The 54,792-nt window shown below is 68.0% G+C and carries 39 protein-coding genes; 24 read left to right on the top strand and 15 right to left on the bottom strand.

The annotated features are described in order from the left end of the window. The 6 genes from AC1Q7O_RS25900 to mauJ form a co-directional block, all read left to right on the top strand. The coding region (locus AC1Q7O_RS25900; RefSeq protein WP_492662046.1) for a phosphoribosyltransferase-like protein at window positions 1-1,341 on the top strand (1,341 nt) is incomplete at its 5' end. A 237-nt stretch (window positions 1,342-1,578) separates the two neighbouring features. Next, a complete protein-coding gene (locus tag AC1Q7O_RS25905) occupies window positions 1,579-1,944 on the top strand; it encodes a transposase (RefSeq protein ID WP_492662047.1) in 366 nt (121 codons plus the stop codon). Next, a complete protein-coding gene (tnpB, locus tag AC1Q7O_RS25910) occupies window positions 1,941-2,276 on the top strand; it encodes an IS66 family insertion sequence element accessory protein TnpB (protein WP_492662048.1) in 336 nt (111 codons plus the stop codon). Before AC1Q7O_RS25905 ends, tnpB (AC1Q7O_RS25910) begins: the two co-directional genes overlap by 4 nt. Before the next feature lie 55 nt (window positions 2,277-2,331). Beyond that, window positions 2,332-3,909, top strand: a complete 1,578-nt coding sequence (gene tnpC / locus AC1Q7O_RS25915; RefSeq protein WP_492662049.1) for an IS66 family transposase — start codon at window positions 2,332-2,334, stop codon at window positions 3,907-3,909. Between the two features lie 116 nt (window positions 3,910-4,025). Next, window positions 4,026-4,892 (top strand): hypothetical protein, encoded by an 867-nt coding sequence (locus AC1Q7O_RS25920; RefSeq protein WP_492662050.1) that lies wholly within the window; start codon window positions 4,026-4,028, stop codon window positions 4,890-4,892. A gap of 63 nt (window positions 4,893-4,955) precedes the next feature. Then, window positions 4,956-5,819, top strand: coding sequence for a methylamine utilization protein MauJ (mauJ, locus tag AC1Q7O_RS25925; RefSeq protein WP_492662768.1), 864 nt, complete (start codon window positions 4,956-4,958; stop codon window positions 5,817-5,819). A gap of 105 nt (window positions 5,820-5,924) precedes the next feature. Here the strand turns inward: mauJ and AC1Q7O_RS25930 are convergent, their stop codons facing one another. From AC1Q7O_RS25930 to AC1Q7O_RS25940, 3 genes are all read right to left on the bottom strand, one after another. Beyond that, window positions 5,925-7,448 (bottom strand): hypothetical protein, encoded by a 1,524-nt coding sequence (locus AC1Q7O_RS25930; RefSeq protein WP_492662052.1) that lies wholly within the window; start codon window positions 7,446-7,448, stop codon window positions 5,925-5,927. 282 nt (window positions 7,449-7,730) lie between these two features. After that, on the bottom strand, window positions 7,731-8,528 hold the full coding sequence (locus AC1Q7O_RS25935) for a PD-(D/E)XK nuclease domain-containing protein (RefSeq protein WP_492662053.1): 798 nt from the start codon (window positions 8,526-8,528) through the stop codon (window positions 7,731-7,733). Between the two features lie 109 nt (window positions 8,529-8,637). Further along, window positions 8,638-11,631 carry a TrlF family AAA-like ATPase gene (locus tag AC1Q7O_RS25940; RefSeq protein ID WP_492662054.1) on the bottom strand — a complete coding sequence of 998 codons (2,994 nt, stop codon included), beginning with the start codon at window positions 11,629-11,631 and terminating at the stop codon, window positions 8,638-8,640. A 244-nt stretch (window positions 11,632-11,875) separates the two neighbouring features. Between AC1Q7O_RS25940 and AC1Q7O_RS25945 the strand changes: the two genes are divergently transcribed. From AC1Q7O_RS25945 to AC1Q7O_RS25990, 10 genes are all read left to right on the top strand, one after another. Continuing rightward, complete coding sequence (locus AC1Q7O_RS25945) at window positions 11,876-12,091, top strand: hypothetical protein (RefSeq protein WP_492662055.1); 216 nt, start codon at window positions 11,876-11,878, stop codon at window positions 12,089-12,091. Between the two features lie 142 nt (window positions 12,092-12,233). Then, a complete protein-coding gene (locus AC1Q7O_RS25950; RefSeq protein ID WP_492662056.1) occupies window positions 12,234-13,220 on the top strand; it encodes a protein NO VEIN domain-containing protein in 987 nt (328 codons plus the stop codon). Between the two features lie 10 nt (window positions 13,221-13,230). After that, a complete protein-coding gene (locus AC1Q7O_RS25955; protein ID WP_492662057.1) occupies window positions 13,231-13,749 on the top strand; it encodes a hypothetical protein in 519 nt (172 codons plus the stop codon). Between the two features lie 215 nt (window positions 13,750-13,964). Further along, window positions 13,965-14,312: an IS66-like element accessory protein TnpA gene (tnpA, locus tag AC1Q7O_RS25960; RefSeq protein ID WP_088481955.1), complete on the top strand. Its 348-nt coding sequence runs from the start codon at window positions 13,965-13,967 to the stop codon at window positions 14,310-14,312. 14 nt (window positions 14,313-14,326) lie between these two features. Further along, complete coding sequence (tnpB, locus tag AC1Q7O_RS25965; RefSeq protein ID WP_492662769.1) at window positions 14,327-14,641, top strand: IS66 family insertion sequence element accessory protein TnpB; 315 nt, start codon at window positions 14,327-14,329, stop codon at window positions 14,639-14,641. Window positions 14,642-14,705: 64 nt separating this feature from the next. After that, the gene (tnpC, locus tag AC1Q7O_RS25970; RefSeq protein ID WP_492662059.1) at window positions 14,706-16,229 is read left to right on the top strand and encodes an IS66 family transposase; all 1,524 of its coding nucleotides are present in this window, start codon (window positions 14,706-14,708) and stop codon (window positions 16,227-16,229) included. 125 nt (window positions 16,230-16,354) lie between these two features. Next, window positions 16,355-16,735, top strand: a complete 381-nt coding sequence (locus AC1Q7O_RS25975) for an energy transducer TonB (RefSeq protein WP_492662060.1) — start codon at window positions 16,355-16,357, stop codon at window positions 16,733-16,735. A 126-nt stretch (window positions 16,736-16,861) separates the two neighbouring features. Continuing rightward, window positions 16,862-17,638 carry a hypothetical protein gene (locus tag AC1Q7O_RS25980; protein WP_492662061.1) on the top strand — a complete coding sequence of 259 codons (777 nt, stop codon included), beginning with the start codon at window positions 16,862-16,864 and terminating at the stop codon, window positions 17,636-17,638. 162 nt (window positions 17,639-17,800) lie between these two features. After that, complete coding sequence (locus tag AC1Q7O_RS25985; RefSeq protein WP_492662062.1) at window positions 17,801-18,052, top strand: hypothetical protein; 252 nt, start codon at window positions 17,801-17,803, stop codon at window positions 18,050-18,052. Between the two features lie 156 nt (window positions 18,053-18,208). Continuing rightward, window positions 18,209-18,583 (top strand): hypothetical protein, encoded by a 375-nt coding sequence (locus AC1Q7O_RS25990; RefSeq protein WP_492662063.1) that lies wholly within the window; start codon window positions 18,209-18,211, stop codon window positions 18,581-18,583. A 238-nt stretch (window positions 18,584-18,821) separates the two neighbouring features. On the opposite strand, the gene AC1Q7O_RS25995 is transcribed toward AC1Q7O_RS25990, so the two are convergent. Next, entirely contained in the window at window positions 18,822-19,832 is a 1,011-nt protein-coding gene (locus AC1Q7O_RS25995) for a YiiX/YebB-like N1pC/P60 family cysteine hydrolase (RefSeq protein ID WP_492662064.1), read from the bottom strand. Between the two features lie 399 nt (window positions 19,833-20,231). On the opposite strand from AC1Q7O_RS25995, the gene AC1Q7O_RS26000 reads away from it, so the two are divergent. Continuing rightward, window positions 20,232-20,462: a hypothetical protein gene (locus tag AC1Q7O_RS26000; RefSeq protein ID WP_492662065.1), complete on the top strand. Its 231-nt coding sequence runs from the start codon at window positions 20,232-20,234 to the stop codon at window positions 20,460-20,462. Between the two features lie 224 nt (window positions 20,463-20,686). Here the strand turns inward: AC1Q7O_RS26000 and AC1Q7O_RS26005 are convergent, their stop codons facing one another. Further along, window positions 20,687-21,082: a hypothetical protein gene (locus tag AC1Q7O_RS26005; protein WP_492662066.1), complete on the bottom strand. Its 396-nt coding sequence runs from the start codon at window positions 21,080-21,082 to the stop codon at window positions 20,687-20,689. 67 nt (window positions 21,083-21,149) lie between these two features. On the opposite strand from AC1Q7O_RS26005, the gene AC1Q7O_RS26010 reads away from it, so the two are divergent. The 3 genes from AC1Q7O_RS26010 to AC1Q7O_RS26020 all read left to right on the top strand — a co-directional run bounded on the left by AC1Q7O_RS26010 (window position 21,150) and on the right by AC1Q7O_RS26020 (window position 22,143). Further along, the gene (locus AC1Q7O_RS26010; RefSeq protein WP_492662067.1) at window positions 21,150-21,491 is read left to right on the top strand and encodes a helix-turn-helix domain-containing protein; all 342 of its coding nucleotides are present in this window, start codon (window positions 21,150-21,152) and stop codon (window positions 21,489-21,491) included. A gap of 117 nt (window positions 21,492-21,608) precedes the next feature. Then, complete coding sequence (locus AC1Q7O_RS26015) at window positions 21,609-21,962, top strand: H-NS histone family protein (protein ID WP_492662068.1); 354 nt, start codon at window positions 21,609-21,611, stop codon at window positions 21,960-21,962. 55 nt (window positions 21,963-22,017) lie between these two features. Beyond that, window positions 22,018-22,143, top strand: coding sequence for a hypothetical protein (locus AC1Q7O_RS26020; protein WP_492662069.1), 126 nt, complete (start codon window positions 22,018-22,020; stop codon window positions 22,141-22,143). 360 nt (window positions 22,144-22,503) lie between these two features. On the opposite strand, the gene AC1Q7O_RS26025 is transcribed toward AC1Q7O_RS26020, so the two are convergent. From AC1Q7O_RS26025 to AC1Q7O_RS26060, 8 genes are all read right to left on the bottom strand, one after another. Then, on the bottom strand, window positions 22,504-39,093 hold the full coding sequence (locus AC1Q7O_RS26025) for a PA14 domain-containing protein (RefSeq protein WP_492662070.1): 16,590 nt from the start codon (window positions 39,091-39,093) through the stop codon (window positions 22,504-22,506). 3 nt (window positions 39,094-39,096) lie between these two features. Beyond that, window positions 39,097-40,710 (bottom strand): EAL domain-containing protein, encoded by a 1,614-nt coding sequence (locus AC1Q7O_RS26030; RefSeq protein ID WP_492662071.1) that lies wholly within the window; start codon window positions 40,708-40,710, stop codon window positions 39,097-39,099. Beyond that, window positions 40,707-41,540, bottom strand: coding sequence for an HDOD domain-containing protein (locus AC1Q7O_RS26035; RefSeq protein ID WP_492662072.1), 834 nt, complete (start codon window positions 41,538-41,540; stop codon window positions 40,707-40,709). Before AC1Q7O_RS26035 ends, AC1Q7O_RS26030 begins: the two co-directional genes overlap by 4 nt. 70 nt (window positions 41,541-41,610) lie before the next feature. Then, window positions 41,611-42,954 (bottom strand): hypothetical protein, encoded by a 1,344-nt coding sequence (locus AC1Q7O_RS26040; RefSeq protein ID WP_492662073.1) that lies wholly within the window; start codon window positions 42,952-42,954, stop codon window positions 41,611-41,613. A 16-nt stretch (window positions 42,955-42,970) separates the two neighbouring features. Further along, entirely contained in the window at window positions 42,971-44,305 is a 1,335-nt protein-coding gene (locus AC1Q7O_RS26045; RefSeq protein ID WP_492662074.1) for an HlyD family type I secretion periplasmic adaptor subunit, read from the bottom strand. Further along, the gene (locus AC1Q7O_RS26050) at window positions 44,302-44,961 is read right to left on the bottom strand and encodes a hypothetical protein (protein ID WP_492662075.1); all 660 of its coding nucleotides are present in this window, start codon (window positions 44,959-44,961) and stop codon (window positions 44,302-44,304) included. The genes AC1Q7O_RS26045 and AC1Q7O_RS26050 overlap by 4 nt, the downstream gene beginning before the upstream one ends. Before the next feature lie 6 nt (window positions 44,962-44,967). Then, window positions 44,968-46,365, bottom strand: a complete 1,398-nt coding sequence (locus AC1Q7O_RS26055) for a TolC family protein (protein ID WP_492662076.1) — start codon at window positions 46,363-46,365, stop codon at window positions 44,968-44,970. A 12-nt stretch (window positions 46,366-46,377) separates the two neighbouring features. Continuing rightward, window positions 46,378-48,099 (bottom strand): peptidase domain-containing ABC transporter, encoded by a 1,722-nt coding sequence (locus tag AC1Q7O_RS26060; RefSeq protein ID WP_492662077.1) that lies wholly within the window; start codon window positions 48,097-48,099, stop codon window positions 46,378-46,380. Window positions 48,100-48,357: 258 nt separating this feature from the next. Here AC1Q7O_RS26060 and AC1Q7O_RS26065 point away from each other — a divergent pair, with 258 nt between their 5' ends. After that, a complete protein-coding gene (locus tag AC1Q7O_RS26065) occupies window positions 48,358-49,779 on the top strand; it encodes a dihydrolipoyl dehydrogenase (protein ID WP_492662078.1) in 1,422 nt (473 codons plus the stop codon). A 10-nt stretch (window positions 49,780-49,789) separates the two neighbouring features. Here AC1Q7O_RS26065 and AC1Q7O_RS26070 read toward each other — a convergent pair whose 3' ends face one another. After that, a complete protein-coding gene (locus tag AC1Q7O_RS26070) occupies window positions 49,790-50,794 on the bottom strand; it encodes a zinc-dependent alcohol dehydrogenase family protein (RefSeq protein WP_492662079.1) in 1,005 nt (334 codons plus the stop codon). A gap of 81 nt (window positions 50,795-50,875) precedes the next feature. Here AC1Q7O_RS26070 and AC1Q7O_RS26075 point away from each other — a divergent pair, with 81 nt between their 5' ends. The 3 genes from AC1Q7O_RS26075 (at window position 50,876) to AC1Q7O_RS26085 (ending at window position 54,431) form a co-directional block, all read left to right on the top strand. Continuing rightward, the gene (locus AC1Q7O_RS26075) at window positions 50,876-51,778 is read left to right on the top strand and encodes a LysR family transcriptional regulator (RefSeq protein WP_492662080.1); all 903 of its coding nucleotides are present in this window, start codon (window positions 50,876-50,878) and stop codon (window positions 51,776-51,778) included. A gap of 10 nt (window positions 51,779-51,788) precedes the next feature. Beyond that, window positions 51,789-52,559 carry an exodeoxyribonuclease III gene (xth, locus tag AC1Q7O_RS26080; protein WP_492662081.1) on the top strand — a complete coding sequence of 257 codons (771 nt, stop codon included), beginning with the start codon at window positions 51,789-51,791 and terminating at the stop codon, window positions 52,557-52,559. A 270-nt stretch (window positions 52,560-52,829) separates the two neighbouring features. Then, window positions 52,830-54,431, top strand: coding sequence for a methyl-accepting chemotaxis protein (locus tag AC1Q7O_RS26085; RefSeq protein ID WP_492662082.1), 1,602 nt, complete (start codon window positions 52,830-52,832; stop codon window positions 54,429-54,431). Window positions 54,432-54,442: 11 nt separating this feature from the next. Here the strand turns inward: AC1Q7O_RS26085 and AC1Q7O_RS26090 are convergent, their stop codons facing one another. After that, window positions 54,443-54,649, bottom strand: a complete 207-nt coding sequence (locus AC1Q7O_RS26090) for a DUF4287 domain-containing protein (protein WP_492662083.1) — start codon at window positions 54,647-54,649, stop codon at window positions 54,443-54,445. Window positions 54,650-54,792: the final 143 nt, after the last annotated feature.

A 54,792-nucleotide genomic window follows, 5' to 3' on the forward strand; every position in this document is an offset into this window, starting at 1 on the left:
CCTGCAGGCGGCTGCGGCGATGTCAGAGGAGCCGGAAAGTTCTACTTCCGAGCGGTACTGAAACGGGGACAGGGTCAAACCCAGCGGATTCCTCAAATCGACTGGTACGGGTTCTGGGGGCAGGTCACCTTGGCGATCATGAACGAGGGGCACTCGTCACGCATTCCGCGCGGTGCCACGAATGGCCAGCCACTTGTGGTTGCCACCAAGGAGGTCGGCGAGTTCCTGAACATGGGCAGTCACGTGTTCGGCATCCAGTATCAGGAGCATCCGGCGGCCAAGCTGCGTCGGCACTATGGGAAGAGGCACGAGTGCGCTCTGGAAAACCTCCTGCAGACCTGCGGTCTGACGGTCGTTCCTGCAGCTGCCTTCATGTTGCGAGGCTACGCCCACACCGACCCGCCAATTGACGCCTTTGCTATCAACGAATGGCTCGCCCAGTTTCGCAGGCTGAAGGTCGGCAAGTACGGCGTGGCTGTCTTGCGGCAGATTCGTCTTATGGATCAGGCTACCTTGGGCACCCTCTTGGCGGAGGCCGGCATCCCTGACGACGCGGCGATCTGCGTGAACCGAGACCGTGAGACGAGCGGAAAAAGCGAGGCTGTCGTTGCCAACCTCGTCCTCAAGCGAGCTGCGGGCGGAAAAGTGTTTGACTCGCCGAAGGACGCCGTCGACGCAGGCCACAAGAAGGTTGCGATCTTTGAGGATGGACTGTGGACGGCGACTGAGTTGATCGGCGTGTTGCAAAGCATGCTCGGCATCCGGACGAAGAATCTAAAGACGCCCGTTCTGAGCGATTTGAGCAAGCTTCCTGAACTCGAGTTCACGCTGGTTTTTGGTGTGGCGACAGACTACGGGCTCGCATGCCTCGACCTGTTTTTGCGAGAGCAGGGGATTACAAACATCAAGGCGATCGCCGGTCAGACCATATCTGTGACGGGCGGACAAGACGTCTGTGCCGTCTTCACCGCATCCGGGGAAACGACCGCCAACCTGCGCAGCGTTGGGCCGCCAGGCGGTCTCATCAAGCCCACAGCCTTCTCAGATACAGCCCTCACAGCCCCTCAGGAGGCTGAGATGCGGCAATTCTGCGAGGCTGTTGGGCGACAACTCTTCGTCAACTACAACGAGATCATGAAGTCCCGGCGGGCTGACTACCGGACATGGCCCTCGGACAAGCTGGACAGGTGTAGCCTGGGGATGTGGGGTTTTGGCCTGACGTTTGCCTTTGCCCACTCAGTGCCAAAAGCGTCTCTACCGCTTCTTTGGGCCAAAGGGGCTGTCACTTGGAGCACCGCAACAGTCCCAGACTGGAAGCCGCTGTTTCCCAACGTGATCTGAAGCGCTCCTCGTCAGCGCGTTGGCGGCGAGGAGCTCGATCAGCCCAACGAATTTACGTCTTGTCCCGTATGACATCCACGAGAGCGCCCGATGACAATTAGGCGCATGGCGCAGCACCCACTCACCGAAGCTCGCAGGACGCGCCCAGACGTAAGCGGCCAGCGAAGTCATGTTGATCCGCTGAGCCGAGCCTAGGATGCTCGTATCCATCAACGACTTAATGGATACGTACGCACTATGGACCAAGCAGCACCAGGCCGCCGTCGGCGAGCTCACAGCGCCGAGTTCAAGGCGCAGGCAGTGCAAGCCGCGCGGCAGCCGGGAGTCTCGATGGCCGCTGTAGCGATGGCTTACGGCATCAACGCGAACCTGCTGCGGCGCTGGGTCCATGAGTTGGCACAGCCGCCCGCCGCCGCAGTGGCTGTCAGCGACCAGTCTGTTGGCTTCATCGCGCTCCCGATGCCGGCGCCATCTGCGCCGCCTGTGCCGACCGGTGAACCCATCCTCATTGAGGTCCGCCGCGGCTCGACCACTATCGCAGTGACCTGGCCGGCCGGTGCTGCCGACGCATGCTCGGCTTGGATGCGCGAGCTGCTGCGTTGATCCGCGTCGACGCCGTGTGGCTCGCGACGACGCCACTGGACATGCGCGCCGGCACGGAGACCGCCCTGGCCCGCGTTGTTCAGGTCTTCGGCGGCGCCAAGCCGCACCATGCTTACCTCTTTGCCAACCGACGCGCCACGCGCATGAAGGTGCTCGTGCATGACGGCATCGGTGTATGGCTGGCAGCGCGGCGCCTGCACCAGGGCCGCTTCGTGTGGCCTCGCGACGTGACGTTGGAGCACTTGCCGCTCACGCAGCCGCAGGTGCAGGCCCTGGTGCTGGGCCTGCCGTGGCAGCGCATGGAGGACGACGGCGCAATCCGGTTGCTGTGACGCAATCGGTGCTCGCGCCGATGCGCGCGGCCTGCGCGCGCACCACACTGCCGTCATGGCAGTCGCCGCGCCTCTCAGTGCCGAAGACATCGCCTCGCTGGAAGCCGCGGGGCTCGGGCACATCGGCGCCAAGGTGCGAGCGCTCTTGGACCGCCAGGCGCACGACCGTCACGAGATCGAGTGGCGCGACGCCAAGATCGAGAAGCTGACTTTCGAGATGGCGCAACTGCGGCGCGTGAAGTTCGGCAAGAAGAGCGAGCAGCTCGACGCCGAGCAGAAGGCGCTCTTCGACGAGGCCGTCGACGCTGACCTCGCCGCCCTGGAAGCCCAGTTGGCCGAGCTGATGGCAGCCAAGCGCAAGGACGCCGAGCCTGCGCCCGAGCGGCCCAAGCGCGCCGCGCTCCCCGCCCATCTGCCGCGCGTGGAGCGGCACCACGAACCCAGCGACACGACCTGCGCCTGCGGCTGCCAGATGAAGCGCATCGGCGAGGACGTCAGCGAGAAGCTGGACTACACGCCCGGCAGCTTCACCGTGGAGCGCCATGTGCGCGGCAAGTGGGCCTGCGCGAAGTGCCGCACGTTGACCCAGGCGCCAGTGCCGGCGGAGATCATCGACAAGGGCCTGCCCACCTCGGGCTTGCTCGCCCATGTACTGGTCGCCAAGCACTCGGACCACCTGCCGCTCTACCGCCAGGAGGCCATCTTCGAGCGGGCCGGCCTGGCCATCCCGCGCTCGACGCTGGCGGCCTGGGTGGGCGTGTGCGGTGTGCGCCTGCAGCCGTTGGTGGATGCCATGAAGGCCGATCTGCTGCGTCTGCCGGTACTGCACGCCGACGAGACGCCGGTGGCCATGCTGGCGCCTGGCACCGGCAAGACGCATCGCGCCTACCTCTGGGCCTACGCTAGCGGCGCGTTCGAGACGATGCGCGCCGTGGTCTACGACTTCACCGAGAGCCGCTCGGGTCAGCATCCGCGCACATTCCTCGGACACGGGACCGGAAGCGCCTGGAAGGGCAGCCTCGTGTGCGACGACTACGCCGGCTACAAGGCGCTGTTCATCGACAGCGGCATCAAGGAGGCGGGCTGCATGGCCCACGCGCGCCGCAAGTTCGTGGAGCTGCACCTGACCAACAAGAGCACCTTGGCGGCCACCGCCATCGAGTTCATCGGGCAGCTCTACGGCATCGAGCGGGAAGCGAAGGACCTGCCAGCCGAGGATCGCTTGCGAGAACGACGAACGCGCGCGGCGCCGGTCGCGCAGGCGCTGCACAAGTGGTTGCTGGAGTGCCGGCCGAGGGTGCCCAATGGCTCGGCGACCGCGAAGGCCATGGACTACAGCCTGCATCGCTGGGCGGCGCTCACCCGCTACCTCGGCGACCCCGCCTTGCCCATCGACAACAATTTCGACGAACAGCAGATCAGGCCTTGGGCCACGGGGCGCAAGAATTGGCTCTTCGCCGGGACATTGCTCGCAGGACAGCGCGCTGCGGCCATCATGAGTCTGATCCAGACGGCCAAGCTCAACGGGCACGACCCCTACGCGTACCTGCACGACGTGCTGACGCGCCTTCCGACTCAACGGGCACGCGACCTACCGGACCTGCTGCCGCATCGTTGGGCGAGCCTCACCTAAAGAGGTTACTTGGTGGTCTGAGGGAGGCTAAGCGTTATGGAGAGTCTCCATGCCATCGGCAAAATGTTGGCATGCGTTGCCTCCGGGCCACCTATTGAGAACATTCAGGAGGACTCATGAAACTCACCATCGCCTTACTGGCGAACTGCCTGCTCGTCGCGTTCAACGCCGCGCAGGCCGTCGGTCTAGATTGCACCCCTTCACAACTCGTCGCGCTCGAGAAGATTGAAGCTCGCGTCATCATCGTTGGGGAGCTTCACGGAACCGAGCAGACACCCGCATTCGTCGGCCAACTGGCGTGCGGACTGCTTAAGCTGGGACGCCCAGTCGTGCTGGCGCTGGAGCGCGACGGCAGCGAGCAGTTGGCGCTGAACCGGTACCTAGCCTCGGAGGGCCTGGCAACCGACGTTCAGGCATTACTCGCGGCGGGAGCTTGGCGACAGTCGGTCCAGGACGGCCGGAACAGTCAAGCCATGCTTGCGTTGATCGAACAGATGCGCCGCTGGCGTCGCGCCGGGCAGCGTGTGGGTGTATTGGCGATGCAGATGGACTGGTCGCCAGTCCTGCCCGAGAGCGAGTTCGGCAAGCAGCCTTGGTCGCAGGCCGACGCTGACTATTTCACGGCCATGAACGACCGTGCCATGGCCGACAAAGTTTGGGGCACCGCGCTCACCTACCCGGCCTACACAGTAGTGGCGCTAGCGGGCAACACGCACACCGCGCTGGGGTCGGCATCACGAGCGAAGCAGGTCTCGTCTCCCTCATTCAGTGATTTGCTGGCAGAGCGGATGACTGTCCACATCGTGGGTGTCGGCAGCCAGGGCGGGACTGCGTGGAACCTAACGGCTGAGGGAATGGGGGCGAAGTCTGTAATGCGCGGCCCCCTATTTAGAAGTGATTCGCGCATCGACACCCAAGTCGACCTTGGAAAACTCACTGCATCCGCTCCCGCAAAGGGCTCTTGGCCAGGCACCGAGTTGTGATTGCTGCAAGTCGCAAGCGTCCGACGTCAACCTGACATGCCGGCACGCTTACGCCCAGACGCCATGTTGTGGGCCAACATGGCAGTGCGACCAGGATTCTCTTGGCCCAACGTCCAAGTGGAGATTCCCTTCGAAGGCCGGACCATGGTGCTCCAGCCGGGAACCGAACAGCACTCACGCGCCGTGTCTGTCTATGACGAGAGTGGCACGAACATTGAAGAGGGCGGCTCGAGGGTGAGTCGCTTTCTAAGCTACCTTGCGTGGTCACAAGATGCCGCGTTGGTCGATCTGTTCCTTACCGGAACCAACAACCCGGCGCACCCGGGCTACTGCGGCGCCAGTGGGCAGGCTCCTGCACTCTGGGCCGCGGTAGATCCCTGGCACACCTTGTACGTTCCTGTATCCGTAGGCCCCCGTGGTGATCTGGCACTTGCATTGTTCCGCGAAGGCATGGGGCTGGAGATCGACCTGTCGCCGTTCGCACTGCTGAGCTTCGCGAAGGTACTCAACATCTCGTTGGCCCAGGGAAAAGATCAGATCTCGTGGATCAACGGCAATGTCAATGTCAACGTCATTCCCAGTTGGTCCCGGGGCAATGCACGGCTTGAAAAACTACTCGCAAGCGGCGTCCAGGACATTGGCGAGTACTTGTACGGCCAGGGACGCTGCGCCGTAGCCCATGCAAACAGCATGACGGTGAACCCCGACGATTACGCAAGCAGGAGCCGAATCAGGTCCGACATTCCGCTGATGCGGGATGTGGCCGCCCTGTTCATCGAACGGGAGTTCGGGATCGAGCGAGAGCACACGTTCTCGGCTCGAGTCAGGGACCAATGGCCACCGCCGTCGAATGTGCTCATGCCAAGAAAGCAGCCAAGCGGCGCGGTTCGGTATGTGCCGGCAGAAGAGGCCATGTCGATGATCTGAGAGCAGCCACGTCGCGCGGTGATCAGGCACGGACATGTGATGCCACGAGAACGGCTTCTACCGAGCAGCCGCCCAAGTCACATAGCCGACCAACACCTCAGAAAATCACGCCGGCGAATGCCTCCTGCCCGCCAGTTCAAGCAGCCGCCCAAAAGCTGCGCGGTCCCGCGATCGCCGGCGCTCTTCACGGAAAACCAAGTTGTCCTCGGTGGTATCGGGCAGATACGCCCGAACACGCTCCGCCGCCACTGGACTCAGTCCGCCAATCACAGCGACAGGGTGCGCTCCGTCATAGTCAGCACAGAGAACGTAGTTGCCCGTGGCTGGATGACGCTGGAGCAGCCCCTTGTAGGTGGGCACCGCTGCCTCACTGATGCTGTTCCCATCAGCCCCTATGCGGTAAACCCAAAGAGTCGTACTCTTGTCTCTCGGATCGCCGGTGCGAGTAAAGCGCCACTCGCCGTCCTGAACGATCAGCACCTGTCCGGCCTTCTCGTCCAGCATCCGGGACTTCGCGCCTAAAGACAGACCAATGCCAAAAAGCGGGGCGATGTTGTCGTCCGAGCTCGACGCTGAGCTCGGGATGCGATCCAGCAATTCAGGCGGGCAGGAAGGCCCAAGAATGATGGGGTAGACCGCAAGGCGTGGGGTACTCAGCGCCTGGATGGCATCACCACCAGATTTCTCGCTGATCGTGTAGCAGGGAACGTAGTCAAGGGTCGAGAAGCAGTAGTGCGAATCAAAGGTAAGCGGCGTGGCGAGCTTGCCCCACTGCTGCGAGGCCGCGCCTAGGAGGTCCGCTAGCGCGTCGAACACGTCCGCGTAGAACATGCAGGGACTGTCGTCTTTGCACAAATACCAAGGCTGCAGTAAACCTGAGCTGTGATCGCCATAAGGTCCGGCCAAATGGTTCCAACTGCTAGCGCCTAGTGCGATCGCGGCCACCTCCTGGAGGGTGGCAGCAGTGACATCGTCCCGTCCGCAGGCACCGCAAAGCAGGCGGGCGGACGCCAGCCACTCCTTGGGGAGCGGGTGGTGAGCCATCTGCTCACGATATGTCTGCATTTCACTCACGTCGCGCAGCGGTTGGCCCTCCAGCTCAGCCAGTTGTGGCCACCGACGAACACGCTTCAACAGCTCTTCTTGGGCGCAGGCGGACTTGCGCAAACCAGACGCAGTGCTAAGCGCCCGTCGTCGGAGGCTGTCGTTCACCCGCGTCATGCTTATCGGTGCGATAGTTGCGAGCAGTGCATCACCGACAAAGAGTTGCAGCGTGCGCCGCGCGCGGTCATAGGAAACCCGGCTCGGTAGGCAGCGCACATCCTCACAGTTCTGGATCAAAGCGGCGACAGCATGCCGCCACGACGGCGCGCAGACCATGCCTTCGCGATCGTCGTCGAGCCGACGCCCGGCCGGCGCATACCGAGTCACAAACCAGTCAGGGCCACCTCGCCGGCCCGACAGGATTTGTGAAGCTACCGCAAGGTCTGCCTCTGAGTAGAGGGCTTCGAGCTTCTCATGCCACGTCGGCCCAAGTGCGGCTGGAACATCGCCGAGCAAGGGAGCAAGCCTTTCACACATCAGGCCCCATTGGCTGGTGCGAAGGAATTCTGAAAAGGGGGAGTCCATGCAATACCTCGAAGGCCTGGGCATTGCGGTGCGCACCTTGCCGCGCCCAGGTCACGAGGTACCAAGGGGGAGGGAGAAGCGAAGGGCCCGGGTTCACCATCCGCGGGTGCGGGTGCACGGCAGGCTAGGGCAGCCTGGCGGAATGCTATCGCAGGCCCCACATGGTGAGCAAGTACGAGGTCGGTGCGCGCACCAACGCTTTCCTGGAACGCAAGCCGAAGCGGCAGAAGCTTTTCAGGGCCGGAGCAGTCCGGCTCCGACTCGGATGCCCAGCCCTAAATTTCATCGGTGCACGACATACACCTTCACCGAGATGCCGCGGCCATTCTGAAGGTGCTCGCCGTCAAGGTCTTTCAGGCCATCAGGATTCGTTAGCAGATGCTCAGGGTCATACACGACGCACCAGAGCTTCTGGCAACTAGGGTGTGCCGCGTAGTGGGCAACGTCAAGGGCCAACTCGTCGCCGACCGCACGGGCATGTGAACGGTCGCGAACGCACTTGGTTTCGATAACCAGGCTATGCGCAGGAAGAAGGAAGTCCATGCGCGTGCTCTTGCCCGCGTAGCTCGGCGTGTACTCCTCGGGCCGGATGTCCTCGACCCACGGGCGGAGCAGGGCGTGCAGCAGATCCTGCACGTCGTATTCGTTGGCGAACCGCAGCGTCTCCGCGCCCTTGCGCCGGTAGGTGAGGGGATGCATCGCCCGTCGCAGTCCTTGAACGACGACGTGGACAACCTCATCGACGGTACGCGGCTTGGCTGGAACGAGGCGCGCTGCGACCAGGCTGCTGTCCGCATCCCGGAGTCCGCTCAGTGGCAGCACGCGTCCGTGCCGGAAATAGCGCAAGCCGTCGTCACTGAGTGCGGCGTCGATCCTTGCGCGGCTTTGCGTCCAGGCATCAAGTGCCTCGGGATCACTGGGCTTCGTGTCCATGAACTCTTCGATCACGTTGCCCAACACCTGCAGGCTGTCCGTGTTGGCATCCTGGCCAGCCCGGAAGAGCCATTCCTTCCACTTGGAATGGTGTGCAAGCTGCGGTGGCTCACCCGGCGCGCCCGACGACAGGAAGAGCGCGTCCAAGGTGGCATGCCCGCCTGTAGTCTGGATCACGTCGCCAACCGCTTTGCAGAGGGCCTTGGAGAGCCGAGTATTTGTCATCGACACGCGTTCTGCTTGATGGGTTGCGGGCTCAGGACGGAAGCTCGACACGCAGCCGCTTGGCGCGCTCCTTGAAGGCATGCTCGCCGCCTTCAAGGATCGAGCACACCGCACCACGAATCTCGGGATCTTCGAGGCCGCCGCTTTGGTACGTGATCTCGGGCAATTGGTCCGGCCGGTGGGGGCCGCACCGGGCAACGATCACCTGGTCCACGTCGGTGTTCACGACCAAGTTGGCGTTGTGGGTGACGATGATGATCTGGCGGCGCTTCTTCGCTTCGCAGAACGCCGGCACCAGCTCCTCGAAGACGGATTGAGGGTCGAGGTTCTCCTCAGGCTGGTCGATGATGAGGGGGCGGTCGTCGTCGGCGTCCAGCGCAAGGTAGAGCAACAGCAGAACGATCCCGCGTGTGCCCGGCGAGAGCCGTTCAATGTCCACGCCGTCGTAGCGCAGTCCGTACCCAACGCTGACGTGATCGGTGCTGTAGAGCCAGTCAGCGGTGTCCTTCGCCCATTCCAGCAGGGGCCGGTCCTGAAGGCGTTGCTCGCGCATCTTGATCGCGTACTTGTCCAGGAATGCGTGCATGGCGGCCGCGGCGTCCTCGGCCGTTCCCTGACGCCAAGCATTGCCCAGAATAGCCTCGGCGGCGTCGGCCAGTTGCTCCTCGCCCCGGAAGGGTCCTTTTCTGAGATCCAGCAAGCGTTCTCCACGTTTTGCCCAGGCCGCGATGTCGACCTGGCGGCGGATGGAGAAGGACAGTTTCTTCACCGCCCGGGCGCCTGCCTCGATCCGCTTCTCAAGCGGGCTGTACAGGCTGCGCAGCTCGGACTCTTCGTCGATGATGGCGGCGAACACGCCGCGGTACTGCTCGGTGCGTTCGGCCCGAAGCGTCTTCAAGGTCTCATCGGCGCGCTGGGCGCGGCCGATATCGGTGGTCTGCTTGGCAAGAAGAGTCTCGGCCCGCGAGATCTTTTCCGTCAGCACCTTGTACCGGCGGGCGTTCTGTTCGTCGATGCCCGCCAGTTTTTGAAGGCGAGCACGCTCGCCGTTGAGCAGGTTGAGCGGCTGCGCTGACAGCTGAGCAGCGTCGGCAATCAGCGGCACATTGGGATCCGGCTCAGGAGTGCCAGCGACCACCGGCTTTGCGACACCCTGGAGCGTTTTTTGTAGCGCCTGGGCCTGCTGCAGTTGGCACTTCAGAAGCTCGTCGACGTTTCCAACGAAGTCCAACTTGAACTCCGACCAGTCCGCCTGAGACAGACCGGCATCTGACCGGCTCTCTTGCGTGTCGAACAACCACTCGGGACCATCGACCTCCCTGAACTTGCGCACGTCAGCCTGCAAACCTGTCAGGGCGCTCACGCGCAGTTGGACGGCCGACAGCGCGCGCTGCTTTTCTTCGACCGCGACAGTGACTTCGTCCAGCCTCTTGGCACGTGCCTCCTGTCCCTTGGGCACCAGGGCCGCGCGATCCGCCCGGTCCTTCTTCAAAGCCTTCTCGTTTTCATCCTTCTCCTTGACCAGCTTGTCGAGCCCATCCTTGCGCGCCATCTCGGCGTTGATGCCTGCTGAAGCGCGTTCGAGGGCATGAATGTGTCGGTTGCGCGCAGCTTGGGCCTCGCCCATGCGCATGGTCAACAGGTCGTCGAAGGTGTTGGCACTCAGGCGTTCTTCGACGGCATGGCTCTCGAACACGACGCGCTGGATTTCTGCGACGAGGGCGTCGTCGAGACCCTCGGATGAACAGAGCTGCTCGACGAACTGCTGAGACAGGTACTGCACATGGGGCGCATCCCACAAGCTCTCGTTGTCGACGTCATCGACGCCGTTTTCCGTGGTCGTCCCCGTGCCCCAGGTGAGTTCGATGAAGGTCTTCTTCAGGAACCGCTCGGCGCGGCGAAGAAAGGAGTTGTCGCTGAGCCGTTGCGCGGCCCCGAATGCGCCGGTGGCGATGAAGTCGGCCAGTGCCGTCTTCCCCGATCCCCGCGCGCCGATGATCGCCACCATGCCGTCGTTGGTCTGCAGGGTGTCCGGCCTCATCCATGGCGCGTCTGACACATGGATTGAGCGGATGATGTTTCCTGGCAGGGCGCCTTGCGGTGGCGCCTCCCCAATGTGCACCCGACCTTCAGGCTCAATGACGGCCTGCCTCAGGGTTTCGAACGTGAGATTGCCCTTCAACCAGCAGTACCTGTTCTCGTCAGGCGCGCCGACACGGTCGGTTCCGTGAGCATCGGAGCCATGGAGGCATGGCTTGCGACCGTTCCACCGTGCCTCAAGCTCTTGGCGGTCGGCGCTGCCCTTGCCCAAGAAGAAGTCCACTTGCTTTTGGCTGGATGCAAAGACGATCTGCGCGAATCGCTCGATGTTCTGCCGGGTAGCCGCCCACTGGCCACCGTCGCCTTGAAGACCGGCCGTGCCGTCCGTGCTGCTGCCAGACACCGCGACAAAGCAGTTCGCACGGGCCCAGGCGCTGGTCTTCATGGCGTCTTGGAGGGCTTCCAGGCTGACCTTGAACTGATTGGTGCCGGCCTCATGAGCTTTGCGATCGTCGACGAGCTTGTCGTCGAACAAGCGGCCCAGACGGATCAGGTCCTGGCGCGTGCAGCGAAAGAGTTCGTCCTGATGCCTGAACGTCAGGTTGTTCAGGAAGCCGCAGATGCGCTCGACGTGCTCAGGATCTTCGGGTGAGAAGAGCAGGTGCAGGTTGACCCCCACGCTCTTCTTGGTCTCGATGGATAGGCGGAATTCGACGTTCGGAAAAATGAGGCCGACGCCCTGCATACGGCCGGCCTTGTGGTGCTTCACGGTATCGACGTAGCAGTCGATGCTGCAGTAGTCGGTGATCCCCAGTACACGGATGGGAGGCTCACTGGCTTCGATCCGCGTAAGGAAGCCTTCCCAGGGGTCGGAGCCGCCGTATCCGTCGTTCAAGATCGTGCCAGGCGCATGGATGTGCGGATCCCACCTGTGCCACATCGACCCGCGTGGGCTGACGATCTTCACTCCCTCTTCGTGCGTCATAGACGGACCTCACCGTGTGTTGATGCAGCCGCCCTTCAGGGGTCTGTGGCTGCCCGCACGATTTTGCATCTTAGGGATGTCGGGAACGTCGAGTGGAACTGCCGGTGCGCGTCAGCCCGGCGTCGGTCATCCGATGCATGTTGGGCAGCGATTTTTTCAACTACCAGCCGAATTTCAGATTTCCCTCCGTATAGATAGACCGGGCAACCGCCCATTTCATCAACTTAGCTAACGGAGATCCCCGATGAAGACCTACGAATTTTCTGCCTCGAACGATGAACTTGAACGAGCGCTGCGATGGGTGCGTTTCTGGAGCGACAGGCGTCACGAGTTCCAGTCCCGACTGACCGCGGTTGACTTGGGGGCGCTCGCCGATGCCGATCGCTTCAACTTCTGTGAGCGACGCCTCGGTCGTGCCCAGCAGCGGTTCAACGGCTGCCTGAAGCTCAAGCGCACGTGACGCTGTAGGCCATCAGCCACGCAGGCTGGTGGCCTTTCGGATCGCGGAAGCGCTTGGTCACCTAACCCCGCAATCGCGGGAGACGCTGCGGTCCCGTCGCTATGGCGCCGCTAAGCTGTCCGATCGCCAACGGACAGCTCTTATGCGACACGAAGTCCCACCTGAAGTCCTCGAAGTTATCGACCGCCACTTGCTCGACCATGGCAAGCGGAACATCTACGACGTGTTGGAAAAGCTGGGGGTGCGCGACGTTCAAGCCAAGGTATTCGACTACGTTTGGGAGGTTCCGACGGGTGCGCCGATCTTCACGATTTGGGCTGAGGATGTCGGCGTGCATCCGTTGAACGGCAGGATGTTCTCGGTCGAGGGCTTGGAAGAGCGAACCACGTTGATGGGTGGCGCCGAACTGGACGCTGCGCAGCGGCAACGGGCCGACGACCGTCGCAGGCTGATGGGCAAGGTTCGCGATGGCCAGCCGTTCATCTCCGTGCTGCAGACCAACAAGCGCTCGATCGAAGAGCTGATGCAGAACGTCATCTCGAAGCCGGACCAACGCGTCAAAGACTCAAATTGGCACGTCGCGCGCTGGGACGAAGCCCGCGAGCGGGCGATCCTCGTCAGGGGTGAGCGCGGGTGGGAGCCCAGCTTGGCCGAGATCGAACAGTTCATCGTCCATCGAAGGATCGTCAAACCCGATGATCCTGCGGACCCCGGGGCACCGCCTGACGGCGAAGACGACGCAGAGGGGATGCGGCTGAGCTTCCCCGACCAGGCGCATCGGGATTTGGTTGAGGCGAAGTCCATGGAGAAGATGGAAGCTGTGTTCCGGGAACTCGGGCTGAACCCGCAAGACGTCAGCAAAAAGAACCTGGGCTACGACCTCGACGTGCTCGACGCCACTGGTGCCAGCGTCCACCATGTGGAGGTCAAGGGCACTGCATCGGGCGTGCCGGGCTTCTTTCTGACCCGCAACGAGTGGTCAAAGGGGGCGACGGACGATCTGTGGGAACTCGCCGTTGTTACCGATGCGCTGGGTGACTGCCAGGTGGAGCGATACAGCTGGTTGGAGGTGGAACGGTACTTCGGCCGCGAACCGCTGGTCTGGCGCTGCGATCTGAAGCGTAGATGACGCTGGCAACATGACGTTCTCCGATCTGCTGCGCTTGCCGTTTGATAGACACACCGATCGCGTCTCGGTCGAGGCAATTCTCAGCGCCTTGCCCAAAACGCCAGAGGCTGTCGCGTCCCAGTTCTACGCTGATCATGGACGCAAGGCAGATCATCAGCAGGCGTACGGCGATCTCGTGCTCGACACGATCGCCTGGTCGTTGGTAATCGTGGAGGCGGCATCACTGAGTGATGCATCCACGCTGCCCCAGTTTCAAAGCTGGTACTCCAATGTCGGGGAGCGCTCAGCTCGGTTCGAGGTTGCTGGCTGGACATGCATCGACTCCCGCGAGGACGTGCAGCAGCATTGGGCTGCGCATGGCACGTGGTTGGTACCTCCGGTTGCGCTGACAGGATCGATAGTCAACAAGTCCTCGGCGTTTCATGTTGCCGAGGGGCACACACGCATCGGTCTGCTACGAGGCTTGGTCAAGCACGGCGTGCTGGCACCTTCATCCAGGCATCGGCTGTGGGTGGGCTCCGCCGCGTGACCAGAAATACCGCGCCCTTCGCCCCGTCCGCCACCTCGGGGTAGCCGCGCCGACCGCAAACGATCGCGGGACTTGGCTGGTCGGGCGCTTGGGGTCATCATCACGCACAACTGGCCGTGCTCTCGAAGTTGGCGGTGCGTATCCGTCCGGCAAAGTCATCTTGAACCGGCAGTCGCCTGCGACAAGGATGCTGTCCACGTAACGTAGGTGGACGCATGACAAGCGACAAGAAGACACGGCGGCGATACAGCGAGTTGAAGAAGGCGCAGGTGCTGGCCGAATGCAGCGAGCCCGGCGCGTCGGTGGCCAAGGTGGCGATGGCTCACGGCATCAATGCCAACGTCGTTCACCGCTGGAGGCAACTGTCTCTTGGCCAGGCTCCTACCGGACTCGCCAGGACAAGCGAGTTCATCGCGCTCCCGCTTCCTGCGCCGACGGAGCCCGCCGCGGTGGCGCCTGATGTCCGAGTCGAACTCCGGCGCGGGCCAGTCTCGATCACGGTTGCCTGGCCGGTCAGCGCGGCGGCAGAGCTTGCCGCCTGGACCCGCGAGTTGTTGCGGTGATCCGCGTCGACGCCGTGTGGTTGGCGGTCGAGCCGCTTGACATGCGCGCCGGCACCGAGGCCGCCCTGCGACGCGTGGTGGCCGTGTTCGGTGCCGCACGGCCTCACCACGCCTATCTCTTCGCCAACCGCCGCGCCAACCGGATGAAGGTGCTCGTGCATGACGGCATCGGCGTGTGGCTGGCGGCTCGTCGCTTGAACGCCGGCCGCTTCGTGTGGCCACGCGACGTGACCGGCACGTTGAGCCTGAACCGCGCCCAGTTCGACGCCCTGGTGCTGGGCCTGCCCTGGCAGCACGTCGGCGAAGCTGGCGTCATCACGCTGCTGTAGCTCCACGTCCATTGCGGCATCTGCCGATGGGCAGCTCGGTCTGCGCCGGGCAGCATCACATCTCGTGATTGCCGATGACCTCGACACGCTCGATGCCCAGCAACTGCGCGAAGCCCTAAGGGTCGCTCGCGCCGAAGCCGCGTTCAAGCAGGCCGTCATCGACAAGCTCACGCACGAGAACGCCATCCTCAAGCGGTTGAAGTTCGCAGCGCAGAGCGAGCGCTTCAGCGCCGAGCAGAAGAGCTTGCTGGACGAGACGCTGGACAGCGACCTAGCGGCAGTGGCCGCCGCGATTGAAGGGCTGCAGCCCAGCCGGGCTGCCGGCGAGCGGCAGCAGCCGCGTCGCGAGAAGCTGCCGCCGCACCTGCCTCGCCGCGACGTGCGCCACGAGCCCGAGAACACCACCTGCGGTTGCGGCCAGGCCATGCATCGCATCGGCGAAGACGTCGCCGAGAAGCTGGACTACCAGCCGGGCGTCTTCACCGTCGAGCGCCACATCCGCGGCAAGTGGGTCTGCAAGTGCTGCGAGCGGATCGTGCAGGCGCCCGTCGCCCCGCACATCATCGACAAGGGTCTGCCGACGACGGGCCTGCTGGCCCAGGTGCTCGTGGCCAAATACCTCGACCACCTGCCGCTATACCGACAGGAAACCATCTTCGAGCGCGCCGGTCACGCCATCTCGCGCTCCACGCTGGCGCAGTGGGTTGGTGAATGCGGCGTGCAGCTGCAGCCGCTCGTTGACGCGCTGACCACCGAGCTGCTGCGCCAGCCGGTGCTGCACGCCGACGAGACGCCGGTGGCGATGCTCAAGCCCGCAGGGCAGCGCGATGGCAAGACCCACCGCGCCTACCTGTGGAGCTACTGCAGCACGCAGTTCAGCCCGCTGCAGGCCGTGGTCTTCGACTTCGCCGACAGCCGTGGTGGCCAGCACGCTCGCGACTTCCTGGGCCTGCCGGGGACGCCGGCCAGACCTGGCTGGCAAGGCAAGCTCGTTTGTGACGACTTCGCCGGCTACAAGGCCTGCTTCGAGCTGGGTGTGACCGAGGTCGGCTGCATGGCGCACGCTCGACGCAAGTTCCACGAGCTCTGGGCCAACCACGGCAGCCAGGTCGGCGAGCAGGCGCTGAAGTTCTTCGGCCAGCTCTACGAGATCGAGCGAACCACCGCCAGTGCCGACAGCGCGGCTCGGCTTGAAGCCCGGCAGGCCGCAAGGCCGCTGGCCGACGCCCTGCACCAGTGGCTGCGACAGCAACGCCAGCGCGTGCCCGACGGCTCAGCCACCGCGCGGGCCATCGACTACAGCCTCAAGCGTTGGGCGGCACTGACGCGCTACCTCGACGACGGCGACTTGCCGATTGATAACAACTGGGTGGAGAACCGCATCCGTCCCATCGCGCTGGGACGGCAGAACTGGCTGTTCGCCGGCAGCTTGCGCGCGGGCAAGCGGGCCGCGGCCGTGATGAGTCTCATCCATTCGGCCAAGCTCAACGGGCTTGATCCCTATGCCTACCTCCGGGACGCGCTGGAGCGGCTTCCGACCCTGCCGGCAAGTCGGGTCGCCGAGTTGTTACCCCGCTATGGCGCCTGAGATAGGCAGGGGCGGGCTGGTGCGCACGAGATGGCGAGTGAATTGCCACCATTGCCTCTAGCACCGCTGGCGGGCAGACTCCAGCGCTTCGTTGCCCAACCTGGGTCGCAAATCACAGGAATGCGATGCGCAATCTACCTCTTCTTCCTCTTGTACTGCTGCTCTGCGTCGGCTGCTCCACGGCGCCGGTGAATGCTCCTGTGGCCGCCTCCCCTAAGGCTCCCGTGATTGCTGAGCCTACAGATCGGGTGCTCGACACGGCCGAATGCTCGGAACTCGGCAACATCGACCTGGATTCCTTTGCGAAGGGGAAGTTTGAAGGCAATCCTTATGGTTGGACGCACGCCCGGATTGACGTCGAACACGGCGCTGTCGTGAAAGTCGAAATCGTAAATTCAAGCCCGAAGAAGCTTTTCGACGAACAAGCCATCGCCATGATGAAGAGCTGGAGGTTTCCGTCGGGCGCATCCGCCAGCGGGTGCTTTGTGAGCCACCGATGGGACTGAAGCGCAGTACAAGACGTCCGCTTTACTGACCTGCCAGGTGTCGTTGTGACTGTCGACAGCAGCCACTCAAGATGACTTGGCCGGACGGATACGGCGGTGCCGGCAGATCAAAGGGAGAACCTGACGATGCCGTCTTCGATGGTCCGGCCAAGCGCCGCGCTTTTCCTTGTGCTGGCCGTTGCTCCGGCGATCTCCTGGGCTCAGGCGAAGTGTGCTGCGCCAACGCAGCCCTACGGTGAGCGTTGCGTGAGCGCCCGGATGGCGGACTACATCTCGTGTATCGAGGCGAGCGGGGGGAATCGCGAAGAGTTGCTCCTCGAAGTGAACCAGGCGGGCGGCAAGTCGGCTGGTGGGGCGTTGTCAGCGTCCGCCGCAGGGCCGGTGATCCGTGGCGGTGGATCGATCACGTTGAATACAGCGTCTGAGAACGCTCTGGCCAAGCGCCTGCAGCAGCGGTGGTTCGGCAACTCGATGGCCGCATGCGCATCGATCCTCGACGGGCCGAAGCCAGCGCCCGCCAAGCCGGCGAGTACCGATGCCAAGACAGCGGCGCGGCTGGAGGCGGAGATTTCCCAGCGGTTGCGCACTGCTCGATTGAAGGCCGATGGCGGCCTGCTGATGCACTACACCAAGGTCGGCTTCGTCCAAGAGATCGTCGTGGGCAAGCCCATGGTCAACGAGGCACTCTACGACGACTTCAAGTCGCGACCGATGCGATCGTTGTTGGTGGAACTGAGGCCGATTGCACCAGCCGCTCACAAGGTCGCCGTTGAGAAGGCCTTGGCGTGGGTCGACGAGATGATCCGGAGCTCCCAGACCGAGCAGAAGGTGGATCCGGAGTTTCTGAGCGAGGTTTCAGCGTCGATCGGGCGCTTGCTGCAGGAGCGTGCCTGGTCAAAGTGAGCGAGAGTGGTTCAGCGACTCTTGACCGTCCGGTGAGCGATAGAAATGAAGGCCGAGGACCAACCGGTGGCTGCCAGGTCTCGGCGCGCCACTTGCGCCAAACACTGTATGCGCATACAGTTTCCACAACGTCGGCAGTCGCTGGCCAGTATGGAGAACGTGATGCTGCTGAACCTCGGAGATCCCGAAAGCATCGTCGCTTGGTGGCGGGTGTTTCCTGAGCAACACGACAACTACCTGTCGCACAAGCTGAAGGTGAGCCCTGAGTTTGCCTCGTCCATCTTGGAGGCGAGGCGCAGGATCGAAGCCGATCCAGCTCTCTGCGGCCTTCTGCGAACGATCCAGAGGCATGGATCTGAAGGTCAGGGCAGGGAAGTCGTCGGCAGAAGGCATGAGGACCTGCTGGCCGCCTGACCGCAATCGGGACGTGTCGACCATGCCCCCACTGGGCAGTTGCCATGCGTCTGTTGACGACATGGTGTCGGAGTTGCCGTGCTCTTTGGCGGGCCCTTTTTTGCTTGCGGGCGCGTCCAGGCTATGGCCGGCGAACGCCCTGACTACGTGACGTCAATGGCCGAATCAAAGCTTCAGACAAGTACAGCCCTGGGCGACTGGCCTGCAGGGTGGCGCGACAACTGGGAATTCAGGGAGAACAGCGTGCCGGCGCCGCAGGCCTGGCATCGCAGCGGCCTGTGCTTTTTCTTCGAGTTCGAGCAGGTCGACGAGGCAGGCAACTGGGCCTGGGTCGTCATGGACGACGATGTTTCGCAGAGCCGCCTCGAAGAACTTCGAGTGGAGCTCGGTGAAGAGGGCTTCTTCAAGCTCTGCACACAGCTTGGCCGGGAGGCCAAAGTGCGATGGCACGAGCTCGGCTACAACGATTGGTCGTGGCGTGGCGATGGAACGCCCAACCTCAACGCCGACCGCGACGTAGGAGCCGGCTGAAGTTCGTCCAGCGCGGCCGACGCCGCGGCGGGTTGAGCGCGAACTTAGTGCAGAGCAACGATGGGCTGCGAGGCCGCCACGGACAAGGATTGCATCCTGCTACTCGCCGCAAGGAGGTAAACATTGGGCGATGCAGTCATTGACCCAATGTGCAGATTGCCAAGCCCTGGACGCTCGCCGTGCCACAGTAAATGCCGTACCGCTCCGAGGAAAATAGCGGCGACTCTTGAAGAGCGTTTCAGTCAACACTTTCAATACCGTTGTGACGGCCAAGCCATTGCAGGGCTACTGCGACACGGGTCTGATGGCTCAGGACGAGATTTTCATAGAGTTCAAGCATCGCACCGTAAGTCTTCGAAGGAAACTGCCGAGGCATTGACTTTAGTGCCTGCAAGCTCTGGATCCAGTGGGCAAACACACCAGCCTCATCATCCTTCAATGTTTCGAGGCAATAGTTGTCCATCGCCAACTCCAAAGCAGTGTCTTCTACAAATTCCTGCATGGCGGCAAAGTCATATCGCCATGGGAATCTCTCATGTTCTGTGCGCCAATAGTCCAAATATCCAGAAGTTTTGAGCGCTACAGTGAAACGTTGATCAAACCATCGGTTAACGCGTATAAAGACGAAGGCGTCTTCTATGCCAAGTATGTCCCTGGACATTTCGCGCGCCTGCGCCAGGAATGCGTTGGTTACGGAAATCATGCCATCGACGCCTTTTGGCTGCGCTTCGATCTCAGCTGCGTCCTCTTCCGAAAGATAGACCGCTGGGCTTTCAAGGATTTGCAATAGCGGAGAGTCCTTCAAATCTTGCGGCGTGCAAAAGTCTGGATTTTCGACGAGATCGATACCTGCTGCGCTGTAGGCGCGTGCCACTAGGCGGGAGCAAAACTGCTTCCGGCTTCCTGCCCGGGTCTGAGTCGTGACCGACCGGACCGCTTCAACCAAGCTATAGGAGGTGCCGTTCGCAATACGTGCATAGGCAATTACGATGCTTAAGGCCTTCGGCGCTAGCGGAGTCTTCGGTCGAAGCGCATATATCTCACACGAATCCTCATAGAGCATCTTTTGCAGATTTCGCGAATGGACGCCGTCACCCGTGGAGTCCATCACCGAGGTGGATGCAAGATAGAGCATGGCGTGAGATATATCGCTCTTAGTTCCGAACCGCACAAGCTTGCTATCAATATGGGGGCTGGTGGTCAGAAGGATGTCGCCAGGCTGAAGCGCGGAGTGATCGATTATCTTCATCTTATAATGATGCCTAGCTCCGAAGCTTCAGTCAACCTTATGGACATACAAACGGCCAATACCATTTAAATCAGACATTTAACTCCCGACTTGTACTTGCAGCTGGCGGCAAGTTGATCCGACATGCTCGGCACGAACAGCTTGTCGGTCGGGTAGATATTTTCAAGACCCGCCTCCGATGACTGGACCAGTTCGGACTTCGCAATCGAGTCTCGCTTGCTCACAGCCCAGCCGACTGTCTACGCGTCGTTGGACATGAGGCTGCTGAGGCAGGCGTCACATGGGCCCACCGGGTACAGAGATGAGGAGGTCCTGCCAATGAGCGCTAGGCAACTGGGCAGAAGTGAGTCCGCCGGCTAGCATCGACGCGCATACAACCGACCAATTTCAGGGGGGACCATGAAGCTGTCCGTGACGGGCGAGGCCTACGACATTCCGACGCTGGAGGACATGCCCATTGAGGAGTACCACCGCTATCTGGAGACTGACCTGCTGTTCGTTGATCCCCACGACGTACTTCGGTCGGGCATCGGCGGGTTTCCCCTGGCGGCGACACCGGAGCAGGCCAAAGCGCTAATGGCATTCCTGCAGGACAACATGGAGCGGATCGGGCGCGAGTACCGTCGCTAGCGGCGGCGACATCGCATGCGGAATTTTCATTGCCTAAGGGTAGGGCGCTTGGCCTCTGGAGGAGGGCGGTTCACACCTTTTGGCGGCCGGAAGAGGGCGATCAGTTGGCAGTCGCTCTCTGCTTGGGCGTCGGCAGATGCGGCAAGGGCAGCGCTTCGATGACCATGATTTCCTGATCAACGGAGCCGTTCCGCCGGCTGGCTTGCCCAAGTAGTGCAGTGACGTCACCGGTTCAAGACGAGTAGTGCCATTGCCGCCAGACTCCAGAAAGCGATTTGAGGACTGCGGATAGGAGTGCCCAGCGCGAAGTTGACGTAGTGCTCGCAGTTGAACGTCATCCAGGCGTAGGGCGGGTGCTGGCCAGACCGGGCGCGAGACAGGACAACCCAGGACGGCGCAGCCGTTTTCGTGGGAAGTGCCTTTATGGGCTTGCCACGGGAAAAGGTCGACAGCGACTCTTCAAGAACCTGGTTGCCCAGGGGGCCGGGGTTGAGTGAGATGACCCGCCGTTCGGTGCCATAGGTCGGCTCCGTCAGGATCCCCACATGCCCGTACAGGCCTCGCGAGGTTGTAACGACCGTGCCGGCCGGTAGCAGATGGATGTCCGTGGAGGGGTTCATTGAGGCAAAATCAGTTTGGTACATACATGCATTAGACGAATATATGAATGTTGCGTCAAGCCCAGCTTTGCCGTCTCCGGAAGTTCCCTATCCGTCGCTGGTCGGTCAGGTCATCAAGCAAGCCCGCCAGGCAGGCGGCGTCCAACAGGCCGATTTGGCTGCCGTGCTGGGGATGACTCAATCCGCCTACTCGCGCATCGAGAGCGGGGACACAGTGATGAACATCTGGCAGCTCAGGCAATGCGCGCTCAGGATCGGCACGACGCCGGCGGACTTGCTGGCCGAAGTGGAGCGCGCGGAGGAGCGCGTGAAGAGGGAAGGGCTCACGATCGTGGCCGAGAAGAAGACCAACCCCGCCGCTGCGATGGTTGGGATCGCGCTGTTGGTCGCCCTGCTGTCCAAGATGTAGCTGGCGCCGACATGGCGTCACGCGGCGCCGCCGCCCCAGTGGCTTGCTCCGGCCGGTGCCGCCGGCGGCCCCTAAACTTCTCGAGGACGAACCACGACTGGACTCCAGACAGACCTGATGACCGCGCCCGACGTCTCCACGCTCTCGTACAACGAACTCGTCACCCTCAGGAAAGCCCTTGACCAGCAGATCGCCGCCAGACGCATCGAGGAGTTGAAGGTGCTGGCAGATGGATTTGCCAGGAAGATCGAAGCAGCCGGATTCACGGTGCGGGAGGCGATGCAGGCACTCGAACCCTACGACGCCGCTGACACGAAAAGCTCCAAGCGGGTATTCGGCGCTGCGGTGCCGCTGTACCGTGATCCCCAGAACCCCGAGAACACCTGGTCCGGGCGCGGTCGACCCGCGAGATGGCTGGCCGCCTACGAGGCGGCGGGTCGCTCGCGCGACGAGTTCCGCATCCCGCTCTGAGAAGCGTCGTTCCGGTTTCAAAGTCGTAGCCTGACGCCACTCCCGAAGTCCGCGCATGGGCCACCACTACGTCCCGAGCCGCTATCTGGCGGGTTTCACACGGGACGATCGGCTCAACGTGCTGTTGCTTCAAGACCGCCGCGTCGAGCGCGACCAATTGGGCCAGGCCATCGACGCGTAAACGGCGCTGCTGGAAGGCCTGGCGAAGCTGATCAGCCATGGCAAGTTGGTGCGGTGCAAGCCGACGGGAGGCAACTCTGCGCGACGCAGCCAGACGATGACATCTCTGTGCGGCGTCATCGGGGAAGACAGTTCTGTGCGACGGGGGCGCTGGTGTGGTCAACTGTGTGCGATCGCGCCAGCGGCGCGTGATCCTGCGCTAAACGCTTGTCGATGCGGCTGCTGAAGCAGAGATCACATGGGCCCGCCATTTGGCCTGTTTGGCATGAGTACCCGACACTGATGTGAGATTGGCAAGATTACCAATTAGACATAATGCACATTGTCGGCAATTCAGCTGAGCAGGCGGCGAGCCCGCCGCTCAGCCGCCGCCTCCCGTCACGACGTGCAGCGTCGACGTCTGCACCCAGACGCCGGCCTGGTCTTCCATGACGGCGTAGTCGACCAGCGCGTTGCCGTACGGATCGGTGCCGGTGGTGAGTTGCTGCAGCTGGGTGCCGGCGGCCACGTTGATGACGTCGCCGGTGTCCAGCTTCAGCGTCAGCGAGTGGTTGGCGTCGGTGATGCTGGTCAGCCCCAGGCTGGACAGATCGATGCTGCCGGCGCTGCCGTTGCGTAGGTCCAGTGCCTCGATGTTGCGGGCGACGTTGATCAGCGACGCGATGTCGAAGCTGGCGCCGACGCTCGTGAACTTCAGCAGGTCCACGCCCGCGCCGCCGTCGGCCGAGGCCAGATCGGCCGGCGACGCGGCGATCAGCGTGTCGTCGCCGTTGCCGCCCAGCAGCGTGTCCAGGCCACCGGCGCCGGTCAGCGTGTCGTTGCCATCGCCACCGGTCAGCGTGTTGGCCGCGGCGTTGCCGGTGATCTGGTTGTCCAGCGCGTTGCCGGTGCCGTTGATGGCGGCACCGCCGGTCAGCGTCAGGTGTTCGACGTTGGCGTCCAGCGTGTGCGACACCGATGCCTGCACGGTGTCCGTGCCGGCGTTGGCGCCTTCCGTGACCGTGTCGCCGGCGTTGTCGACGACGTAGGTGTCGTTGCCCGCGCCACCTGCCATCGCGTCGGCGCCGGCGCCGCCGTCCAGCACGTTGTCGCCGGCGTTGCCGGTCAGCTGGTTGTTCAGGCCGTTGCCGGTGGCGTCGATGGCCGCCGAGCCGGTCAGGATGAGTTGCTCGACGTTGACCGGCAGCGCGAAGCTGATGGACGACTGCACAACGTCCGTGCCGGCGTTGGCGGCCTCGGTGACGGTGTCGGCGGCGTTGTCGACGATGTAGATGTCGTTGCCGGCGCCGCCAGCCATCGCGTCGGCACCGGCGCCGCCGTCCAGCAGGTTGTCGCCGCTGTTGCCGGTCAGCTGGTTGTCCTGCGCGTTGCCGGTGGCGTTCAGGTTGGCGGTGCCGGCCAGCGCCAGGTTCTCGACGTTGGCGGCCAGCGTGTAGCTGACGGACGCGGTCACGCTGTCGGCGCCCTCGCCCGCGTTCTCGGTGATGACGTCGCCGAGGTTGTCGACGACATAGCTGTCGTTGCCGGTGCCGCCGATCAGCGTGTCGGCGCCCGCGCCGCCGTCCAGCACGTCGTTGCCGGCCAGGCCGGTCAGCGTGTTGGCGGCGCCGTTGCCCACCAGCACGTTGTCCAGCGTGTTGCCGGTGCCGTTGATGGCGGCAGCACCGGTCAGCGTCAGGTTCTCCACGTTCACGCCCAGCGTCCAGCTGATGCTGGCCTGCACGAGGTCCGCGCCCTCGCTGGCGGCCTCGGTGACGGTGTCAGACAGCGAGTCGACGACGTAGGTGTCGTTGCCCATGCCGCCGGCCATCGCGTCGTTGCCCACGCCGCCGTCCAGCAGGTCGTCACCGTTGCCGCCGGTCAGCGTGTCGTTGCCGACGCCGCCGAACAGCGAGCCGCCCGTGCTCGCGATGGTGAAGACGGTGGGCGCGGCCGTCTTGTACGGGTTGGCCGCGGCCAGCTGGCCGACGGTGCCCCATTTCCAGGCCAGGTAGCCGTCCAGCCGCTGCTGGTCGGCCGCGCTCAGCGTGGTGCCGGTGACGACGACCTCGCTGTAGTCGGCGCTGGTGTTCCACTGGCCGCCGTAGGTGCTGCCGATGGTCAGCGTGCCGTTGAAGCTCAGCGCCTGGTTGACGGTGGAGACCACGTGCGTCGCCTCGGTCAGCGTCGTGTAGACGTTGGCGCGCGTGTTCCAGGTCTGCAGCGTGCCATCCACTGTCCAGGCGGACTTGAGGTTGGTGTTGCCGGAGCCGACCACGTCGGTGGTGTTGTCGCCCTGCCCCGAGATCAGCAGCCAGGCGCTGCCGCTGGCGCCGGTGTACATGGGCATGGAGAAGCTGTCGCCGCTGCGCTGCACCCAGTAGAGGCTGCCGCCGGAGGCGATGGTGGGCAGGCTGACGGACAGCCGGTCATCGAGGCCGTCCAGCCGCAGCGTCGGCAGGCCGTTCATGCCGTCGGCGATGAACAAGGGCTCGTAGCTGCCGTTGCTGGCGGTCGCGTCGCGGCCGTTGCCGCTCTTGTCGCGCCACAGGGCCACGCGGCCGTCGGCGGTCAGCCCGCTTTCGGCGAAGCCTTCGCGCACGCCGTCGCCGTCGAGGTCGGCAGCGTCCAGCCACAGGGACAGGTTGTTCAGCTGGCCCGGTGTCCAGGCGCTGACATTGCCCAGCCGCAGCACGTCGTCACCATCGCCGCCCTGCAGCGTGCTGCCGCCGTCGCCGGTGAGGTTGTCGTTGCCGTTGCCGCCGATCAGCGTGTCCGCGCCACCGCCGCCGATCAGCGTGTCGTTGCCATCGCCGCCGTCCAGCGTGTTGGCCGCGGCATTGCCCGTCAGCGTGTTGGCGGCCGCATTGCCGGTCGCGTTCACGGCGGCGCTGCCGGTCAGCGTGATGTTCTCGATGTTGGGCAGGCTGGCCAGCGTGAACGTGGCGCTGGATTGCACGGTGTCGGTGCCCTCCCCCGCGGCCTCGACCAGCGTGTCGGTCTGGTTGGTGACGACGTAGGTGTCATCGCCCGTGCCGCCGGACAGCACGTCGACGTTGGGGCCGCCCACCAGCGTGTCGTTGCCGGCGCCACCGTTGAGCGTGTCGCCGGCCGCGTCCGTGGCGGCCGCGTCGCCGTAGCTGAACACCGACGACGGCACGGCCGTCATCGTCGCCGAGGCCGGCGTCGTCCACAGCAGCTGCGCATAGGCGCCGCCCGAGCCTTCGTTGGACTGCATCTGGATGGCATGCAGCCCGGCGCTCAGCGTCAGCGCGAGCGAGTTGACCTGGCCGGCGGCATAGGTGCTGCTGACGAGGAACTGGCCGTCGATGCTGAGCGAGGCCGCGTCGTCGGAGCGGACGGCGAAGGTGTAGGTGCCGGCGGTCGCGATGTTGATGTAGCCCGTCCAGCGCGCCGAGAAGTTGTCGACGCCGATGACGCCGGTGGCCGGCGAGCCGCTGCCCCAGCTGAAGTTGATGTCGGCGTCCTGGCGCGTCAGCACGGGCACGCCCAGCCAGCTCTGGTTGTTCCAGTACTCGCCACGCAGGCCGCTCTGCTGCTGGCCCGCAAACGGGCTGGGGCGGCTGCCGGCCACGAGCAGGTCGTCGCCGTTGCCGCCGTTCAGCGTGTCGGCGCCGCCGCCGCCGTACAGCGTGTCGTTGCCGTCCAGTCCGGCGAGCGTGTCGTTGCCGCTGTTGCCGACGATGAGGTTGGCCAGCGCGTTGCCGGTGCCGGTGTGGGCGCCGGTGTCGGTGAAGCTCAGCCGCTCCAGGCCGGTGCCCAGCGTGTAGCTGGCTAGGCTGGTCTCGATGCTGTCCAGGCCGACGGTGTCGGTGATGACGTCGGACGCGCTGTCGACGACGTAGGTGTCGTCGCCGGCGCCGCCCACCATCGTGTCGTTGCCGGCGCCGCCGTCCAGCCGCTCGTTGGCCTGCGTGCCGGTCAGCGTGTTGTTCAGCGCATTGCCGAACAGCTTGAGGTTGTTCTGGTTGCCGGCCGTCAGGTTCTCGACGTTGGCCGGCGCGCGGAAGTCGATGCTGGCCTGCACGGTGTCCGTGCCCTCGCCGCTGTTCTCCACGATGCTCGTGAACGGCAGGGACACGATGTAGGTGTCATTGCCCGCGCCGCCGGTCAGCGACACCGCGTTGGGCGTGCCCAGGTTGCTTGGCCCGGTGAGCACGTTATCCAGCGCGTTGCCGACGCCGTTGACGTTGTACGAGGACGAGAGGTCCAGGTTCTCGACGTTGGCCGGCAGCGTGAAGCTCAGCATCGTCGCGTTGTTGGTGGTGCGCTGCAGGTAGACGGTGTCGGTGCCCTCGCCCGCGTTCTCGACGACGTTCAGGTTCAGGTTGAAGTTGCCGAAGCCATCGGCCTGCTGGTAGTAGCTGTCGTCGCCGGTGCCGCCAGCCATCGTCGTCGCGATGCCGCTGTAGACGCTGGCATACAGCTGGTTGTTGGCCGTGTTGCCGGTGATGGTGCCCGCCGCGCGGCCGATGTAGTAGATGTTCTCGACGTTGGCGGCCAGCGTGTAGCTGGTGGCGGCGTAGACCGCGTCAGTGCCTTCGCTCGCGTTCTCGTTGACGAGGTCGCCCGCGTTGTCGACGAAGTAGACGTCGTTGCCCGCGCCGCCGGTCATCGTGTCGGCGCCGGCGCCGCCGTCGATGCGGTTGGCGCCGCTGTTGCCGAGGATGGTGTTGGCCAGCGCGTTGCCGGCGCCGTTGATGGCGGCCGTGCCGGTCAGCGTCAGGTTCTCGACGTTGGCCGTCAAGGTGTAGCTGACGGCGCTCAACACCAGGTCGGTGCCTGCGTTGGTCTCTTCCACCACCGTGTCGCCGACGTCGTCGATGGTGTAGGTGTCGTTGCCCGCACCGCCGGCCATCCAGTCGGCCCCGGCCTTGCCGTCCAGCGTGTCGTTGCCGTTGCCGCCAAACAGCGCGTCCACGCGCACGCCGCCGTTCAGCGTGTCGTTGCCGTCACCGCCGAACATGACCGCATCCACGCGGCCCGTGCCGCGCGCCGACGCGCCGTTGTAGGCCGCGGTCAGCGTCTCGGCGGACGCGGTGCCGAACTGGATCTTGGCGCCGGTCCACAGCGCGTCCAGCCCGACGGTGCCCAGCGCGCCGCCGGTCAGGTTGGCCGCCGTGCCCACGCCCCACTTGGTGGCCAGGTAGTTCTCGATGACGCGTTGCTCGCCGGCGGACAGCACGTGGTCGAACACCAGCAGCTCCGACACCGCGCCGCGGCTGGCCTCGCTGTTGGCACCGCCGTAGCCCGACAGCTGCACCTTGCCCAGCCAGCCATCGAAGGTGCTGCCGGTGGCCGGCAGCGCCACGCCGTTCTTGTAGAGCACGCCGGCGCCGACCTGGTCGGCCGCCGTGTAGAGGATGGGCGTGTTGGGCTGCACCGTGCCGTTGGTCTGCGACACCCAGTTCTGGCCGTACAGCTGGTCCTGGTAGCCGCCGTGCCAGCCGATCAGCGAGTTGTCGGTGGACGAGGACACCAGCCGCCCGTTCTGCGTGCCGGTCAGCTGGCCGACGACGAACAGCGAGTAGTTCTGCCCCACCCACAGGCTGCTGGTGAGGTTGTCGTTGCCGTCGAAGCTGATGGTGGGCTGGCCGTTCAGGCCGGTCAGGTCCAGCTTGGGTGACGCGCTGGCCGTGGCCTGCGTGAAGTTGTTGCCGCTGCCGCTCTTGTCGACCCAGGTGCTGAGGTTGCCGTTGCCGTTGATGAGGCCGGCCTCGCCCAGGCCCGAGGACGTGCCGTTGCCGTCCAGGTCGGTCGCGTCCAGCCAGGTGATCTTGCCGCCGATGCTGGCGAAGGTCGGGTCGGCCGACATGCCCCACAGCGTGCGCAGGTCCGACAGGCTGGGCAGCACCAGGCCGCTGATGTCGATGGCCAGGTTCACGCCGCCCGCCGTGATGGCCGTCAGCAGCTTGCCGGTGTTGCCGTTGGTCAGCAGCACGTCCGGCGCGTTGGTGCGGTAGTCGGTCGCGTTGTTGTAGTCGCTGCTGTTGAGCAGCAGCAGGTCGTTGCCGTCCAGCAGCAGCTCCAGCTTGCCGCCACCGTCGGCGCCGACGAAGCTGGTGGTGTTCACGTCGGCCGAGCGCACCGTGACGGTCTCGGCCGTACCACCGAAGAAGTCCAGCACCTCGATGCCCTGGACCTTGGCGGTCAGCTGGTTGACGTTGCTGACGCCCAGCCCGTCCAGCTTCAGGCTGTCCACGCCGCTGCCGCCGTTGACGGACGCGAAGGTCAGGTCCGCGACGAGGATGGTGTCGGCGCCCGCGCCGGCGCTGATGGTGTCGGCGCCGCCGCCGCCGACGATGAGGTTGTTGCCGGCGTTGCCGGTCAGCACATTCGCAGCGCTGTTGCCGGTGGCCGAGATGTTGGCGCTGCCGGTCAGCGTTAGGTTCTCGAAGTTGGCCGACAGCGCCCAGCTGACGCTGGACAGCACCGTGTCGGTGCCGCCGCCGGCCTGCTCGTACAGCGAGTCGCCGACGTTGTCGACGACGTAGGTGTCGTTGCCCGCGCCGCCCACCAGCACGTCGGCGCCCTGCCCGCCGTCGAGCTGGTTGTTGCCGCTGTTGCCGGTGATGGTGTTGCCCAACGCGTTGCCGGTGCCGTTGATGTCGCCGGTGCCCGTCAGCACCAGCGTCTCGACGTTGGCCGTCAACGTGTAGCTGATGCCGGTCAGCACCGTGTCCGTGCCCTCGCCGAAGAACTCGACGACCAGGTCGCCGGCGTTGTCGACGACGTAGGTGTCGTCACCCAGGCCGCCGGTCATCTGGTCGGCGCCCGCGCCGCCGTCGAGCTGGTTGTTGCCTTCGTTGCCGGTCAGCAGGTTGACGAGGCCGTTGCCGGTGGCGTCGATGGCGTCCGCGCCCGTCAGCTCCAGGTTCTCCAGGTTGGCGCCCAGCACCCAGCTGATGGAGCTGCGCACGGTGTCCGTGCCTTCGCCGGCGTTCTCGGTGATGAGGTCGCCCACGCTGTCGACGACGTAGATGTCGTTGCCCGCGCCGCCGACGAGGCGGTCGTCGCCCTCGCCACCGTCCAGCACGTTGGCGCCGGCATTGCCGGTGATCTGGTTGTTCAGCTCGTTGCCGGTGCCGTCGATGTCAGCCGTGCCGGTGAGCACCAGGTTCTCGACGTTGTCGGCCAGGCCGTGGCTGAGGCTGGCCGACACGGTGTCCGTGCCGCCGCCGGCGGCCTCGACGACCGTGTCGCCGCTGTTGTCGACGACATAGCTGTCGTTGCCCGCGCCGCCCACCAGGCGGTCGGCGCCGGCGCCACCGTCCAGCTGGTTGTTGCCGCTGTTGCCGGTGATGACGTTGTCCAGCGCGTTGCCGGTGCCGTTCAGGTTGGCCGTGCCTGTGAGCGTCAGGTTCTCGACCTCATTGACCAGCACATAGCTGATGGACGCCTGCACCGTGTCGCTGCCCTCGCCCGGGTTCTCGGTGACGACGTCGCCGGCGTTGTCGACGACGTAGGTGTCGTTGCCGGCGCCGCCGGCCATCGTGTCGGCGCCCAGGCCGCCGTCCAGCACGTTGTTGCCGGTGTTGCCGGTCAGCGAGTTGGCCAGGTCGTTGCCGGTGCCGTTGAGGTTGTTGCTGCCCAGCAGCAGCAGTGCCTCCAGGTTGGGGCCCAGCGTCCAGCTGACGGACGCCTGCACCGTGTCGTAGCCCTCGGCGGTGTACTCGGTGATGGCGTCGCTGCCGTTGTCGACGACGTAGGTATCGTCCCCCGTGCTGCCGGCCAGCTGGTCGGCGCCGGCGCCGCCGTCCAGCACGTTGGCGCCGCTGTTGCCGGTCAGCTGGTTGGCCAGCGAGTTGCCGGTGGCATTGATGTCGTTGCTGCCGGTCAGCACAAGGTTCTCGACGTTGGCACCCAGCGCGAAGCTGACGCTGGCGCGCACCAGGTCCACGCCCTCGCCCGCGGCTTCGATGACGACGTCGCCCGCGTTGTCGACGAGGTAGGTGTCGTTGCCGGCGCCGCCGCTCATCGTGTCGGCGCCCAGGCCGCCGTCGATGAGGTTGTTGTTGACGTTGCCGGTGATGACGTTGGCCACCGCGTTGCCGGTCGCGTCGATGCGGTCCGTGCCGGTCAGCACCAGGTTCTCGAGGTTGGCGCCCAGCGTGTAGCTGATGCCGGATCGCACGGTGTCCGTGCCCTCGCCGGCGTTCTCGACGATGACGTCGCCCGCGTCGTCGATGACGTAGGTGTCGTTGCCCGTGCCGCCGACGAGGCGGTCGGCGCCCGCGCCGCCGTCCAGCACGTTGGCGCCGCTGTTGCCGGTGATGACGTTGTCCAGCTCGTTGCCGGTGCCGTCCACGCTGGCCGTGCCGGTCAGCACCAGGTTCTCGATGTTGGCGCCCAGCGCGAAGCTGGCCGCGGCGCGCACGGTGTCCGTGCCTTCGCCGGGGTTCTCGACGACCTGGTCGCCGGCGTCGTCCACCACATAGGCGTCGTCACCGGCACCACCGGCCATCAGGTCCGCGCCCGCACCGCCGTCCAGCGTGTTGTTGCCGGCGTTGCCGGTGAGCTGGTTGGCCAGTTCGTTGCCGGTGCCGGTCAGGTTGGCCGACCCGGTCAGGATGAGGTTCTCGACGTTGGCGGCCAGCACGCGGCTGACGGACGAGATCTCGGTGTCGTTGCCCGCGCCGACATCCTCGACGACGACGTCGCCCGCGGTGTCCACGTAGAAGGTGTCGTCTCCGCCGCCGCCGGCCATCGTGTCGGCGCCCGCGCCGCCATCGATGACGTTGGCCGCCGCGTTGCCGGTGATGCTGTTGGCGCCCGCGTTGCCGGTGCCGCTGATGTTGCCGGTGCCGGTCAGCACCAGGTTCTCCAGCGTGGCGCCCAGCGTGTAGCTGATGCTGGAACGCACGGTGTCCGTGCCCTCGCCGCTGGCCTCGATGACCTGGTCGCCGGCGTTGTCCACGCCATAGGTGTCGTCACCCAGGCCGCCGGTCATCACGTCGGCGCCCGCGCCGCCGTCCAGCACGTTGTTGCCGCTGTTGCCGGTCAGCTGGTTGGCCTGGCCGTTGCCGGTGCCGTCGATGTCGGCCGCGCCCGTGAGGATCAGGTTCTCGACGCTGGCCGACAGCGTGAAGCTGACGCTGCTGCGCACGAGGTCCGTGCCCTCGCCCACCGCCTCGGTGACGGTGTCGCCCGCGTTGTCGACGAGGTAGGTGTCGTCCCCCGCGCCGCCGGCCATGCGGTCGGCGCCGGTGCCGCCGTCGATGAGGTTGGCGCCGGCGTTGCCGGTGATCTGGTTGTCCAGCTCGTTGCCGGTGGCGCCGAGGTTGCCGGTGCCGGTCAGCACCAGGTTCTCGACGTTGGCGCCCAGCGCGTAGCTGATGCTGGCGCGCACGGTGTCCGTGCCCTCGCCGGCGTTCTCGGTCACCACGTCGCCGGCGTTGTCGACGACGTAGATGTCATTGCCCGCGCCGCCGGCCATCGCGTCGGCGCCCAGGCCGCCGTCCAGCGTGTTGTTGGCGAGGTTGCCGGTCAGCTGGTTGTCCAGCTCGTTGCCGGTGGCGTTGATGTCGCCGGTGCCGGTCAGCACCAGGCGCTCGAGGTTGGCGCCCAGCGCGAACGTGACGCTGGAACGCACGGTGTCCGTGCCCTGGCCGCTGAACTCGGTGACGGTGTCGCCGAGGTCGTCGACGACGTAGGTGTCGTTGCCCGCGCCACCGGCCAGCGTGTCGGCGCCGGCGCCGCCATCCAGCGTGTTGTTGCCGCTGTTGCCGGTGATCTGGTTGGCCAGCTCGTTGCCGGTGCCGTCGATGTTGGCGCTGCCGGTCAGCAGCAGGTTCTCGAGGTTGGGGCCCAGCGTGAACGTGACGCTTGAGCGCACGAGGTCCGTGCCCTCGCCGGCCGCCTCCAGCACCGTGTCACCGGCGTTGTCGACGACGTAGCTGTCGTTGCCGACGCCGCCGGCCATCGCGTCGGCGCCGGCGCCGCCGTCGATCGTGTTGTTGCCGGCGTTGCCGGTGATGACGTTGTCCAGCGCATTGCCGGTCGCGTCGATGTTGGTGCTGCCCGTCAGCACCAGGTTCTCGACGTTGGCCGGCAGCACGAGCGTGACGGACGAGCGGATGGTGTCCGTGCCCTCGCCGGCGTTCTCGGTCACCACGTCGCCGGCGTTGTCGACGACATAGCTGTCGTCGCCGGCGCCGCCGGCCATCTGGTCGGCACCCGCGCCGCCGTCCAGCTGGTTGTTGCCGCTGTTGCCGGTCAGCCGGTTGGCGGCCGAGTTGCCGGTCGCGTTGATGTTGGCGCTGCCGGTCAGCGTCAGGTCTTCCAGGTTCTCGCCGAGGCGGAAGCTGACGCTGGCGAACACCTGGTCCGCGCCCTCGCCCACGCCTTCGGTGACGGTGTCGCCGGCGTTGTCGACGAGGTAGCTGTCATCGCCCGCGCCGCCCGCCATCGCGTCGGCGCCGGCCTTGCCGTCCAGCAGGTTGTTGCCGCCGTTGCCGGTGAGCTGGTTGTCCAGCTCGTTGCCGGTGGCGTTGAGGTCGCCGTTGCCGGTCAGCTGGAGGTTCTCGACGTTGGCGCCCAGCACCCAGCTGATGCCCGCGCGCACGAGGTCCGTGCCTTCGCCGGCGTTCTCGGTGACGGTGTCGCCGGCGTTGTCGACGACGTAGGTGTCGTCCCCCGCGCCGCCGGCCATCTGGTCGGCGCCGGTGCGGCCGTCGATGAGGTTGTTGCCGCCGTTGCCGGTGATGACGTTGGCCAGCGCGTTGCCGGTGGCGTCGATGTCGGCGCCGCCGGTCAGCGTCAGGTTTTCGAGGTTCGCGCCCAGCGTCCACGAGACCGAGCTGCGCACGAGGTCAGCGCCCTCGCCGGCCTGTTCGGTGACGCTGTCGCCGGCGTTGTCGACGACGTAGGTGTCGTCGCCCGCGCCACCGGTCAGCACGTCGGCGCCGGCGCCGCCGTCCAGCACGTTGTTGCCCGCGTTGCCGGTGATGACGTTGGCCAGCGCGTTGCCGGTGCCGTCGATGTTGGCGGTGCCCGTCAGCGTCAGCTGCTCGATGTTGGCGCCCAGCCGGAAGCTGACGCCGGACTGCACGAGGTCGATGCCCTCGCCCACGTTCTCCGTCACCGTGTCGCCGCTGTTGTCGACGACGTAGACGTCATTGCCCGCACCGCCGGCCATCGCGTCGGCGCCCAGGCCGCCGTCCAGCGTGTTGTTGCCGCTGTTGCCGGTGAGGGCGTTGTCCAGCGCGTTGCCGGTGGCGTTCAGGTCGCCGGTGCCGGTCAGCACCAGGTTCTCCAGGTGGGCGCCCAGCGTGTAGCTGAAACCGGCACGCACGGTGTCGGTGCCCTCGCCGGCGTTCTCGGTGACGACGTCGGCCGCGTTGTCGACGACGTAGGTGTCGTTGCCCGCGCCGCCCGCCATCACGTCGGCGCCCAGGCCGCCGTCCAGCACGTTGTTGCCGCTGTTGCCGGTCAACGCGTTGTCGAGGTCGTTGCCGGTGGCGTTGATCGGCGCGGTGCCGGTCAGCACCAGGTTCTCGACGTTGGCGCCCAGCGTGAAGCTGACGCTGCTGCGCACGAGGTCGGTGCCGCCGCCCGCGGCCTCGGTCACCGTGTCGCCCGCGTCGTCGACGAGGTAGGTGTCGTCGCCCGCGCCGCCCAGCATCGCATCGGCGCCTGCGCCGCCGTCCAGCAGGTTGGCGCCGCTGTTGCCGACGATGCGGTTGTCCAGCTCGTTGCCGGTGCCGCTGGTGTTGCCCGTGCCGGTGAGCTGCAGTTCCTCGACGTTGGCCGACAGCGCATAGCTCACGCTGCTGCGAACCGTGTCGTAGCCCGCATTGGCGTCCTCGGCCACCGTGTCGCCGCTGTTGTCGACGATGTAGCTGTCGTCGCCTGCGCCGCCGGCCATCGTGTCCGCGCCGGCCTTGCCGTCGATGAGGTTGGCGCCGGCGTTGCCGGTGATGACGTTGTCGGCCGCGTTGCCGGTGGCGTCGATGTTGCCCGCGCCCAGCAGCGCCAGGTTCTCCAGGTTGTCGCCCAGCGTCCAGCTGATCGACGAGCGCACGAGGTCCGTACCCTCGTTGGCGGCTTCGGTGATCTGGTCGCCGGCGTTGTCGACGACGTAGGTGTCGTCGCCCGCACCGCCGGCCATCTGGTCGGCGCCGGCCTTTCCGTCCAGCACGTTGTTGCCGGCGTTGCCGGTGAGCGTGTTGGCCAGCGCATTGCCGGTCGCGTCGATGTTGGCCGTGCCCGTCAGCGTCAGGTGCTCGATGTTGGCGCCCAGCGTGAAGCTGACGCTGCTGCGAACCAGGTCTGTGCCCTCGCCCGCGGCTTCCGTCACCGTGTCGCCGGCGTTGTCGACGACGTAGATGTCGTCACCGGCACCACCCGCCATCGCGTCGGCGCCCGCGCCGCCGTCGATGAGGTTGTTGCCGCTGTTGCCGGTGATGACGTTGTCCAGCGCGTTGCCGGTGGCGCTGTTGCTGGCGGTGCCGGTCAGCACCAGGTTCTCGACATTGGCGACCAGCGTGTAGCTGATGGACGAACGCACGGTGTCCGTGCCTTCGCCGAAGTTCTCGGTGACCACGTCGCCAGTGGACTCGACGACATAGCTGTCATCGCCCGCCCCGCCGGCCATGCGGTCGGCGCCCAGGCCGCCGTCCAGCAGGTTGTTGCCGGCGTTGCCGGTGAGGACGTTGTCCAGCACGTTGCCGGTCGCGTCGATGTCGGCGGTGCCGGTCAGAGTCAGGTTCTCGACGTTGGCCGACAACGCATAGCTGACGGACGCATTGACGCTGTCCGTGCCCTCGCCGGCCGCTTCGACGATGACGTCGGTCGAGTCGTCCACCGTGTAGGTGTCGCTGCCCGCACCGCCGGTCAGCACGTTGGTGCCGGCAGCGCCGGTCAGCTGGTCGTCGAACGCCGAGCCGATGAGGTTCTCGATGCCCGCCAGCGTGTCGCCCTGCGCGTCGCCGCCGCTGCCGCGGCCGGTACTCAGGTTCACCGTCACGGCCGCGGTCGACGCGGCATAGGTGGCGGTGTCGATGCCGGCGCCGCCGATCAGCGCATCCGCACCGGCGCCGCCGTTCAGCAGGTCGTTGCCGGCGCCGCCATCCAAGCGGTTCGCGCCGGTGGTGCCGATCAGCACATCGTCGAAGCCCGAACCCGCCAGGTTCTCGATCGCGTCGAACGTGTCGCCGGCCGCGTCGCCGGTGTTCAGCGCCGTGTCGGCCAGGCTCACGGTCAGGCCGCTGAGCGCGCCGGCATAGCTGGCGGTGTCGCTGCCGGCGCCGCCGGACAGCACGTCCGCCCCGGCGCCGCCGATCAGCACGTCGTCGCCCGCGCCGCCCAGCAACCGGTTGACGCCGGCGTCGCCTTCCAGCGTGTCGTCGAAGGCTGAGCCGGTCAGGTTCTCGATGGACTGGAAGCTGTCGCCGGCCGCATCGCCGGCGTTGGTGGCCGCGTTGACCAGGCTGGCCTTCACGCCGGACGTGGAGCCGACATAGGTGGCCGTGTCGTTGCCGGCGCCGCCGAGCAGCTGGTCCGCGCCCGCGCCGCCTTCCAGCAGGTCGTCGCCGTTGCCGCCATCCAGCCGGTTGTCGTTCGCGTCGCCCTTCAGCGCATCGCCGAAGTTGGAGCCGATCAGGTTCTCGATGCCGCCGATGACGTTGGCCTGCGCATCGCCGCCGTTGCCGGTGCCGGCCACGAGGTCCACCTGCACGGCGGCCGCCGAGGCGGCGTAGCTCAGCGTGTCATTGCCCAGCCCGCCCTGGATGACGTCCGCGCCACCGCGGCCTTCGATGAGGTCGTCGCCATCGCCACCGGCGATGACGTTGGCGTTCGCGTCGCCCACCAGCGTGTCGTTGTAGTTGGAGCCGGTCAGGTTCTCGATGGACAGGTAGCTGTCCCCCGCCGCCGCGCCGGTGTTGGTGCCGGGCGCCAGCAGGCTGGCAGCCACGCCGGCGGTGGCCGATGCGTAGCTGGCCGTGTCGCTGCCGTCGCCGCCATCCAGCACGTCCGCGCCGTCGCCACCGTCCAGCACGTCGTCACCGCCACCGCCCACCAGCTTGTTGACCCCGGACGTGCCGGTCAGCTGGTCGTCCTTGTCGGAGCCGGTCAGGTTCTCGATGCCCGAGAGCCGGTCGCCTTCGGCGTCGCCGCCCAGGCCGATGCCGGTCGCGAGGTTCACGCGCACGCCCTGGCTGGACGTCGCGTAGGTCGCCGTGTCGGTGCCCGCGCCGCCGCTCAGTTGGTCGGCGCCGGTGCCGCCGTCCAGCAGGTCGTCGCCGTCGCCGCCGTCGAGCCGGTCGTTGCCCGCCAGGCCGGACAGCGTGTCATTGCCCGCACCGCCGATCAGCGTGTTGGCGCTGGCCTCGCCGGTCAGCTGGTCGTCGCCCGTGCCGCCGGTCAGGTTCTCGATGGACTGGAAGGTGTCGCCCGTCGCATCGCCGCCGGTGACGACGCCGGTGGTCAGGTTGATCTGCACGGCCACCGTGGACGTGGAGTAGTCCGCCGTGTCCGAGCCGTCGCCGCCGATCAGCGTGTCGGCGCCCGCGCCGCCGATCAGCACGTCCGCCCCCCGGCCGCCGTCCAGCACGTTGTTGCCGTCCCCGCCGACGAGGCGGTCGGAGAAGCGCGAGCCGGTCAGGTTCTCGACGTTCACCAGCGTGTCGCCCGCGGCGTCGCCGCCAGTGTTGGGCGTGGCGCCGGTCAGGTCCACCTTCACGCCTTCCTGCGAGTCGGCGTAGCTGGCGGTGTCGGTGCCGTCGCCGCCGTCGAGCTGGTCGGCCCCGGCACCGCCGATCAGCGTGTCGTCGCCGGCGCCGCCCTGCAGCCCGTCGTTGCCGGGGTTGCCGATCAGCACGTTGTCGAAGCCGTCGCCGATCAGCAGGTCGTCGTTCTCGGAGCCGGCCAGGTTCTCGATGCCGCTGTACGTGTCGCCACGCGCCTCGCCGGTGTTCAGCGCCGCATTGGCCAGGTTCGCGGTCACGCCGGTCAGCGCGTCCACGTAGCTGGCGGTGTCCCGGCCTTCGCCGCCCACCAGCGTGTCGGCGCCCTCGCCGCCTTCCAGCTCGTCATCGCCGGCGCCGCCGTCGAGCTTGTTGTCGCCGGCGTTGCCGATGAGCAGGTCGTTGAAGCCGGAGCCGGTCAGGTGCTCGATGTCCTGCAGCCGGTCGCCGGTCGCGTCGCCGCCGCTGCCCTGGCCGGTGCCCAGGCTCACGTTGACGCCGGCAGCCGAGCTGGCGTAGCTGGCCGTGTCGCTGCCGGCACCGCCCTGCAGCATGTCGGCGCCGCCGCGGCCTTCCAGCAGGTCGTCGCCCGCGCCGGCCTGCAGCACATTGGCGGCGGCGTCGCCACGCAGCGTGTCGTCATGGTCGGACGCGATGACGTTCTCGACCTGCGACAGCGTGTCGCCCTCGGCCTCGCCGCCCTTGCCGGTGCCGGCGGCCAGGTCGATGGTGACGCCCGCGTTCGAGCCGCTGTAGACGGCCGTGTCTGTGCCCGCGCCGCCCACCAGCTGGTCGGCCCCGCCGCGGCCTTCCAGCACGTCGTTGCCGGCGCCACCGTCCAGCCTGTTGGCGCCGGCGTCGCCGCGCAGCTGGTCGGCCCCGCCGCTGCCGGCGAGGTTCTCGATGCCTTCCAGCGTGTCGCCGTCGGCGTCGCCGCCGCTGGCCGTGCTGGCCGCCAGGTCCACGCTGACGCCCGCGCCCGAGCCTTCGTAGCTGGCCGTGTCGTTGCCACTGCCGCCGACGAGCTTGTCGGCGCCTTCGCCGCCCACCAGCCAGTCGCTGCCGGCGCCGCCGTCCAGCTTGTCGTTGCCGGCGCCGCCGAAGAGGCGGTCCGCGCCGACAAGGCCGTTGATGGTGTCGTTGCCGGCGCCGCCGTCGATGACGTCGCCCAGGCCGAAGGCCGGGAACACGACGCCGGCCTTGCCGCCGACGTCATAGGCCATGTCGGCGGCGCTGGTCACGTCGCGCACGATGGCGGGCAGCGTCAGCTTGCCCTCGATGGTGGCGCCGTCGATGTCGGCCGTGGCGGTGACGACGATATCGAAGGTCGTCGATGGCGCGGCGGCCGCGTCGGACGCGACGGCGTACCGCACCATGACGCTGTAGCGCGTGGCGGCGGCCGGGTCGGTGGGCACCGTCAGGTCCCAGCCGGTGGCGCCCTTGGTGGCACCGACGACCTCGAAGCCCTCGGGCAGCCCGGTGATGGCCACCGTCTTCACCAGCGCGCCGGCCTTGGCCGACAGCGAGATATCGAACTGGCGCGCCCAGCCCGAGCCCATGCCCTTGCCGCCGTCGCCGTTGATGGTGTCGTCGCCCGACGTGCCCTGGATGAGCTCGGGCGCGGCCTGCGCGGCGGCCGAGAAATCGGTGGCCGACTCGGCCGAGCCGCCGGAGCCGGTGATGGTCGTGCCGCTGACCTCCTGGCCCGTCACGTTGTGCACCTGGCCGGCCACCGTCAGCACCGCGGCGGCGGGCGGCGGGGGCGGCGTGCCACCGCCGGGCGGGCCGCCGGCGGGCCGCGGCGCCACCTGGATGACCAGCGAGAACGGCCGCGCCTCGTCGTGGAACTCGGCCTTGCTGGCGCCCTCGCCGCCACCGGTGCCCGACACCATGCCGCTTTCCACCAGCGGCTTGGGTGGCGGCGGCATGTCGCTGCTGCTCTCGCGCGCGGCCGGTGCCGGCGTGTCGGCATCGGTGGTGTTCTTCTCGACGGTGCGCAGCAGCGTGTCGGTGATGTTGACCGGGCCGGCCTGCGTGATCAGCGAGGACGCCTCGGTCGCGCCGTCCTGGAACTGCAGCTTGAAGTCGGGGTCGGCCAGCGCGCGCAGCGCGGCGCCCTGCAGCACATGCTGCGTGCCGTCGGCCATGACCAGCACCAGGTCCACGCCGGCCACCTGCACCTTGGCCACCGCGGCGCGCGACAGCGCCAGCTTGACCGTGGCATCGCCCGAGGGCGGGTGGATGACGACTTTGCCGTTGTCCATCGACTACTCCGTGAGTGGCTGCATCGCATCCGCGCAGGGGATGCCGACGCTGCGCAGCAGCTGCGCGTCCGCAGGCGTGGCCGCATCGGCGGCCAGCACGCGCAATTTTTCCGAGGAGCCCAGCTCGGCCATCAGCTGCAGCAGCCGGCGCTTGCCGGCGCTGCCGTCGCCGGCCAGGCCCGTGCTCAGGCTGCTGCCCAGCCGCAGGTAGCCCACGCCCAGGCGGCGCAGCAGCGCCAGGTCTTCCGGCGGTGCCGTCACGCGGCGGATGCCGATGTGGACACCGTGCCGCTGCAGCACGGCGGTCAGCGGGCCCAGCACGCTTTGGACCTGGCGTTCGCCGTCGATGTCGAACTCCACCGACAGCCGCTGCGCCAGCGGCCCCACGCCGGCCAGCGCCTCGTCCAGGCGGCTCACGAACGTGGGCCGCTCGGCCGAGCGCGGCGAGATGCGGATGGCGACCTTCTCGTAGGCCTCGGCATGGCCGGCGATGCGGGCCAGCGCCAGCTCGGCGACTCGCAGGTCCACGTCGGCGATGCGGGCCGTGCGCAGCGCCGCGGGCAGCACCTCCTCGGCGCCGAAGCGGCGGCCGTCGGCGTTCTCCAGCTGCGCGTCGGCCAGCAGCTGCGCCGTGGCGCCGTCGACCGCCCGCACCGCCGCCAGCGCCAGCGACACGCGGCCGGTCAGCAGCGCCTCGTCGATGAGGCTGCGCCACTGCGCCAGCGACACCGTGGGCCCGGTGCGCGTCGCGCGCACCATCATCCACGCCGCGTCGCCGCCCTCGCCGGCCTGCAGCCCGCGGTCCACGCGCGACATGACGGCGCCTATCGTCTCGCCGCCGTGGAAGGCGCTGGCCGCTAGCAGGCCCACGCGCGGCCGGTCGGTCAGCTCGCGCTGCTTGAGGCCGTGCAGCGCATCGGCCAGCTCGCGGGTCCAGCCGTCCAGTGCGTCGGGCGCCACGCGCGGCACCAGCACGGCGAAGTCCGCGCCGTTCAGCCGCGCGACGGTGCCGCCGGCAGCGTCCAGCCGCAGCGCCCGCGTGCGCATCAGCGTGGCCACCTGCTTGAGCAGCTCGTCCGCGCGTTCGCGGCCGGCGCGCTGGTTCAGGCCGGCGAGGTCGTCCACGCGCAGCAGCACCAGGCCGCCGGTGGCCTCGGTGTCGGGGTCGTGCAGCAGCACCGCGAGCCGGTCCATGAACTGCGCGCGCGCGGCCAGGCCCGTGACCGGGTCCACCGAGATCTCGGCATGCAGCTCGCCCAGCCGCTGGTCGCGGTCGTCCAGCTGCGCCTTGATGCGCGTCAGCGCCACGTTGATGCTGCGCGACATCGCGGCCCATTCGACCGGGCCGTCCTGCGCGCGCTCGGCGATGCGGCCCTGGCCCGCGGCGTCCAGCTGCGCGATCAGCGGCTCGCCGCCGCGCAGCCACCAGCGCGACACGACCCACAGCCCGGCCAGCGTGGCGAGCGCCGCCACCCCGTGGATGATCAGCAGCCAGCCCAGCTGCGCGTGCGTCAGCGTGCCGTGCAGCAGCGTCGCCGTGGCCACGGCCGACAGCGCGAAGCCCGCCGCCACCGCGCCAGCGGCCCGCCGTGTGGCGCTGCCGATGCCGCCGCTCATGCGTCGCCTCCGGCGGCGATCTGCGCGTACTGCGCGCCGAAGCGCTCGTCCAGCCGGTCCGCCACCAGCGACGCGGCGGCCACGAGGCCGGCGTCCAGCTTGTGCAGCGCGCGTTCGGCGTTGTCGCCCGCCTCGATGGACGCGGCCACCTGCGTGGCCAGCGCCAGCACCGGCGCCAGCGTGCCGGGGGCGACATCGGCGTCGAGGTGGTGGGCCACCGCATCGACGACGGACGCGGGGAAGCCCAGCTCGTCCAGCCACGCGGCGCTGACCTGCGCATGGTCCAGCCCACAGGCCTCGCGCTCGAGGGCGGCCAGCTCAGCGCCGCGCGCCGACCGCACACCGGCCAGCGCGGCGGGCAGCGTGGCGGCGAAGGCCTGGCACAGCATCAGGTGGCCCACGTTGTGCAGCAGGCCGGCGAGGAAGGCGGCCTCGGCATCCGCACCGGCCAGCCGCGCCAGGCTGCGCGCGGCCTTGGCAGTGACGGTGGCGTCCAGCCAGAACTGGCGCAGGTTCACGCCCGGCACGGCGACGAACACCGCCTCCAGCCCGCCGCTGATGACCAGCGTGCGCAGCGTGTCGGTGCCGATGATGGCGACGGCGTCCCTCAGGCTCGCCAGGCTGCGCCGGCCGGCGTAGTACGGCGAGTTGGCGATGCGCAGCGTGCGCGCGGCCAGCTGCGGCTCCTGCTCCAGCTCGTCGACCAGCTCGATGATGGACGCGCCGGGGTCGCGCAGCTGGCTGATGAGCCGGCGCACGACTCGCGGCACCGACGGCAGCTGCAGCTGGCCGCCAGCCGCCGCGCGCACCTGGTCCATCGACACGGTCATGGCGCCCCCTTCGCGCTGCGCGCTGTCCCGCCAGGCGTGCGCTGAGCTCCTTCGGACGGCCGTGCGGGGCTCATGTGCGTGGCCCCTTGTCGTCGCTCAGCGCGTCGCGCAGCTGGTCCTTCTCCAGGTTCCACAGCGTCGAGTCCATGCGCTTGACGAGCGTGGCCTGCTGCAGCACCTCGTCCTTGAGTTCGCGGTTGGCCGACGTCAGCGTCGCGATCTCGCGTTCCAGGCTCTCCACGCGCGACAGCGCGGTGCGCACATCGCCCACCAGTGCCTCCTGCGCGGGCAGGAAGTCCAGCATGCGGCCGACGCGCTCGTTGGACGAGCCGCTCTCCTGCAGCATGCCCTCGGCGGCGCTCGCCAGCCGCGCCATCGCCGGCACCACGTCGCCCACGCCGCCCACGGTGGCCGTCGTGCGCTCCAGCACCGCCTCCTGGCTGGCCAGCCGCTCGCTGAGCGCGGCCGACGCGCCGGCCATCTGCGCCACCTGCGGCACCAGCATGTCCAGCCGCGCGACGACATCGGCCAGGCCGGCGCTGGACGCGCGATGCTGCTCCAGGATGTCCGCCAGCAGCGTGGCCAGGAAGCGTTCGCTGATCTCGACGTTCTCGTTGACGCTGCTCTTCTCGGCCAGCGACAGCACCTCGCCGCGCACGGTCTCGATGAGGTCCGTCGCGGCCTTGCGCACCGCCACCATCTGGAAGCCCAGCACGATGGAGCCCACCAGGCCGAACATCGACGCCGAGAACGCCGTGCCCATGGCCGACAGCGGCTTCTGCAGGCCGCCGACGATCTTGGCGAACTCGCCCTCCATGTCGGCGCCGCCGCCGGCGCTCTTGGCGATGGTGCCGATGAGGCTGGACGTCTCCACCAGCGTCTCCAGCAGGCCGACGAAAGTGCCCAGCAGGCCCAGGCCCACCATCAGGCCGACGAGGAACTGGCTCAGCTCCTGGCGCTTGTTCAGGTACTGCTCCAGCGCCTCGATCTCGGGCTCCATCGCGGAGCTGTGGATATAGACCTGGTGGCCCAGGCCCAGCTTCTGCAGCCGGTCCAGCATGCCGGTCACGAAGGCCGGTGGCCCGAGGCGCGGGTGCTGCTCGCCGCTGGCGTCGCCGTCGCGCAGCCAGCGCATGCCGGCACGGAACACGCGGTCCTCGCCGAACAGCTCGACGAGGTGGCCCGCCATGGTCCACATGCCCCAGCACAGCACGGCAATGATGATGCCGTTCAGGATGGGGTTGGACATGATGGCGAACGACACGAAGTGCCACATCGACGCGGCGCCGGCCAGCATGGCCAGCAGCGGCAGCGCGACGAAGAACACATGCCGGCGGCCCATGCCGTGGTCGTGCGGCTGCGGGCCGCGCGGGGGCAGCGGCTCGGTCACCGTGGCGGCGGGGGTGTTGCTCATGACGGTTCCCTCGGAATCATTTGCGATCGCGCAGTGCCGTGTCGGCCAAACCGCGGATCGGAGAAAGCAGGTACTGCAGCACGGTGCGCTGGCCGGTCACGACGTCGGCGCTGACGCTCATGCCCGGGCCCAGCAGCTGGCCGAAGCGGCGGGCGCTGGCCGGGTCCACGGCCGCGACGACGCGGAAGTAGCGTTCGCCGCGCTCGTCCAGCAGGCTGTCGGCGCTGATCTCGGTGACCTTGGCCTCCAGCGTGCCGTAGGCGGTGTAGTCGAACGCGGCGACCTTTACGCGCGTGGGCAGCCCCACGCGCAGCGTGCCGCGCTCGGCGGGCGATGCGCGCGTCTCCACCACCAGCGCCTCGTCCAGCGGCGTCAGCTCCAGCAGCGTCTCGCCGGGCTTCACGACGCCACCCACCGTGTTGCTGGCCAGCTTGTTGACGATGCCGGCCACCGGGGCGGTCAGCACCGTGCGGCGCACGCGGTCGTTCTCGGTCTTGATGTCTTCTTCCAGCCGGCGCAGCTCCACGCGCGCATCGCTGAGCGCCGTGCGCGCCTCGCTGCGGAACTGCGCGATGGCCTCGGCCTGACGGGCCGACAGCTCCGACGCCGCGGCCGCGATGCGCGGCATCGACGCCTCGGTCTCGGCGATCTGCGTCGTCAGCCGCTCGACGCGGCCGCGTGCGTCCAGCAGTTCGCTCTGCGAGCCGGCGTTGCGCGCCACCATGTTCTGCACCAGCGCCAGCTGCGAGCGGGCCACGTCCAGCTCGGCGCGCAGGCCCTTGGCGCGCGCGCCGGCCTCGGCGGCCTCTTGGCGGCGCTGGGTGGCCTGTTCTTCGAGCACGCGGGTGGTCTGCGCCAGCTTGGCGGCGCGGGCCGCGAACGCCTCGGCCTCGGCGCGCACGGCCGGGTCGTCGGCGGCCACGCCGGCCGGTGGCTGGAAGCGCCCGGCGCCGCTGGCCTCGGCATCCAGCCGCGCAACGCGCGACGCCATGCCGGCCAGCCGCGCGCCCTTCTCGGCGCGGGACGAGTTGGCCTGCAGGTCCGACACGGCCACCAGCGACTGCCCGGCCGCCACCACATCGCCCTCGCGCACGAACACCCTGGACAGGATGCCGCCCTCAAGGTGCTGCACCAGCTGCTGCTTGCCCGACGGCACGATGCGGCCCTGCGTGTGCACGACGAGGTCCACGCGCGCCAGCGCCGTCCACAGCGCCAGCGCGGCGCAGATGCCGGCCACCGCGTAGATCAGCGCGCGCGGGCGGCGCAGCCGGCGCGTCTGGCCCAGCGTGTTGTCGAAGTAGCCCAGCAGCAGGTCCACCGGGGCGTCCCGGGTCGCGGCGTTGGCCGTCATGGCTTCTCTCCCAGCCGCACGGCCACAGCCGGCGCCGGCGCGCTGGCCTTCATGTCGATGCGGGTGACGATGCGGTCGCCCGCGACGCCCTGCCCCAGCAGCTCGTTGCGCACCGCCATCGCGCGGATGAACGCGGCGCGCTGGTTCTCGCTGAGGTGGATCTCGGGGCCCAGCGCCACCACCTCCATCCGCAGCGCGGGCGACTCCGCCAGCCGCGCCTTCAGTGGCGCCAGCGCCTCGGCCAGCGCCTTGGCGGCCTTCTCGTCCACCGTCAGCGCGCCGGGCGCGAAGTCCAGCTGCAGGTAGTGCTCGGCCGGCTTGACCTTGGCGGCCGCCGCGCTCGCCGCCAGCGCGGCCTCGTTGCCGGCCACGGCGATGCGGGTGCGCTGCGGCGCCGCCGTGTCGACCACCGGCGGCGTGCCGCCCGGCTTCTCCTTCTCGGCCGCCGGCGCCACCACCGCCTGGCGGGCACGGCCCAGCTCGGCCTCCTGTTCGGCGATCTTGGCCGCCATGCGCTTGGCCAGCATCTGCGCCGAGAAGCTCAGCGCGATGGCCAGCACGACGATGACGAACACCATCGCGATGACCACGTTGGTCAGCGCATCGACGAAGCCGGGCCAGAAGTCCCCGCCGCTGCTTTTTCCGCCGCCTGCCATCGCGGACTACCTGCCGACGACCTGGCGCAGCGCGCCGGTCAGGTGGGCGATGCGCCACTCGTTCTGCGCCGCGGCCACCACCACCTGCACGATGTCGAGGCGGCTCTGGTGCAGGCGCTGGTAGGCGTCCAGCACGTCCAGCAGCTGGCGGTTGCCGCCGGTCAGCTGGGCGCGGAAGGCGTCGACCACCTTGCGGTTGGCCTCCAGCTCGTCGCGCACCGACGTGAAGCGCTCGGTCGCGGCCTGCAGGTTGGCGTAGCTGGTCTCCAGGTCCTGCACGACGCGGCGGCGCACCGCCTCGCCGCGCGCCTCCAGCTCGTTGCGGTGCGCCTCGGATGCCTTCATGCGGGAGTAGTCCGCGCCGCCGTTGAGCAGCGGCACGGTCATCACCAGCATGGCCTTGCTGTCCTTCTGCTGCGCCTCGGTACCGGCGGCGTTGCGCGTCTGCGAGTGCGTCAGCTCCACGGCCAGCCGCGGCAGGAAGGCCGAGCGGCTGCCCTTGCGCTCCGACTCGGCGGCCTGCTGTTCCAGCCGCGACGCCAGGATCTCGGCATTGCCGTCGCCGGCCTCGGCCATCGCCGCGTCGGCGTCGGCCGGCAGGTACAGGTCCAGCGGCGCGTCCAGCGCCAGGCCGAACGGTGTCACGGACGACAGCCGCTGGAAGTTGCGCAGTGCCGCGGCCAGCGCCGCGCGCGAATCGGCCAGGCCCGAGCGCACGTTGGCCACGCGCGCCGCGATGCGCTCGCGCTCCGCGGGGCTGGCGCCGCCGGCGGCCACGCGGTCACCGATGTAGCGCAGCAGCTCGCCCAGCTCCTTCTCGTAGCCCTGGCCCAGCTCCACGCCCACGCGCTGCTGCAGCACGGCGAACCAGGCGCTGCCGGTGTCCAGCAGCGTCTGCGACTCGACGCCCGCCAGCTGCACCTCGGCCGACGCGGCCAGCAGCTCCTGGCGCGTCCACTCGTGGCGGGCCGTCTCGTCCACCAGCGCCTGGCTGAGCACGGCGGAATGGTCGCCGCGGCCCAGGTTGACCTGGTTGTCGGGCGTCTCGAAATGGCCGCGGCCCACCGAGAAACGCGTCTCCAGCTTGGGCAGCAGCGCACCGCGCGCAGCCTTGCGGGTGTAGTCGAAGCTCAGCGCGCGGTAACGCGCGGCGGCCACGTCGGGGCTGTTCTGCCAGGCCTGCTGCAGCGCGTCGCCCAGCGACAGCGCCGGGCCGCTGCCGCTGATGGCGAGCACGGGCGGCATGCCCAGCAGCTGCTGCAGCACGGCGACGCGGGGCTTTTGCGCGGCGGGTGCCGAGGCGGCGGAGGCCGGCGCGGCGGGCGGCTCAACCTGGGCCAGCGCCATGGCGGGTGCGATGCAGAGCAGGGTCAGCCCGCTCAGGCGACGCAGGGATGAAGACATGGATCGCATTCCTTAGGCGGACGTCGTGCGGTTCGGCGCGGGCGTGCGCGGGGTGACGGCGCCGGGCGCCAGCAGCCGCTGCGGCGGCGCGTCGGCCACCAGGCGGCCGCGCTCCAGCACCAGCACGCGGTCGCAGATCTGGATGAGCTCGGCGCTGTGCGTGGCGACGACGATGCAGCGGCCGTCCTTCCAGCCCGGCAGCGCGGCGATGAAGCCTTCCTGCGCCTGGCGGTCCAGCCCCAGCGTGGGCTCGTCCAGCAGCAGCAGGTCGGACGGCTGGTGCAGCACGCGGGCCAGCGCCAGCATCTGCCGCTGGCCGCCGGACAGGCCCGCGCCGTTGGGCCCCAGCTCGGTGTTCAGGCCCAGCTCGCCACGGTCCAGCTGCGGGCCCAGGCCGGCGACGCGCAGCGAACGCAGCACGTCGGCCTCGCGGGCGCCGTCCTCGCCGGGTGCGACGACGTCCTGCAGCCGGCCGGCCAGGAAGCCCGGCTCCTGCGGCTTGTAGGCCACCGTGCTGGCAAGCCAGCGGCGCGTCAGGTCGTCGGCGACGACGCGGCCGCCCAGCGCGAACTGGCCCGACGTGGGCACCACATGCCCGGCCAGCAGCTTCAGCAGCGTGGACTTGCCGGCGCCCGAGCTGCCGACGACGGCCACCAGCTCGCCGGCCTGCAGCGTGGCCGTCACGTCGGCCAGCACCGGCGCCCGGTCGGGGTAGGCAAAGCCCACGCCGGCCAGCCGCACGCCCTCGGCGGTGGCCGCGCCCAGCGGGCCGGTGGCCTCGCGGTCGGGCAGCACGGCAGCGTCCAGCGCCACGGTCTGCGCCATGTCGCGCAGCGCGCGCATGAACTCGCGCCAACGCACCACCACCGGTGCGAACAGGCAGATGGAACTGACCAGCCGCCCGCCCAGCATGGTGGCCGAGATCAGCCCGCCGACGCTGAGCGCCTGCGCCTCGATGCGGTAGACGCCGGCCACCAGCGTCAGCACCGTGCAGGCCGACATGCCCACCGGCAGCAGCTGCTGGCTGACCTGCTGCCACACCCGTGCCCGCGACGCTGCCCGGGCACCCACGGCCGACGGCTCGCGCAGGCCGCGCTCGGCCACGCGGGCCGCGGCGGTGGACATCAGGCTGTCGCGCGCGATCAGCACGTCCACCAGCCAGGACAGCTTGGTGGCCGACGCCTTGTTGGCCACCTGCGAGCGGCGCGCCGCCGCGCCCTGCAGCACGGCGCCGGCACCCAGCAGCACGAACCCGGTGCCCAGCGGGATCAGCACCAGCGGCCCGGCGACGACGGCCAGCGCGATGGCGAACAGCAGCGCGAACGGCACATCCGCCAGCGGCAGCAGGAATTGCGCGGACAGCACGTCGCGCGTGGCCGCCAGCTCGCGGTAGCGCGACATCAGCGTGCCCACCGGCAGCGGCCTGGAGGCCGGCGTGGCCAGCACGCCGCGCAGCAGGCGCTCGTCCAGGTGCATGTCCCAGCGCGCGCCGGCATGCTCCACCAGCAGCACGCGCGACAGCCGCAGCACCAGCTCCAGCGCGAACAGCAGCCCCATGCCCAGCGCCAGCGCCCACAGCGTCTCGTGCAGCTCGTTGCCCACGGCCTTGTCGTAGACCAGCATGGAGAACAGCGGCAGCGTCAGCACGAAGGCGTTGACGAGCAGGCTGGCGAGCGCCAGATCGGTCAGGTGACGACGGTTCGCGCGGAGGAACAGCAGGAGGGCTTCACGCATGCGTCGACGGTGGCCGGGGCCTCTCGCTGGCGAAAGACGGCCAGGCGGGCTTGGGCGGGAAAAGAGAGTAAGAAACAGCCGGCCGATGATAGCCATCGCCCAGGGGGCGGCATTGGAGGGAAAACCAGTCAAAAACCACATTGATGCGCGGCTGTCCGCGCCCGTGCGGCCCGCCGACACCGGGCCGCAAGACCGTGCCGGCGCGGGCATGGGCAGCGCGGGCTATCCTGCCCGGATCACAGCCCCTGCGAGTCCGACATGACCCTTACCTGCGACGTGGCCATCATCGGCGCCGGCACGGCCGGCATGGCGGCCTACCGCGCCGCGCGCCGCCACACCGAGCGCGTGCTGCTCATCGAGGCCGCCCGGTACGGCACGACCTGCGCCCGTGTCGGCTGCATGCCCAGCAAGCTGCTGATCGCCGCCGCCGATGCGGCCGAGGCCGTGCGCGACGCCCTCCGTTTCGGCGTGCAGGCGGACGCGCCGGCCATCGACGGCCGCGCCGTCATGCAGCGCGTGCGCAGCGAACGCGACCGCTTCGTCGGCTTCGTCACCGACACCGTGGAAGGCTGGCCCGAGGCGACGCGGCTGTTCGGCCGCGCAAGGTTCATCGACGCGAACACGCTGGACGTGGACGGCCGGCGCATCGAGGCCCGCGCCGTCGTCGTCGCCACCGGTTCCCGGCCGCGCATCCCGGCGGGCTGGCGCGAGCGGCTGGGCCATCGCCTCATCGTCAACGACGACGTGTTCGACTGGGTCGACCTGCCGCGCTCGGTGGCCGTCGTCGGCGCCGGCGTCATCGGGCTGGAGCTGGCGCTGGCGCTGCACCGGCTGGGCGTGCGCGTGCGGCTGTTCGCCCGCGGCGAGCGCATCGGCCCGCTGACCGACCCCGAGCTGCAGTCGCTGGGCCGGCAACTGTTTGCCGAGGCGCTGCCGTTGACGGCCAATGCGGGTGAACTGCAGCCGGCGCTGGATGGCGACCGGGTGCTGCTGGGCGGCGAGCGCTTCGACGTGCTGCTGTGCGCCAGCGGCCGCGAGCCCAACCTCGACGGCCTGGGGCTGGAGGCCCTGGCCCTGCCGCGCGACGCCGCGGGCCGGCCGCGCATCGACCGCCACACCGGCCAGTGGGGCGCGGGCCCGCTGTTCGTGGCCGGCGACGCCACCGAGGACCGGCCGCTGCTGCACGAGGCCGCCGACGCCGGCCGCATCGCCGGCGACAACGCGGCGCGCTTCCCCGACGTGCACCGCCGCCCGCGCCGCGCGCCGCTGGCGGTCGTCTTCAGCGATCCGCAGATCGCGATGGCCGGCGCCAGCCATGCCGAGCTGACCGCTGCCGGCACGGCGTTCGACACCGGCCGTGTCAGCTTTGCCGACCAGGGCCGCAGCCGCGTCATGGGCGTCAACCGTGGCGGCCTGCATGTCTACGCCCAGCGCGGCACGGGCCGGCTGCTGGGCGCGGAGATGATCGGCCCCGCCGCCGAGCACATCGGCCACCTGCTGGCCTGGTGCGTGCAGCGTGGCGACACGGTGCAGCAGATGCTGAACTACCCCTTCTATCACCCGGTCGTCGAGGAAGGCCTGCGCACGGCGCTGCGCCAGCTGCACAACGACCAGCACCTGCCCGACCCGCCCATCGAGGACTGCCTGGACTGCGACACCGAGGCCGAAGTCGGCGGGTGACGCGCGGCACTCAGCCCACGTCGACGACAACCTTGCCCCGGCCCTGCCCGGCCGCGACGAGGGCGTGCGCGTCGCCGGCGGTGGCCAGGGAGAAGCGCCGCGCGTCCAGCCGCGGTGTCAGCAGGCCTGCATCCACCAGCGCCGCGGCCTCGCGCAGAATGGCGCCGTGGGCTTCGCGGCCCTCGCCGCTGAGCAACGGCAGCAGCGTGAACACGCCCGAATAGGTCGCCGCGCGGAAGGACAGCGGCGCCAGGCTGTGCGTGCCCCAGCCCAGGATGCTGACGACATGGCCGCCGTAGCGGCGCGCGGCCGTGAACGACGCCTCCAGCGCGGCGCCGCCGACCGCATCGAAGACGACATCGAAACCCCGGCCGGCCGTGTGCCGGCCGACATAGTCGGCCACCGTCTCGGTGCGGAAGTCGATGGGCGTGGCGCCCCAGCCGCGAACGAGCTCGGCATCCTCGGCGGCGGCGGTCGCGAACACCTCGGCGCCGCGGGCGCGCGCCAGCTGCACGGCGACATGGCCGACGCCACCGGCACCGCCCTGCACCAGCACGGTCTGGCCGGGCTGCACCCGGGCGCGATCCACCAGCCCCTCCCAGGCCGTGATGACGGCCAGCGGCAGCGCCGCCGCCTCGCGCATGCCCAGCCGCGCGGGCTTGCGCGCCAGCAGGCGGGCATCGACGGCGATGAACTCCGCCAGCGTGCCCTGCAGACCGGCGATGCCGCCGGCCATCGCATAGACCTCGTCGCCCGGCTGCCAGGCCGTCACGCCCGCGCCGGCCTGCACGACGACGCCCGCCATGTCGATGCCCAGCACCGCCGGCAGCGGCTGGCGGGCGTGGGCGGCCTGGCCGGCGCGGATCTTGGTGTCCAGCGGGTTCACGCCGCTGGCATGGATGCGCACCAGCACCTCGCCGTCGCCGGGCTCGGGCCGCGGCAGGTCGACGGCCATGAAATCGCCGTCGGGCTGGTTCACGCGCAGCGCGCGCATCGTCGGGGCAACTGAGGTCATGAGGAACTCCTGGGTGGTGGTGATGTCCAGAGTTTTGTTCATGCACATTCGAATGAAAACCAACGAGCTCGCAAGTCAAGCATGCAATTTCGTATGCTCGCCGGTATGGACTGGGACGACATCAAGGTGTTTCTCGCCGTCGCGCGCGCCGGCTCCCTGGGCGGCGCCGCCCGGGCGCTGGGGCAGTCGCAGCCGACGATGGGCCGGCGGCTGAAGGCCTTCGAGGAGCGGCTGGGCACGCCGCTGTTCCAGCGCGGGCCCGGCGGTTTCGTGACGACCGACGCCGGCGCCGAAGTGCTGGCCCATGCCGAGCGCATGGAGGACGAGGCCCTCGCCTTCGAACGCCGGCTGGCGGGGCAGGACGCCGAGCTGGAGGGGCTGATCCGCGTGTCCTCGTCCGACTGGTTCGGCGTGCAGGTGCTGGCGCCGGTGCTTGCCGGTTTTCAGGCGCTGCACCCGCGGGTCGTCATCGAGCTGATCACCGACTCGCGCCTGTTCAACCTGGCCCGGCGCGAGGCCGACCTGGTGTTCCGCATCCGCCCGTTCGACAGCGCCGAGGTCGTGCAGCGCCGGCTGATGACGCTGGACTACGCGCTCTACGGCGCCGCCGGCCTGGCGCCGCCTACCTGGGGCGATGGCCGCGGCACTGAGCTGATCACGATGGACACGGCGTTCGCCGAGATGCCCGACGTGCAATGGCTGCGCCGCGTGCTGCCGCAGGCGCGGGTCACGCTGCGCAGCAACAACCGCCAGGTGCAGGCGGCGCTGTGCGCGGCCGGCCGGGGCTGGACGGTGCTGCCCTGCCCGCTGGGTGACGCCCTCCCGGGCCTCGTGAAAGCTTCGCCGCCCGAGGCGCCGCCCGGCCGGGAGGTCTACCTCGGCTACCACCGCGACCTGCGCCGGCTGGGGCGGCTGCAGCGCCTGGTCGAACACGTCGTGGCCCGGCTGGCGCCGGTGACAATGCCGGCCGATTCCCAGCCTTGAGACCCACGCGATGAAGAAGTTCGCCACCTGGAACGTCAATTCCCTCGCCATCCGGCTGCCGCAGGTGCTGGACTGGCTGGCCGCCCACCCCGTCGACGCGCTAGTGCTGCAGGAGACCAAGCTCACCGACGACAAGTTCCCGACGATGGAGATCGGCGAGGCGGGCTGGCAGGTGCAGTGGTTCGGCCAGAAGACCTACAACGGCGTGGCGCTGATCAGCCGCGAGCGGGCCGACGGCGTCGTCAAGAACATCACCGGCTTCGCCGACGAGCAGGCCCGCGTCATCGCCGGCACGGTGGGTGGCGTGCGCGTCATCGGCGGCTATTTCCCCAACGGCCAGGCGCCGGGCAGCGACAAGTTCGCCTACAAGATGAACTGGCTGACCGGCCTGCGCACCTGGCTGGCCGACGAGCTGAAGGCGCACGAACAGCTGGTGCTGATGGGCGACTTCAACATCGCGCCGGAAGACCGCGACGTCTACGACCCGGTCGCCTGGGCCGGCCAGATCCACTGCACGCCCGAGGAGCGCGAGCACTTCCAGCAGCTGCTGGGCCTGGGCCTGACCGACGCGTTCCGCCTGTTCGAGCAGCCGGCCAAGAGCTGGAGCTGGTGGGACTACCGCAACCTGGCCTTCCGCAAGAACCAGGGCCTGCGCATCGACCACATCCTCGTCAGCGAGGCGCTGAAGGGCCGCGTGACGGCCTGCGAGATCGACAAGGCGCCGCGCAAGAACGAGCGGCCCAGCGACCATGCGCCGGTCATCGTGACGCTGGACATCTAAGCGGGTGAGAGTTTTCATCCGTGCCCGCCCTGCCCGCCAAAACACCCTCGCCCGTCGTTGCAAATGCTCGCCATAGCCCGCTATGGCTGCGCTTTCCGCCTAGTTCGAGGGCGTTTTGACGCGCCTTTCGGGCTCGTCTGAAAACTCTCACCCTCTGAGCATTGCGTCACACGCCGCCGGCCTGCAGCACCGGCGGCTCTCAGGGTTTGCGCCAAGTCAAGGGGAGCGCTCGCGGGGCGCCGCATGCTGTGTCCGAGAGAGGACCTGTCCATGCGCCACCAAGCCGTCACCCACCGAGAAATCCCCTTCCCCACCGGCCGCGCGCTGGTGTCCACGACCGACCTGAAGGGGCGCATCCTTCACGCCAACGCGGCCTTCGTCGACCTCAGCGGCTACGCGCTGGAGGAGTTGCTGGGCCAGCCGCACAACATCCTGCGCCACCCCGACGTGCCCGAGGAGGCCTTCCGCGACCTGTGGGCCACCATCGCCGCCGGGCAGCCGTGGTCGGGCCTGGTCAAGAACCGCAGCAAGAGCGGCGACCACTACTGGGTGTATGCCAACGTGACGCCGCTGCTGGACGGCGGCCGGCCGGTGGCCTACCTGTCGGTGCGCACCCAGCCCACGCGGGCGCAGATCGAGCAGGCCGAGGCGCTTTACGCGGTGATGCGCGCCGAGAAGGCCGACGGCAGGCTGCGCCATCACCTCAGCGCCGGCGAGCTGCTGCGCCCCGGCCTGGCCGGCGGCGTGCAGCGGCTACGCCGGCGCCTGCCGTGGCTGGGTGGCATGCCGGCGCCGCTGCTGGCGGCGGCCGCCAGCGTCGCGGCATTCGCCACGGGCGGGCTCTGGGCGGCGGGCGCCGTGGCGCTGGCGACGGCGGGCAGCGCCGCCTTCCTGCAGCACGCCAGGCTGCGCGGCATGCTGGGCGCGACCGAAGGCTTTGCGAATGCGCTCGCCGCGGGCGACCTGTCCACCACGCTGCAGCCCAGCGGCCACGCGCTGACGCGCCCGCTGGAGTCCGCGCTGGCCCAGGTGTCCGTCAACCTGTGCGCGATGGTGACCGACACGCGGCACGAGATCGACCGCATCCGCCGCGTCAGCGAGGAGATCGCCCAGGGCAACCAGGACCTGGCCCAGCGCACCGAGAGCCAGGCCGCCAGCCTGCAGCAGACGGCGGCCAGCGTCGAGCAGATTGCCGCCACGGTGCGTGACACCAGCGAGCACGCCGGCAACGCCAGCGGCGTGGCGGGCCAGCTGCACGAGGTGTCCAGCAACAGCGCCAGCGTCGTGCACTCGGTGACCGACACGATGGGCGGCATCGCCGCGTCGTCCGGGCGCATCGGCGAGATCGTGCAGCTCATCGACAGCATCGCCTTCCAGACCAACCTGCTGGCGCTGAACGCGGCCGTGGAAGCGGCACGGGCGGGCGAGCATGGCAAGGGCTTTGCCGTCGTCGCCGGCGAGGTGCGGGCGCTGGCGCTGCGCAGCTCCACGGCGGCACGCGAGATCAAGACGCTGATCGACGACTCCACGCGCCGCGTGCGCGACGGCGAGGCGCAGACCCGCACCGCCCGCGAGAGCATCGACGCGACGCTGGCCCAGGTGCGCGCCTTCACGGGGCTGATCTCGCACATCGACAGCGGCGCCCGCGCCCAGCTGCAGGGCGTGGCCGAGGTCAACGGCGCGATGCATGCGCTGGACGGCATCACGCAGCAGAACGCCGGCCTCGTCGAACAGCTGGCCCGCGCGGCGGCGCAGATGCAGCACGACACCGAGCAGGTGGCCGCGGCGCTGCATGTGTTCCGGCTGGCGGCCAACGAGGAGCGCTCGCTGCCCGACGCGGTCGAGCTGCGCCGCGCCGCTCGCCGGGCCTGACGCGGCGCCGGCTACTTCTTCAGGAAGTAGGCCACCAGCGCGTTGGCGTGGCCATGGCCCAGGCCATGGTCGGCCTTGAGCCGGTTGACCATCTCCATGTGCTTGAGCGGACCGGCGTCGGCGATGACCTGCTGCCAGTGCGCGATCGGCTGGCCGTAGGTCTTCTCGATGGACGGGAAGTACGAGGCCGGACCTTTGACTTTCTCTTCGGCGGGCATGGGATTCCTTTCGATGCTGGCCTGATCCACGACGGATGACGCGGCGCCGGATCGACAGCGGCTAGATGTTGAGTTCCAGTAGGTTGTTCATGGCCGGGATGCGGCTCATGGGTGGCTGGCGGTTGAGTGCGGAGTGTGGCCGA

It is taken from the genome of Roseateles sp. GW823-FHT07B05, from assembly GCF_058794515.1.

Excerpts from the sequence above, each read along its gene's own strand:
- AC1Q7O_RS26065 (WP_492662078.1), top strand. The coding sequence starts at position 48,358 with ATGACCCTTACCTGCGACGTGGCCATCATCGGCGCCGGCACGGCCGGC.
- AC1Q7O_RS25920 (WP_492662050.1), top strand. The coding sequence starts at position 4,026 with ATGAAACTCACCATCGCCTTACTGGCGAACTGCCTGCTCGTCGCGTTC.
- AC1Q7O_RS26055 (WP_492662076.1), bottom strand. The coding sequence starts at position 46,365 with ATGTCTTCATCCCTGCGTCGCCTGAGCGGGCTGACCCTGCTCTGCATC.
- AC1Q7O_RS25945 (WP_492662055.1), top strand. The coding sequence starts at position 11,876 with ATGAAGACCTACGAATTTTCTGCCTCGAACGATGAACTTGAACGAGCG.
- AC1Q7O_RS26025 (WP_492662070.1), bottom strand. The coding sequence starts at position 39,093 with ATGGACAACGGCAAAGTCGTCATCCACCCGCCCTCGGGCGATGCCACG.
- AC1Q7O_RS26090 (WP_492662083.1), bottom strand. The coding sequence starts at position 54,649 with ATGCCCGCCGAAGAGAAAGTCAAAGGTCCGGCCTCGTACTTCCCGTCC.
- AC1Q7O_RS25955 (WP_492662057.1), top strand. The coding sequence starts at position 13,231 with ATGACGTTCTCCGATCTGCTGCGCTTGCCGTTTGATAGACACACCGAT.
- AC1Q7O_RS26085 (WP_492662082.1), top strand. The coding sequence starts at position 52,830 with ATGCGCCACCAAGCCGTCACCCACCGAGAAATCCCCTTCCCCACCGGC.
- AC1Q7O_RS26000 (WP_492662065.1), top strand. The coding sequence starts at position 20,232 with ATGAAGCTGTCCGTGACGGGCGAGGCCTACGACATTCCGACGCTGGAG.
- tnpA (WP_088481955.1), top strand. The coding sequence starts at position 13,965 with ATGACAAGCGACAAGAAGACACGGCGGCGATACAGCGAGTTGAAGAAG.
- AC1Q7O_RS26070 (WP_492662079.1), bottom strand. The coding sequence starts at position 50,794 with ATGACCTCAGTTGCCCCGACGATGCGCGCGCTGCGCGTGAACCAGCCC.
- AC1Q7O_RS26040 (WP_492662073.1), bottom strand. The coding sequence starts at position 42,954 with ATGAGCAACACCCCCGCCGCCACGGTGACCGAGCCGCTGCCCCCGCGC.
- AC1Q7O_RS26075 (WP_492662080.1), top strand. The coding sequence starts at position 50,876 with ATGCAATTTCGTATGCTCGCCGGTATGGACTGGGACGACATCAAGGTG.
- AC1Q7O_RS25995 (WP_492662064.1), bottom strand. The coding sequence starts at position 19,832 with ATGAAGATAATCGATCACTCCGCGCTTCAGCCTGGCGACATCCTTCTG.
- AC1Q7O_RS25985 (WP_492662062.1), top strand. The coding sequence starts at position 17,801 with ATGCTGCTGAACCTCGGAGATCCCGAAAGCATCGTCGCTTGGTGGCGG.
- AC1Q7O_RS25990 (WP_492662063.1), top strand. The coding sequence starts at position 18,209 with ATGGCCGAATCAAAGCTTCAGACAAGTACAGCCCTGGGCGACTGGCCT.
- tnpC (WP_492662049.1), top strand. The coding sequence starts at position 2,332 with ATGGCAGTCGCCGCGCCTCTCAGTGCCGAAGACATCGCCTCGCTGGAA.
- AC1Q7O_RS25975 (WP_492662060.1), top strand. The coding sequence starts at position 16,355 with ATGCGCAATCTACCTCTTCTTCCTCTTGTACTGCTGCTCTGCGTCGGC.
- mauJ (WP_492662768.1), top strand. The coding sequence starts at position 4,956 with ATGTTGTGGGCCAACATGGCAGTGCGACCAGGATTCTCTTGGCCCAAC.
- AC1Q7O_RS26030 (WP_492662071.1), bottom strand. The coding sequence starts at position 40,710 with ATGAGCGGCGGCATCGGCAGCGCCACACGGCGGGCCGCTGGCGCGGTG.
- AC1Q7O_RS25905 (WP_492662047.1), top strand. The coding sequence starts at position 1,579 with ATGGACCAAGCAGCACCAGGCCGCCGTCGGCGAGCTCACAGCGCCGAG.
- AC1Q7O_RS25980 (WP_492662061.1), top strand. The coding sequence starts at position 16,862 with ATGCCGTCTTCGATGGTCCGGCCAAGCGCCGCGCTTTTCCTTGTGCTG.
- AC1Q7O_RS25950 (WP_492662056.1), top strand. The coding sequence starts at position 12,234 with ATGCGACACGAAGTCCCACCTGAAGTCCTCGAAGTTATCGACCGCCAC.
- AC1Q7O_RS25940 (WP_492662054.1), bottom strand. The coding sequence starts at position 11,631 with ATGACGCACGAAGAGGGAGTGAAGATCGTCAGCCCACGCGGGTCGATG.
- AC1Q7O_RS25930 (WP_492662052.1), bottom strand. The coding sequence starts at position 7,448 with ATGGACTCCCCCTTTTCAGAATTCCTTCGCACCAGCCAATGGGGCCTG.
- AC1Q7O_RS26045 (WP_492662074.1), bottom strand. The coding sequence starts at position 44,305 with ATGACGGCCAACGCCGCGACCCGGGACGCCCCGGTGGACCTGCTGCTG.
- AC1Q7O_RS26050 (WP_492662075.1), bottom strand. The coding sequence starts at position 44,961 with ATGGCAGGCGGCGGAAAAAGCAGCGGCGGGGACTTCTGGCCCGGCTTC.
- AC1Q7O_RS26035 (WP_492662072.1), bottom strand. The coding sequence starts at position 41,540 with ATGACCGTGTCGATGGACCAGGTGCGCGCGGCGGCTGGCGGCCAGCTG.
- AC1Q7O_RS26005 (WP_492662066.1), bottom strand. The coding sequence starts at position 21,082 with ATGAACCCCTCCACGGACATCCATCTGCTACCGGCCGGCACGGTCGTT.
- xth (WP_492662081.1), top strand. The coding sequence starts at position 51,789 with ATGAAGAAGTTCGCCACCTGGAACGTCAATTCCCTCGCCATCCGGCTG.
- AC1Q7O_RS26020 (WP_492662069.1), top strand. The coding sequence starts at position 22,018 with ATGGGCCACCACTACGTCCCGAGCCGCTATCTGGCGGGTTTCACACGG.
- AC1Q7O_RS26015 (WP_492662068.1), top strand. The coding sequence starts at position 21,609 with ATGACCGCGCCCGACGTCTCCACGCTCTCGTACAACGAACTCGTCACC.
- AC1Q7O_RS26060 (WP_492662077.1), bottom strand. The coding sequence starts at position 48,099 with ATGCGTGAAGCCCTCCTGCTGTTCCTCCGCGCGAACCGTCGTCACCTG.